The following is a 54,610-nucleotide window of genomic DNA, read 5'->3' as shown; positions in this document are numbered from 1 at the left end:
AACAGCGGCAGCGCCAACGGCAGCTGCACGCGCAGGAAGATCTGCCCGCGCGTCAGCCCCATGCCGGTGGCGGATTCGATCACCCCGGCCGGCACGCTTTGCAGCCCCGCCACTACGCTGCGCACCAGCGGCAACAGCGCGTACAGCACCAGCGCCACGATCGCCGGCGCCATGCCGATGCCGCTGACGCCGTGCTCCGCCAGCCAGGGCACCGCCGTCGCCAGCCCCGCCAGCGGCGCGATCAGCAGGCCGAACAGCGCGATGGACGGCACGGTCTGAATAATGTTCAGCGCGGAGAAAATCGGCCGCTGCCAGCGTTCGGAGCGAAAACACAGCACCCCGAGCGGCACGCCGATCGCCAGCGCCGGCGCCATCGTCGCCAGCAGAATCGTCAGGTGCTGCAGCAGCGCGGCGTCAAACACCTCCTGGCGATTGTGGTACTCCTTCAGCAGCGACAGCTGATCGAGCTGATGCCCGAACAGCAGCAGCGCCGATGGCACCAGCACCAGCGCGTTGCCCAGCATGCGCCACAGGTGCGACGCGGTGATGCGCGCCATGGCGTCGGCGGCGATCAGCAGGCTCAGCGCCATCGTCAGCCAGCATCCGCTGCCCCAGGAGGTGCGCGCCAGGCGCGATCCCTCCTGCGCCAAACGTTCAGCAGCCTGCCCGCTGATCCAGAAGGCCAGCGTCAGCACCCCGCAGGCGGCCAGCGCCGCCAGCAGCGCCCGCCCCCGCGTCGGCGGCAACAGGCTGAGGATCGCCAATGCCGCCAGCGGTAACAGCAGCCACAGCGCCGGGCCGTGCAGCAAGGAGAACAAGGAGAGGCTTTTGCCCGACAACAGGCGATTGGGGGCATAACTGAGGAACGGCAGGCCAAACGCGGCCAGCAGCAACAGCATGAACAGCGTCAACAAGACGCGATGTTTTACGGCGATAGTCAAAGAAACGCTCCGGCTCCCTCGGTTTACCCCCTCTCCCGACGGCAGAGGGGGCACCTCGGCATTATCCCTTAACAAACCCTTTCTCTTTCAGGTAAGCGGCCGCCACCTGTTTGGCGTCCTGGCCTTCCACGGCGATCTGCGCGTTGAGTTTTTGCAGCGTCGGCCCGTCCAGAGAGGCGAACACCGGCTTGAGCAGCTCAGGCAGATTGGCGTGCGCCTTCAGCGCCGCTTCGCGCACGATCGGCGCCGGTGCGTAGATCGGCTGTACGCCTTTCGGGTCCGCCAGCGTCTGCAGCCCCAGCGCCGCCACCGGGCCATCGGTGCCGTAGGCCATCGCCGCGTTGACGCCGGAGGTCTGCTCCGCCGCCGCCTTGATGGTCACCGCCGTGTCACCGCCGGCCAGGGACAGCAGCTGATCCTGATTCAGTTTGAAACCGTAGGCGTTCTGGAACGCCGGCAGCGCATCCGGCCGCTCGATAAATTCCGCCGAGGCCGCCAGCTTGAACTTGCCGCCGCCGTTGATCCACTTGCCGAGATCCGACAGCGTCTTCAGATGGTTGGCCTCCGCCACGTCCTGACGAATGGCGATGGTCCAGGTGTTGTTGGCCGGCGCCGCGTCCAGCCAGACGATTTTGTTGTTGTCGTAGTCGAGCTGCTTCACCTTCTCGAAGCCGGCCTGGGCGTTCTTCCACGCCGGATCTTTCTCATCGGAGAAGAAAAACGCGCCGTTGCCGGTGTATTCCGGATAGATGTCGATCTCGCCGGAGGTAATGGCGCCGCGCAGCACCTTGGTAGTGCCGAGCTGCAGCTTGTTGGTGGTCTTGATGCCGTTGGCTTCCAGCACCTGCACGATAAGGTTGCCGAGCAGCGAACCTTCGGTATCGATCTTGGAGCCGACGCGCACCGAGTCGGCCGCCTGCGCCAGACCGCCGGTGGCCAGCAGAGCCAGCGCGACGGCAAAGGAACGTCCGCGTGATAAGGTGATTGCCATACTTTTCCTCTGGTTATACGTTTTCCAGCTCATGGGCCGGTTAGGTTGGAAAATCCTGAGAAACGCGCTTCCAGCGCGCAATAAATTTTTCCGTCGGCAGGGCATCGCCTTCCCCCTGCGGTTCATCGGCGCGCAACGGATGCACGCCAACGTCGATCGGCGTCAGGGCGTAATCGCGCAGCCACTCGCCGTAGCCCTGCGCGACAAATCCCTGGCTGCGCCGCTGATACGCCTCACGCTCCGCCAGATAGACTTCGCGCAAACCATACCAGGGCAGGCCGGGCAGATCGTGATGCACTAAATGGTAGTTCAGATTGAGAAACAGCAGCCGCCACGGCCAGCCCGCCTCATTAATAATAGAACGTGCCTGCGGTGCGTCCACGGCGCGATGCTCAAAAAACGATCTTACCTTGGTCAGCGCCAGCGCCGGGTAGCTGATGGCCAGCAGGTAAAACGCCGCGCCGATACCCTGCGCCTGCAGCCAGTTCAGCAACATCGCCAACAGCGACAGGTGTACTCCCCACATCACCCAGGCGCGCCACTCCCCGGCGGCAAGCGCTTTCACCGCCCCGGCCAGGGTCGCGGCGATATCCAACGCCGGGCCGAGGAGCACCCGGCCGATCAGCGTATTGCGCACGGCGGCCAGCAGCGGCAACAGGCGGGGATAGCGCCGCCACTGCGCGGCGCTGAAGTAATAGCTTTCGGGATCTTCGTGCGGATCGGTCAGGTGGTCGTTGCGGTGGTGGCGCAGATGCGAATCGCGATACAGCCCATAGGGATACCACACCGCCAGCGGCAACAGGCCGAACAGCTGATTGACGCGCGGCCAGCGCGTCGGATGGCCGTGGATCAGCTCGTGTTGCAACGACAGGTACCAGGTGGTCAGGAGAATCAACAGCGGCGCGCCAAGCCACGGGCCCAGCGTTTGCCAGCCCAGCGCCACGCCGAACCAGCCGCCGTACACCGCCGCCATGATCCCCCAGGTGGGCAATTCCATTCGCCAGTAGCGGCGCCGATAAAGCTGCCTGATTCGTTCGCGCTGTTCGGGGTGCAAATAGTGGGCGTGGGACATGCTGCGGCTCGCGGTGAGAGATTTTCTCCCAGTATCCGCGAGCCGTAGCGGCGTTCAAAATAACGAAAATGGCAAAGCTAAGTGAAAATTCAGCGGGTTGCGTACGCGGCCTGCGGTTCGCAGGCCACCGGGAAATTCACCGAGTTGGCGATAAAGCACAGGTGATGCGCCTTCTCATGCAGCTGTTGCGCCAGCTGCAGATCGTCGCCGTCGCGCACCGTGACCTGCGGCCGCAGCGTCACCGAGGTGAAAAAGCCGCCGCGCGCCGCGTCTTCACGCATCACCCCGACGGCGTTGTCCTGATAGGCTAGTACGGAAATGCCCGAGGTGGCGCACAGATGCAGATACCATAATTTGTGACAGGCGCTGAGCGAAGCCACCAGCAAATCTTCCGGGTTCCAGCGCGTCGCGTCGCCGCGGAAGGCCGGATCGGCGGAGCCGGCGATGTCTGCCTTGCCCGCGGCGCCGATCAGGTGATCGCGCCCGTAGGCGCGGTAATCCTCGGTGCCTGCGCCCAAATTCCCCTGCCAGGTGACCGCCACCTGATAATGATGCTCGCCTTTCATGCCTTTTTCTCCCGTTGGCCGGCCAATGAAACATCGTCTTGAGACGTGCCCGAAAAACACTATTGGTGGAAAAGCGTGAATACGCAAACGGCGAAACGAGAAAAAACGGGCCGCGCAGGCGGCCCGTCCGTTACCTCCCTTCAGGGAACGAAATCGAGCACCACGGCGTTGAACAGCGCGTACTCGGTGGCGGTGGCCATCGGCGGAAACTGCGCGTGCTGCACCGCCGCACTCGCCGCTGCGCACAGGGGCGCATCGCCTCTTACGATCTTGCTGCTCGCCAGCTTGCCGTCCGGCCGCAGCCGAATGCTGATGGTGCAGCGTTGGCCGCGCGCGCGTTCAGGCAAACGCAGCTCGCGGCTCACCGCGTTATGCACCCGCACCGGATAGCTGAGCGGTGCCATGGCCTGCGCCTCGGCCTGCGGTTCCGGCAACGGAATGCCGGCCTGATGCCCGGCGCCGCAGCCGCTCAGCAGCAACAGCGCCAACAGGCTTAGTGTCTTTTTCATTCCCGATGTCCTTATTGGGGGGATTTCTCCTTATCGAGCGGCCCTCACTGCGCCGCCGGGTAGGCCTCGCCGTCGTCCGCGTAACGCTGCAGCCGCTCGCGCCACCACTTGGCCGCCAGACCGCTGGCGCTTTCCCGCCAGCCGAAATAGGCAACGTCGCTGCAGCGCTCAGATTCCACGCGTTTCGCCACCAGTTCGCCCCTGTTCAGGTAAGGTTCCGCCAGAGAACGCGGCAGATAGCCGCAGCCCAACCCGGCCAACTGCGCCTGCAGCTTGGCGTCGAAGCCGAAGACCGTCAGCGTATCCTGCTCTTCGAGCAGGTTCAGGCTCTGCGGCGCGTTGACCCGCGAGGTATCGCGCACCACCACCGCCCGGTGCTGACGGATTTCGTCCTTCGGCAACGGTTCCGGCAGCGTCGCCAGCGGATGCTGCGGCGCGACGGCGAACACGTAATCCAGCTGCCCCAGCCGGCTGAACGCATAGCCCACCCGCGACGGCGGCTCGCAGATGGCGCCGATGATAATGTCGGCGCAGCCATAAACCAGCGATTCCCAGGAGCCGGCCAGCACCTCGTGGCTGAAACGCAGCCGGGTATGATGATGTTGCCGATAGAACTCGTCGATCAGTGGCAACAGGCGGGCGAACGGGAATGAGGCGTCGATCCCGAGCGTGATCTCGCTTTCCCAGCCGTTCTCCACGTAGCGCGCCTGCTGCTCCAGATCCTGCGCCGCCCGCAGCAACACCCGGCCTTTTTCCAGCATCAGCTTGCCGGTATCGGTGAACTTCGCCCGGTGGCCGGAGCGGTCCAGCAGGGTGATGTCGAGATCGTTCTCCAGCTTTTGCACCATATAGCTCAGTGCCGAAGGGGTTTTAAACAGTGCGGCGGCCGCGGCGGCGAAAGATCCGTGCCGGTCCAGCGCGTCCAAAATCAGCAGCGCTTCCAGGTTTAATCTCATGCTTTCTCCCGTGTATAAAAAAACTCAACAAGTCGGCAAAAATTCTGCGGTATCTTTGAAATCGCCCTCTGCCTACCATGCGTTTTATCGGCGTTACACTCATCAGATGTTCAACCGAAATATCACTGGGAAGGTAAATTATGTCCAAGTTTCAACTGCTTGATAAAGACAACTCCGCACTGATTTTTATCGATCATCAACCGCAAATGGCCTTCGGCGTGGCTAATATTGATCGTCAGCAACTGAAAAACAACGTTGTTGGCTTGGCGAAGGCGGGCAAGATTTTCAACGTGCCAACCCTTTTCACCTCGGTAGAAACCGAAAGCTTCAGCGGCTATATCTGGCCGGAACTGCTGGCGGTACACCCTGAAATCACCCCGATTGAACGCACCTCGATGAACTCCTGGGAAGACGCGGCCTTCGTTAAAGCCGTGGAAGCTACCGGCCGCAAAAAGCTGGTGATCTCCGCGCTGTGGACCGAAGTGTGTCTGACCTTCCCGGCGCTGATGGCGCTGGAAGCCGGCTATGAAGTGTATGTGGTGACCGACACCTCCGGCGGCACCTCCGTCGATGCGCACGAGCGTTCGATCGACCGCATGGTGCAGGCCGGCGCCGTGCCGGTGACCTGGCAGCAGGTGCTGCTGGAGTACCAGCGCGACTGGGCGCGCAAAGATACCTACGACGCGGTGATGGCGCTGGTGCGCGAACACAGCGGCGCGTACGGCATGGGCGTCGACTACGCTTACACCATGGTGCACCACGCACCGGCTCGCACGGTGAAATAATCCCCTTGCCCCGGCCCTGCGCCGGGGTATTTTCAGGAGTCGGTTTTATGGCCCATCCGCAGCATGTCACGCTGGTGATCACCCACCGTTTGGCGCCGGGGAACGAGCAGGCCTATGAGGCTTGGCTGAACCGCATCATGCCCGACGCCGCGGGCTTCACCGGCCATTTGGGCGTCAACGTGATTCGCCCTTCCGGCGACGAACAGGCCTATACGGTGTTGGTCCGCTTCGACAACCTCGACAACCTGTACCGCTGGATCCACTCGCCGCTGCGCAAGCAATACATCGAAGAAGTCACCCCGCTGCTGCTGGAGAGCGACCATATCGAGATCCGCCCCGGCGCGGAGTTCTGGTTTACCCCGCCCAACCCCGGCGTGCGCCAGCCGCCCCAGTGGAAGCAGTTCATCATCACCCTGCTGGTGATTTTCCCTTCCACCAATCTGGTGCCCTGGTTTTGGGGGTTGGTGCTGCCGCAGCTGGGCGGCACGCTGCTCGGCCATTTTCTCAATGACGCCACCGTGGTCGCCCTGGTGGTGTACCTGTGGATGCCTATCGTGACTCGCGTTTTTCATCAATGGCTGACCCGCCGCTAGGCGGTTCGCCGGGAGAATGTTATGAACCACCACGCTTCATTGATCATCACCAACGGCAAGTTTCACACCGTCGATCGCCAAAATCCCACCGCACAGGCGGTCGCCATCCGCGACGGCAAGTTTCTGGCGGTCGGTAGCGAAAGCGAAGTCATGCAGCACGCCGGGCCGGAAACCCAGGTGATCGACCTGCACGGCCACACCGCTATTCCAGGCCTGAACGACTCGCACCTGCACCTGATCCGCGGCGGCCTGAACTATAACCTGGAGCTGCGCTGGGAAGGCGTGCCTTCGCTGGCCGACGCCCTGCGCATGTTGAAAGAACAGGCGCTGCGCACGCCGAACCCGCAGTGGGTACGGGTGGTCGGCGGCTGGACCGAATTCCAGTTCGCCGAGCGCCGCATGCCGACGCTGGACGAGATCAACCAGGCGGCGCCGGACACGCCGGTGTTCATTCTGCACCTCTACGATCGCGCGCTGCTCAACCGCGCGGCGCTGAAAGTGGTCGGCTACACCAAAGACACGCCGAACCCACCGGGCGGCGAGATCCAGCGCGACGCCAACGGCAACCCGACCGGCATGCTGATCGCCAAGCACAACGCTATGATCCTGTACGCCACGCTGGCGAAAGGGCCGAAGCTGCCGCTGGAACAGCAGGTCAACTCCACCCGCCAGTTTATGCGCGAGCTGAACCGTCTGGGCCTCACCAGCGCCATCGACGCCGGCGGCGGCTTCCAGAACTACCCGGAGGATTATCAGGTGATCGCCGAGCTGCACGAGAAAAAGCAGCTGACCATCCGCATCGCCTATAACCTGTTCACCCAGCGGCCGAAGCAGGAGCTGGAAGACTTCGAGCTGTGGACCGACATGCTCAAGCCGGGCCAGGGCACCGACTTCTATCGCCACAACGGCGCCGGCGAGATGCTGGTGTTCTCCGCCGCCGACTTCGAAGACTTCCTGCAGCCGCGCCCGGATCTGCCGCCGGGTACCGAAGACGAGCTGGAGCGGGTGGTGCGTCATCTGGTCGAGCACCGCTGGCCGTTCCGCCTGCACGCCACCTATGACGAGTCCATCAGCCGCATGCTGGACGTGTTCGAGAAGGTGAACCGCGACATTCCGTTCAACGGGTTGCACTGGCTGTTCGACCACGCCGAAACCATTACCGAGCGCAATATCGAGCGGGTCAAGGCATTGGGCGGCGGCATTGCGGTGCAGCACCGCATGGCGTTCCAGGGCGAGTATTTCGCCGACCGCTACGGCATCGAAGCCACCAAACATACGCCGCCGGTGGCGAAAATGCTGGCGGCCGAGCTGCCGGTCGGACTGGGCACCGACGCCACCCGCGTCGCCAGCTACAACCCGTGGACGGCGCTGTACTGGCTGGTTTCCGGCCGCACCGTCGGCGGCATGGCGATGTACGACGACAGCGCCCGGCTGGATCGCGAAACGGCGCTGATGCTGTGGACGCAAGGCAGCGCCTGGTTCTCCACCGAACAGGGTAAGAAAGGCCAGATCAAGGTCGGCCAGCTGGCGGATGTGGCGGTGCTGTCGCAGGACTATTTCAGCGTGCCGGAAGAGCAGATCAAAGGCATCGAGTCGGTGATGACGGTGGTGGACGGCAAGGTGGTCTACGCCGCCGGCAGCTTCTCGCCGCTGGCGCCGCCGCCGCTGCCGGTGCTGCCGGAGTGGTCGCCGGTTACCCAGGTGCCAGGCCACTACCGCTCCGCGCCGCCGTCGGCGGCGGCCAAAGTCGGCGTGCTGAGCCAGGCGCACCAATGCTGCGGCCCGTGCGGCGTACACGCACACCAGCATGACATCGCGCGCCGCTCCAGCATCCCGGTGTCGGACGAGAATGCCTTCTGGGGCGCGTTCGGCTGTTCGTGCTTCTCGTTCTAAGTTGCCAGGTCAGCAACTTATTATGTAACTAGCTTAATAAGATATTAAGCTATCAACATAACAAATTAATGGCGCTGTCCACGGGAGAGCGCCATTTCATTTTCAATCGCGGTTGATCTCCAGCCAGCGCCGCTGCTCGGCGGAGGCGGCTATCGCATCCAGCACGCAAGACACCTTCCAGCCTTCTTCAAAGTCCGGCCACATGCGATCGCCCGCGGCGATGCCGTTGACCAGATCGCGGATCTCCACCGTCTTCTGATCGTTAAAGCCGATGCCGTGCCCGGCGCTGATGCAGAACGCCGCGTAGTCCGGGTGCTTCGGCCCTACCAGCAGCGTTTTGAACCCCTGCCGCTCCGCCGGCTCATCGTGCCGATACAGCTTCAGCTCCGCCATCCGTTCCTGCGTATAGCTCAGCGTGCCTTTAGTGCCGGTGACCACATAGGTCAGCCCCATCTTGCGCCCGCAGGCAATGCGCGAGGTTTCGATAGTGCCCATCGCCCCGCCGGCGAAACGCAGCAGCGCGCTGGCCTGATCTTCGTTTTCCACCGGCAGCAGGCGCGCCGGGTTTTGCGGATCCGGGCGCTGTTTGATCACGGTCTGCATATCGCCGGAGACCGCCACGATATCGCCCACCAGGTAGTGCGCCATGTTGACGATATGCGCCGCCAGATCCCCCAGCGCGCCCAGCCCGGCGCTGGCGCGGCGGCAGTGCCAGTCAATCGGCGTGCGCGGGTCGGCCAGATAATCCTCATTGTGGGTGCCGTAAAAATGCACCACCTCGCCGATTTCGCCGTTGGCGATGATCTCGCGCGCCAGCTGGCTGGTCGGGTTCTTCATGTAGTTGAAACCGACCAGCGTTTTCACGCCTTTGGCGCGGGCGGCCTGCACCATCTCCGCCGCGTCGGCGGCGTCCAGCGCCAGCGGTTTTTCCGAATACACGTGCTTGCCGTGGCGGATCGCCTCCAGCGCCATCTCTTTGTGCAAGAAGTTGGGCGCGCAGATGTCCACCACGTCGATCGCCGGATCGGCCACCAGCTGCCGCCAATCGCCGGTCGAACGCGCAAAACCGAACTCGCCGGCGCGCTGCGCCGCCAGCTCGGGCGTCACTTCCGCCAGCATCTCCAGCACCAGTTCCCCTTTCAGAGGAAAGACCGTGGGGGCCTGCGCATAGGCGATAGCGTGACAACGCCCGATATAACCGGTGCCGATTAACCCAACGCGTACCTGTTTCATCATTTTCTCCCGTGCTCGAAATCCTGCTTAGAACAAGGCGCGACTTAATGAAACGCGCCGGTTGATAACGGGTTTATATGGAATATAAATTTCAATAACAAGCGCGCGGGAAAATAAAGTTCATATTCGTGATGCCCTTCATGAAACGTTGACGGGATGATGCAACGCAGAAAGCCCAGGCACGGCTTGCCGTATCCGGGTGAGATAAAATGAACCGTTTATTTCATATCACGGTAAACCGTTGGCGCCGTGCTGCACGTAGCCGGGGCGTTGCAGCAGGCGCTGCTGATAGGCCGCCAGCGCCGCATAATCCGGCCGCTCGAACGGCGTCATCAGCCAGCGATTCAGCGACAGCCCCAGCACCACGTCCGCCAGCGTGAAAGCGGCGCCGGCGGCATAAGGGCCGTGCTGCGCCAAATGCCTGTCCAGCAGCCCCATCAGCCGGTTCCACTCACGCTCGGCGGCGGCCAGGCTGGCGGCATCCTGATAATCCGCATGCCCACGCACCCGCGACATGAACACATAGCGCCAGGCGCCGTTCAGATCGGTGGCCTGCCAGTCCATCCACATCTCCACCGCCGCACGCGCGCCGGGTTCCTGCGGCAGCAGATCGCGGCGCCCTTCCCGCCCCGCCAGATAGCGGCAGATGGTGTTCGACTCCCACAGCACCCGCTCGCCGTCAATCAGCACCGGCACCAGGCCGTTCGGGTTCAGCGCCAGAAACGCCGGCTCCTGCGTGGAGCGAAAGCCGCTGCCCCAGTCCTCCCGCGCCAGCGGCAGCCCCAGCTCCTGGCAGGTCCACAGCACCTTGCGCACGTTGATCGATGAAGCCTTGCCCAAGACTCTCAGCATCGGTTTTCCTTATTCTTTCCAGAACGGTTTATAGCCTTCACGCAGCGCTTCCGCACGCGACAAACCAATATCGATCAGCCGTGCATCGTCCAGCAATAATAATTCTTTTCGCGTCCTGTAGCGTTGCAGATACAGACGCCAGCGTGACCAACCTACCGAGCGCAGCCGCGGCGTACCAGAAAACAGAGCCATGTTGTTATTCTCCCTGATGTTTTCACGTTGCAGTCATCATGCTCGCCGGGAGGAAAACAATACAGATTCACGCTGGCGCTATTTTTTTCATACAGATGCGTCCCAAAAACCGCTGAATGGTTTACTTTGAAAGCATCTGTACCGGTTTTTTAATCATTCATCCCGATAAGAGGCCTCTGTATGACACGCTACGCCACGCTGGCCGCCATTCTCAGCCAACGTATTCAGCAAGGGCTGTATCCGGCCGGCCACCGCCTGCCTTCGGTGCGCACGCTGAGCCAGGAGCACGGCGTCAGCATCAGCACGGTGCAGCAAGCCTACCGGCTGCTCGAGGAACAGCGCCTGGTGGAAGCGCGGCCGAAGTCGGGCTACTTCGTGCATACGCAGCGCACGCAGGCCGAGCTGCCCGCCATGACGGCGCCGGTGCAGCGGCCGGTAGACATTTCGCAATGGGAACAGGTGCTGGAGCTGGTGCGCAGCCGGCCGCGCGAGGGCCTGATCCAGTTGGGGCGCGGCATGCCGGATATCGCCGAACCGACGATGAAACCGCTGATCGTCGCCCTGCGCAACGCCGCCCGCCACGGCGACCTGCGCAGCCTGTATTACGACAGCATTCAGGGCGTGGCCGCGCTGCGCGAGCAGGTTGCCCGCCTGCTGCTGGATTCCGGCTGCCAAATCGGCCCCGACCAGTTGCTGATCACCACCGGCTGCCAGGAAGCGATCTCCGCCGGGCTGCGCGCCGTTTGCCAACCCGGCGACATCGTGGCGGTCGACTCGCCCTGCTTCCACGGCACCATGCAGACGCTGAAGGGCCTGGGTATCAAGGCGCTGGAAATCCCCACCGATCCGCTCACCGGCGTCAGCCTGGCGGCGCTGGAGATGGCGCTGGAACAGTGGCCGGTCAAGGCCATCCTGCTGACGCCCAACTGCAATAACCCGCTGGGCTACATCATGCCCGACGCCCACAAACAGCGGCTGCTGACGCTGGCACAGCGCCACGACGCGGCGATCATCGAGGACGACGTCTACGGCGACATCGCCTATCACTACCCGCGGCCGCGCACCATCAAGTCGTTCGACGAAGACGGCCGCGTGCTGCTGTGCAGCTCGTTTTCCAAAACGCTGGCGCCGGGGCTGCGGGTGGGCTGGATCGCGCCCGGCCGCTACCTGGAGCAGGTGCTGCACATGAAGTTCATCGGCTCCGGCGCCACCGCCACCCAACCGCAGCTGGCGATCGCCGAATTTATCCGCGGCGGCCACTATCTGCAGCACCTGCGGCGCATGCGCGCCCGCTACCAGCAGAACCGCGACCGCATGACCGACCTTATCCTGAAGCACTTCCCGGCCGGCACCCGCGTCAGCCGGCCGCGCGGCGGCTTTATGCTGTGGATCGAACTGGACGAGGCGTTCGACACCCTGCGGCTGAACCGCCATCTCGAGCCGCAGGGCGTGCAGATCGCCGTCGGCAGCATCTTTTCCGCCGCCGGCAAATACCGCAACTGCCTGCGCATCAACTATGCGCCTAAGCTGACGGCGGAAATCGAACAGGCGGTGCAGCGGGTCGGCGCCACCATCCAGCGGCTGATGCCGAGCGGCGTGCTGCAACCTCAGACGGACTGAAGCAAAAACTCCGCCACCCGGCGGCGCAGATGTTCGATGCCCTGCGGATGGTGAATAAACTGCGCCACCGGCATCATCTGCCAGCGCTGGCCCTCGTCGCCGAAGCGAATGGCGGCGATCTGCGCCGGGGCGATCTCGCCGGCCATAAACCAGGTCGGCGGGGAGCCGGGCAGGATGCCGTCGTAGCGCCGCCGCCAGACAACCTGACGTTCGGCGATCGCCACGCCGAATTCTTCCTGCGTCTCCCGCTGCACGCACTGCAGCGGCGTTTCGCCGTTTTCCCGCCCGCCGCCGGGCAGATCCCACAGGCCGGGCCACGGAATGCCCGGCTTGTCGTCCCGTTGGTAAACCAACAAGCGATCGTCGCACAGCAGCGCGATCTTGGCCCCGCCAAACGCCTGATCCGTCATGTTTTCTCCGCTCCCCGCCCATCCTCTTTGACTGAACATCATACTTCATCCCCGCGCGGCCTGGTGTATAGTGAAAATCCGTTTTCACAACAGGCGAATAATGACGATGAACTCTCCGTTTCTGGTGACACCCTAATGGCTTGCGCAACATATCAACGATGAAAATCTGGTGGTGATCGACGTCCGGATGTCGCCGGTCGGGCTGACGCCGAAGAAAGACATGCTTGCCGAGTTCGAACGCGGCCATATCCCTGGCGCGGTCTATTTCGATATCGACGAGGTGGCGGACAAAAACACCGCGCTGCCGCACATGCTGCCGACGGCGGCGGAGTTTGGCGCGGCGGTGGGCAAGTTGGGCATCAGCGAGCGCGACACCCTGGTGATTTACGATGAGGGCAACCAGTTCTCCGCGCCGCGCGGCTGGTGGACCTTCCGCAATTTCGGCGCCCGGCATGTTTACGTGCTGGACGAAGGGCTGAACGGCTGGACCGCGCTGGGCCAGGCGCTGGCAACCGGCCCGGCGCAGCCTGAGCCGCAGACGTTCAACGCCCGGTTCAACGCCGACGCGGTGGTGGATATGCGGCAAGTGGAACAGGCGTTAGACACGCCGGTGCAAATTCTCGACGCGCGCGCCGCGCCGCGCTTTTATGCCGAAGCGCCGGAGCCGCGCCCCGGCCTGCACCGCGGTCATATTCCCGGCAGCATCAACATTCCGTACGGCGAGCTGCTGGAGAACGGCCGCTTCAAATCGCTGGAAGCGCTGCGCCAAACCTTCAGCGACAAGGGCGTGGACATCAACGGGCCGATCATCACCAGCTGCGGCTCCGGCGTAACGGCGGCGGTGCTGGCGTTCGGCCTGCTGTCGCTCGGCGCGCCGCAGGTCAAGCTGTATGACGGCTCCTGGAGCGAATGGGGCCAGCTGAGCGGCAAGCAGCCTATCGCTAAAGATTAAGTGCCGATCCGCTCGACCACGATCTGCGCCAGCCGCTGCACGGCGGCGGAAGGCTGATCCTCGGCGCGGTGCAGCACCACGCCGAGCTGGCCGAGAGCGGGCAGCAGATCGGGCGCCAGCGGCGCCAGGCCGGGCGGCAAACCCGCCGCCGTGCGCACCGTAACGCCCAACCCGGCGTTCACCGCCGCCCAAACGCCGTTCAGGCTGCGGCTGGTAAAGGCAATGCGCCAGGGAATGCCGGCGCGATCCAGCGCCTGCGTCGCCGCGCTGCGCATCAGGCAAGGCGCGTCGAACATCACCAGCGAAAGCGGTTCATCTCCTTCTCGCCAGGGCGCCAGCGCGAAGCCGGGCGAGGCGATCCAGTGCAGCTGCCGCTGCCCCAGCGCCTGATGAAACGGCGTGCTCAAACCGCCATCCCACGCCAGCGACAGATCCAGCTGGCCTTTCAGCACCCAGTCGATCAGCTCGGCATTGCGGGCGATGCGCGCCTCGATGCGCACCTTCGGATTGGCGCGCGCGAAGCTGCCCAATACCTGCGGCAGAAACGTCTCGCCGAAATCCTCCTGCAGCCCCAGCCGCACCGTGCCCTGCAGATCCAACCCGCGCACCGCGGCGGCGGCTTCGTCATTGAGCTCCAGTAGACGGCGCGCGTAGCCAAGCAGGGTTTCCCCCGCCTCGGTCATCACCATGCCGCGCCCGGCCTTGCGCAGGATCGGCGCACCGACCTGCTGTTCCAGCTTTTTCAGGTGGGCGCTGACCGCCGAAGTCGAGCGCCCTAACCGTTCAGCGGCCTTGGCAAAGCTGCCCAGTTCGACGCCGGTAACAAAGCTGCGCAAATCCTCGAGATCGAACGTTATTCGCCCCATGCTGACCATCCTGATTTTCTGAATCATCAATCAAAATAATACCGATTTTACTGATAAAGATGGCGTGTCACGCTCTCCCGGTCAATGTCTTTCCGGAGAATCCTTATGCTCGCGATGCAATACCGTTTCACCCTGCCCGCCGATTACGACATGGCGATCGTCCGCCGCCGCATCGCCAATTTCGGCCACCGGCTCGACGCCTGCCCGCAGCTGATCGTCAAAGCCTATCTGTACGCGCAGCGCAGCGAAGGCAGCGCCGAGAACCTCTACGCCCCCTTCTACCTGTGGAACAGCAGCGCCGGCATGAGCGACTTCCTGACCGGCGAAGGTTTCAGGGGGCTCAGCCAGGCATTCGGCTGGCCACGCGTCAATCATTGGCTGCCGTGGCTGGTGCATTTCGATCGTCCTCATCTGGCCGGGGCCGCGTGGGCGACCTGTCAGGAGCAGATTATCGCCCCCTACAGCGATCTGCCTGCGCTGCGTCAGCAACAGCAGGCGGCCCCCGGCGCGCTGGCCTCCATCGTGGCGTTCGATCCCGCCGACTGGCGATTAGTGCGGCTGGATTTATGGCGTGAACCGCCGCAGTCCCCCGCACAAAACGGCCAGCTGTTCCGCGTCGGCCATCTGTCCGCCCCCTTTGACCACACTGCGCCGCGGGTTGACAGCCAAACTTGATATTGATAATCATTATCAACACTAAACATTCATTTGCGGTTCGCGGGATGCGGGCCGCTCTCCGGGGTCAACCGCCATGCCGTCATCACCGATCACACCTTACGCCACCACCTGCTGCATCGTGGGGGGCGGCCCCGCCGGGCTGATGCTCGGCTATCTGCTGGCGCGGGCGGGGATCGACGTGACGGTGCTGGAGAAGCACGCCGACTTCCTGCGCGATTTTCGCGGTGACACCATTCACCCGTCGACGCTGGAAGTCATGCACCAGCTGGGCCTGCTCGACGAACTGCTGACGCTGCCACACCAGCGTGCCGAATCCCTGCACGCCGAAGTCGCCGGGCGCGACATTAAGCTGGCGGATTTCACTCGCCTGCCGACGCGCTGCAAATTTATCGCCTTTATGCCGCAGTGGGAGTTCCTCAACTTTTTGGCACAGCAGGCCGCCGCGTTCCCCCATTTCAGGCTGCTCACCTCGACGCAGGTTCATCAGCTGCTCTACGACCGCGGCCAGGTATGCGGCGTGCTGGCCGACACACCGGAAGGCCCGATCCGCGTGCGCAGCCAGCTGGTGATCGGCACCGACGGCCGCAACTCGGTGGTGCGCGAGCAGGCGGCGCTCAGCAGCCGCTCCTTCGGCGCCCCGCGCGACGTATTGTGGATGAAGCTCAGCAAGCAGCCGGGCGATCCGGCCTGGTCGATGGGCCATACCGGGCCGAAGCAGAACTTCATCATGATCGACCGCGGCGACTACTGGCAGTGCGGCTACTCGATCGATAAAGGCAGCTTCGACGCGATCCGCCGCAGCGGCCTGGAGAAATTTTTGCTGCACCTCGCCGAGGTGGCGCCATTCCAGGACGATCGCCTGCAGGAGATCGTCGAGTGGGATCAGGTGAAGCTGCTGAGCATCCGCATCGATCGTCTGGATCGCTGGGCCAAACCGGGGGTGCTGTGCATCGGCGACGCCGCGCACGCCATGTCGCCGATCGGCGGCGTGGGCGTCAACCTGGCGATTCAGGACGCGGTGGCCGCCGCCAACGCCCTGATCCCGCCGCTGCGCCAGCATCGGCTGCAGCTGAAGCATCTGCTGAGCGTACAGCGACGGCGCGAATTCCCCACCCGGGCCATCCAGTTTTTGCAGATCAAAATGAGCCAGCGCAAGCCGGGCGAACGCCGCGCGGCGGGCGGTTCGCGCCTGATCGCCCGCGTCGGCAACAGCCGCTGGCTGCCACGCCTTTTCGGCCGCATCATCGGCCTGGGTTTTCGCCGTGAAACACCGCGACATCTGTCCAACGACACCTGCCCGCCGGAATAATATTGGTTGTTTTTCCATCGCACCGTATAATGGTTAAATCGAACGATTTAATTAACTGGAGCGATTAAATGTACGCACTCAGCGCGAACGAGGCCAAAACCCAATTCGGCGATTTGCTGCTCAAGGCGCAGCGTGAGCCGGTGCAAATCAATCGCAACGGCAAACCGGTCGCCGTCGTCATGTCGGTAGAAGACTACCAGGCGCTGGAAGATCTCAAATTACGCGCGCTGCAGCAAAAAATCGCGCAGGCTACCGCCGAGGAAGACGCCGGTAAGGCGGTAGACGGCGATGCCTTCTTCAACCGTCTGCTCACCGACGAAACCGACTGATATGCCCGCGTTTCGCCTCACCCCGCAAGCCCAACAAGATCTGTTGGCTATTCGTCATTTCACCGTCGAGCACTGGGGCAAAGCGCAGTCTCGCCGCTATCTTGAGCAGTTGAGAGAGGTCATGCATCATCTGGCGGATATGCCGGAAGCGGGTAAGGCACACTTTCACGATTTGGGCGAAGAGATACGCAGTTTTCCTTACGCCAGCCATAGGATCTACTACCGCAGCCGGCCTGCCGGCATCACCGTTCTTGCCATTCTGCACCAGGCGATGGTGCCCCACCGGCATCTGGAACAACGGCTGTAATTTTTCTTACTCAAAGGGGCACAGATGTTCACCGTCCGTCAGGCATTGCTGGAAGACTTAACGCAGGTGCGCGATATCGGCATCCGCACCTATCGCGCGCACTTCGGTGAGCTGTGGCGCTACCCGCACGAGCTGGAGGCCTTTCTGGCCGAGGATTTTTCCATTTCCGCGCTGGAACGGACGCTGCGCAATCCCGACGTGTGCTGGCTGTTGACCTATGAGGATGACGCCCTGGTCGGCTATGCGCGCGTGAACTTCGACAGCCTGCTGGCGCCAACGCAAACCCGCGGCGCAGAGCTGCAGAAAATCTATTTCCTGCCGGGCCATGCCGGCAACGGCTATGGCCAGCGCCTGTTCGAACAGGTGCAACAGCGGGCCATCGAGCGCCGGCAGAAAACGCTGTGGCTGGAGGTGCTGCAACGCAACACCGGCGCCCAACGCTTTTATCAGCGCCAGGGATTGAGCATTTGTGGCGAGACCTGCTACACCAGCGCCCAGGGCTCGATAGGCATCTGGTATATGAGCAAGGCGCTGTAACCGCGCCCCGCTCCGTCGTCGTTTAGCGCGGCTCCCGCTGCAGCATCAGGAACAGCAAGGCAAACGCATTGGGCGCCAGGTAGATCAGCGCCCCCAGCTGCACCGCCAGCGGATCCTTCTTGGCCTGCCAGGCCATAAACCAGTCGCCGGCGACCACCATAAAGCCGACGCCCCACACCGCAATTGCGCAAATCGCCCCCAGCATCGCCCAGGCTTTACCCTTGGCGAAAGCGGCGTAAGGGCCTTTCAATCGCCCGATCATCAGCACCACGCCTGCGGCCGCGAATAGGCCGGCCAGCGTTTCCAGCGTGGTGATGACAGCTAACCCCAACATGCAGGCCCAGTCGGCGCTGATCGCGCGCCACATCAACCCCGGCGTCTGATAGGTATCCTGCATGGCGAGCAGCGGGCCCACCGCATTGCGCGCGGTGCCGGCGAAATCCGCCGTATTGTTCAACAGGCTGAACAGCCCCCACAGGGCCGGAAACAGGGACAGGACGATGCAACCGAGGCGTGACACAGTGATTTCGTTCATGGTTATCCTTAATGAATAAACGGGTGACTCCCGCCCTCATGACGGGACCGCTATTGAGATCCTGAGAGTTTGACGTGCACAATGTAAGAACTAATCTTACAATGACGCAGCATAGCCGAAAGTGAGGAGGAACAATGGGCAGAACATTAACGGTAGATCTGGGTGACGAACTGCGTAGCTTCGTCGAAGACCTGGTGGCCAGCGGCGATTACCGCACGCCCAGTGAAGTCATCCGCGAATCGGTGCGCACTTTGCGCGAACGTACCGCCACCTCAAAGTTGGAAGAGCTTAGGCGCTTGATCGCCGAAGGAGAAAACAGCGGTGAGTCCGTCGAATGGGATCGTGATGTGTTCATGGAAAGAATACGGAGCAAAGCAAAAGGATGCGCAGAAAAGTAACCATTCGTCCAAAAGCGTTGGACGATATGGAAGAGATCTATTTTTACGGGTTGGCGCGCTTTGGCTTACAGGTGGCCGAAGATTATCTGCGCCGCCTGCATCAGGCTTTCGATAACCTTAGCCACCACCAACTCGGCAGAAACCTCGATGAAATCGGCCCCGGCCTATGGGTATTGCCCGTCGCCAACCACCTGATTTATTTTCGACAGCACAGGCGGGAGGTGAATATCATCAGAGTGCTGCATCATTCCCGCGATCCGCTCAGCCGATCCTTTTTCAGCTGATCCAACGTCAAATCGCCACCAGCCCGCGTACGCCGTCCTGTTCCATGGCGCTGCCGGCGCCGCGCTGCACGATGCTACCGCGCGACATCACCAGATAGCTGTCTGCCAGATCGGCGGCAAAGTCATAGAACTGTTCCACCAGCAGGATCGCCATATCGCCCTTCGCCGCCAGCTGCTTGATCACCGCGCCGATCTCCTTGATCACCGAAGGCTGGATCCCTTCCGTCGGCTCGTCGAGGATCAGCAGCTGCGGCCGGCAGGCCAGCGCCCGGCCGATCGCCAGCTGCTGCTGTTGCCCGCCGGAGAGATCGCCGCCGCGCCGATCCTTCATTTGCCGCAGCACCGGAAACAAGTCATAGATCGGATCCGGCACCGTGCGCGCGGCGGCGCCGGAAAAGCGCGCCAGCCCCATCAGCAGATTTTCCTCCACCGTCAGGCGCGGGAAAATCTCCCGCCCCTGCGGCACATAGGCGATGCCCGCCTGCACCCGCTGATGCGGTTTTTTACCGGTGATGGTTTCGCCCTGCCAGCGGACGTTGCCGCTGCGCGCCGGGACCAGCCCCATCAGGCATTTCAGCAGCGTGGTTTTACCCACGCCGTTGCGCCCCAGCAGGCAGGTCACCTCGCCGATGCGCGCCTCGAACGACAGGCCGCGCAGAATGTGGCTGCCGCCGTAATACTGATTCAATTCCTCTACCTGCAGCATCGTTACGCCTCCTCAGCGCCCCAGATATACCTCAATCACCCGTTCATCGGCCTGCACCTGCGCCAGCGATCCTTCCGCCAACACCTGCCCCTGATGCAGCACCGTCACGCGGTCGGCGATGGTTTCCACAAATCCCATATCGTGTTCCACCACCATCAGCGAATGCTTGCCCGCCAGCTCGCGGAACAGTTCGGCGGTGTAGTCGGTTTCGGCGTCGGTCATGCCGGCCGCCGGTTCGTCGAGCAGCAGCAGGTGCGGTTCCTGTACCAGCAGCATGCCGATCTCGAGAAACTGTTTCTTCCCGTGGGACAGCAGCCCGGCGGGCCGGTGGCGTTCATGCCCCAGCCGCAGGATCTTCAGCATCTCGTCGATGCGGTCGCGCTGTTCGCTGCTAAGGCGAGCGCGCAGGCAGGCCCACACCGACTTGCGGGTTTTCTGCGCGATCTCCAGATTTTCGAACACCGTCAGCGCCTCGAACACCGTCGGTTTTTGAAACTTGCGGCCGATGCCGGCGTGGGCGATCTGCATCGGCGCCAGCCGGGTCAGATCGACGGTCTGATCGTAAAACACCCTGCCGCTGTCCGGCCGGGTCTTGCCGGTGATCACATCCATCAGCGTGGTCTTACCGGCACCGTTGGGGCCGATCACGCAGCGCAGTTCGCCGACGCCAATGCGCAGCGACAGATCGGTCAGCGCGCGAAAACCGTCGAAGCTGACGTTGACGTTGTCGAGCTGCAGCACCGGATCGGTTTGCTGCCGGTATTTATCCGCCGGCAGCGGGTGGGTAAACAGCTCGTCGGTCACTTGCATCGCTTTCATGAGGTTTTCCTCCGGCGTAGCAGGCCGATCACCCCTTTGGGCAGAAACAGCGTGACGACGATAAACATCAGGCCGAGGAAGAACTGCCAGTATTCGGGAATGGCCATGGTGAACCAGCTCTTGGCGCCGTTGACGATGCCGGCGCCGAGCAGTGGCCCCACCAGCGTGCCGCGCCCGCCGAGCGCCACCCAGATGGCGGCCTCGATCGAGTTGGTCGGCGACATTTCGCCGGGGTTGATGATGCCGACCTGCGGCACATAGAGCGCGCCGGCCAGCCCGCACAGCACCGCCGACAGCGTCCAGACGAACAGCTTGAAGCCCTTCGGATCGTAGCCGCAGAAGGTCAGCCGGTTTTCCGCATCGCGCACCGCAGTCAGCACCCGGCCGAACTTGCTGCGCGCCAGCGCAAAGCCGATGGCCAGGCTGGCGGCCAGCAGCAGCACCGTCGCCAGGAACAGTGCCACCCGCGTGCCGGGGCCGGTGATGGGAAAGCCGAGCAGCGTGGTGAAACCGGTAAAGCCGTTATTGCCGCCGAAGCCGGTTTCGTTGCGAAAGAACAGCAGCATGCCGGCATAGGTCAGCGCCTGGGTCATGATCGAGAAATACACCCCTTTGATTTTCGAGCGGAAGGCGAAGTAGCCGAACAGGAAGGCCAGCAGGCCCGGCACCAGCACGATCAGGCACAGCGCCCAGGCGAAATGCTGGGTGCCGCTCCAGAACCACGGCAGCTCATTCCAGGAGAGGAACGCCATAAACGCCGGCAGCCCGTCGCCCGCCGCCTGCCGCATCAGGTACATGCCCATGGCGTAGCCGCCGAGCGCGAAGAACAGCCCGTGGCCGAGCGACAGCAGCCCGGCATAGCCCCATACCAGATCGAGCGCCACCGCCACCACCGCGTAGCACAGGATCTTGCCCGCCAGCGTCAGGGTATAGGTGGACACCGCCAGCGGATGATCCGCCGGCAACAGCGTCATGAACGGCATCACCAGCAGCGCCAGCAACGCCAGCCCGCCGATGCTCAACGCCAGCCGGGGCGCTTTCTGCACGCCGGTTACGGTCAATGGTTGGCTCATCAGTCAATCACCCTGCCCTTGAGGGCGAACAGCCCCTGCGGGCGCTTTTGAATAAACAGAACGATCAGCACCAGGATCAGGATCTTGCCCAACACGGCGCCGATCTGCGGCTCGAGGATCTTGTTGACGATGCCAAGGCCGAAAGCCGCCGCCACCGTCCCCGCCAGCTGGCCGACGCCGCCGAGCACCACCACCAGGAACGAATCGATGATGTAGCCTTGCCCCAGCTCCGGCCCGACGTTGCCCAACTGCGACAGCGCCACCCCGCCGAGCCCGGCGATGCCGGATCCCAACCCGAAGGCCAGCATGTCCACCCGCCCGGTGGGCACGCCGCAGCAGGCCGCCATCGCGCGGTTTTGCGTCACCGCGCGCACGTTCATGCCGAGCCGGGTCTTGTTCAGCAGCAGCCAGGTCATCGCCAGCACCAAGAGCACGAATGCGATCACCGCGATGCGGTTCCACGGCAGCACTAGGTTCGGCAGCAGCTGCACGCCGCCCGACAGCCACGCCGGGTTGGCGACCTCCACGTTCTGCGCCCCGAACAGCACCCGCACCAGCTGGATCAACACCAGGCTGATGCCCCAGGTGGCCAGCAGGGTCTCCAGCGGCCGGCCGTACAGGTGGCGGATCACCGTGCGCTCAAGCAGCATGCCGATCCCGGCGGTGATGGCGAACGCCACCGGCAGCGCCGCCAGCGGGTAGAGCGCCAGCCACTGCGGCGCAAACTGCTGAAACAGCCCCTGCACCAGGTAGGCGGAATAGGCACCGAGCATCAGCATTTCGCCGTGCGCCATATTGATGACGCCGAGCAGGCCGTAGGTGATCGCCAGCCCGAGCGCCGCCAGCAGCAGGATCGAACCGAGCGACAGGCCGCTGAACGCCTGGCCGAGCAGATCGCCGATCATCAGGCGATGCTGCACCTGCTGCAAGCTGCGTTGCGCCTCGGCGCGCACCGCGGCGTCCGGCTCGTGGGCGGCGTCGGTCAACGCTTGCAGCCGCGCACGGGTTTCCGGCTCTCCCGATTCGCCCAACAGCCGCACCGCATTGAAACGCACCTGCGGATTGCCGTCGGCCAGCTGCAGGTTAGCCAGCGCCAGGCTCAGCGCCTGATGCACCTGCGGGTCTGTTTCCCGCGCCAGCTGCCGGGCCAACAGCGGCAGCTGCTCGCCGTTCGCTTCGCGCTGCAGCGCGCTCGCCGCCTGCAGCCGCACCGCCGCGTCCGCGCTGACCAGCCGCTGCGCCGACAATGCGTTGGCAATCAGAATGCGCAGCCGGTTGTTCAGCCACACCTTCTTCGGTTCGCCAACCGGGGCCGCCTCGCCCTCGAGCGGCAGATAGCGATCGCCCTGGCGGATAAAGGCGCGCTTCGCCCCGTCGATCGCCACGGTTTCCTGCTGCAGCCCCTGCAGCAGCGGCAGGCGCGCGGCGTCCGGCTCGGCCGCCCACGCCTGCAGCAGTTTGGCCTGCTGCGCACGGTTGGCCGCCGCAAACTCATCGGCCGGCCCGGCCTGCGCCAGCAGGGGCCAGGCGCACAGCAGCCACAGCCCGACGCGCAGAGAAGATAAAAACGGAGATTGCATCAGCTGCCTCTTCTGTTGGGCCGGCGGGCGTTGGGCCGCGCCGGCGCTGAGTGACGTTACTTGCCGCCCTTCACCGGGTAATCCGGCTTCTTGTCGTTGCCGGCGATATACGGGCTCCACGGCTGTGCGCGCACCGGCGCTTCGGTCTGCCACACCACGTTGAACTGGCCGTTGCCCTCGATCTCGCCGATCATCACCGGCTTGTGCAGATGGTGGTTGGTCTGGTCCATGGTCAACGTGAAGCCCGACGGCGCGGCGAAGGTTTGCCCGGCCATCGCCGCGCGCACCTTATCGACGTCGGTGGTGCCGGCCTTTTCCACCGCCTGCGCCCACATGTGCAGGCCGACGTAGGTGGCCTCCATCGGATCGTTGGTGACCGCGGTGGCGTAATTCGGCAGGTTGTGCGCCTTGGCGTAGGCTTTCCACTGGCTGACAAACTGCTTGTTGGTCGGGTTATCCAGCGATTCGAAGTAGTTCCAGGCCGCCAGGTTGCCCACCAGCGGTTGGGTATCGATGCCGCGCAGCTCTTCCTCGCCGACCGAGAAGGCGATCACCGGCACGTCGGTGGCCTTGACGCCCTGGTTGGCCAGCTCTTTGTAGAACGGTACGTTGGAGTCGCCGTTGATGGTGGAGATCACCGCCGTGTTGCCGCCGGCGGCAAACTTCTTGATGTTGGCGACGATGGTCTGGTAATCACTGTAACCGAACGGCGTGTAGACCTCTTCGATATCCTTGTCCTGCACGCCTTTGCTGTGCAGGAAGGCGCGCAGGATCTTGTTGGTGGTGCGCGGATAGACGTAATCGGTGCCCAGCAGGAAGAAGCGCTTGGCGCCACCGCCGTCCTCGCTCAGCAGGTATTCCACCGCTGGGATCGCCTGCTGGTTCGGCGCCGCGCCGGTATAGAACACGTTCGGCGACATCTCTTCGCCTTCGTATTGCACCGGGTAGAACAGCAGCCCGTTCAGCTCCTCAAACACCGGCAGCACCGACTTGCGCGACACCGAGGTCCAGCAGCCGAACACCGCCGCCACCTTATCCTGGCTCAGCAGCTGGCGCGCCTTCTCGGCGAACAGCGGCCAGTTGGAGGCCGGATCCACCACCACCGGCTCCAGCTTTTTACCGAGCACCCCGCCTTTGGCGTTGATCTCGTCGATGGTCATCAGCGCCACATCCTTCAGCGGCGTCTCGGAAATCGCCATGGTGCCGGAGAGCGAACTCAGAATGCCGACCTTGATGGTGTCGGCGGCCTGCGCGCTCCAGGCCAGGCCCAGGCCGATCGCGGCGGCGGACAGCGCAAAAGCTTTGATAAAACGACGACGTTGCATAGTTCAAACTCCTGATGTGTGTGAAATCAAAATCGTTGCGCCGAGCGCGCGGGCTGCTGGGCCCGCGCCTGATGCAACATGTGCAGCGTTATTTTTCGTACCTCTGCCTTGCTGACGGCGATATGCTCGCCGAGCAGCGCTTGCGCCGCCTCGCTTTGCCGCTGCAGGATCGCCTGCAAAATGGCGGCGTGTTCGCGGTAGGTGGCGTCCACCCGCGCCTGCTGGGTGAAATCCAGCCGGCGAATGATGCGGATCTTTTCGGTCAGTTCGCGGTGAATGCGCGCCATTTCGCCGTTGCCCGCCGCGGCCACCAACGCCTGATGAAACTGCTCATCGTGCTGCGACACCGCCTGACCGTCCGCCAGACGCGGCGCTTCGGTCCAAAAACGGTTCAGCGCCGCCAGCGCGGCCGGCGTTTCCCCGGCCGGCCATTCGCACAGCCGTTTCACCGCCTCTTGTTCCAGCACGATGCGCAGGTCGTACAGCTCTTCGAAGTAAGCGAAGTCGAACGGCCGCACCTGCCAGCCGCTGCGAAACAGCACCTCGACATAGCCTTCGCGCTCGAGCCGAAACAGCGCCTGACGCACCGGCGTGCGGCTGGCCGCCATGCGCTGCGCCACGTCGCTTTCGCTGAAGCGATCGCCCGGCAGCAGGCGAAACTCGAAGATGTCGGCCTTGAGCTGCAGATAAATGCGCTCCGCCAGCCCCTCCGGCCGCGCCTTGTGCTCCCCGTTGGTGATTTGCATCATCGCCCCTCCGTTCAGACCGCTTTTTCCAGCCACAGCAGGGCGTCGCCCGGCCCGACCGGCCGCCCCTGCCGGCAGCTGATGCGTTTGACGATCCCGGCGCGCGGCGCGGTGACCGCCAATTCCATCTTCATCGCCTCGACCACGATCAGCGGCTGCCCGGCCGCCACTGCCTGCCCCGGCTCCACCAGGATCTTCCACACGCTGCCGTTCAGATCGGCGCTGACCAGATCGCCGTCGATGGCGTCTTCTTCGAGCGGCGGCAACAGCTGCGCCTCGGCCTCGTCGTCATCGCTGCGCCAGCGCGCCACTTCGGCGCTGAACGCCTGCTGCTGGCGATGCTGGAAGTCGGCGATCGCCTCGGCGTTGTCGGCCAGGAAATCGGTGTAGGCAGCGAAGTCGAATTCGCTCTCTTCGATGCGCACCTGCATGCGACCTTCACGGAACGCTTCGCGCTGCTCGTCCAGTTCTTGCTCGCTGACCGGGTAGAAGCGCACCTGATCGAAGAAGCGCAGCAGCCAGGGCTCACCGGCGGTGAACTGCGGGTTTTTGAGGAATTTGTTCCAGATCGGCAGCGTGCGCCCCACCAGTTGGTAGCCGCCCGGCGAATCCATGCCGTAGATGCACATGTACATGCCGCCGATGCCGACCGTCCCTTCGGCGGTGTGGGTGCGCGCCGGGTTATATTTGGAGCTCAGCAGGCGATGGCGCGGATCGAGCGGCACCGCGCAGGGCGCGCCGAGGTAAACGTCTCCCAGACCGAGGATCAGGTAGCTGGCGTCGAACAGAATGTCGCGCACCTGCTCGCGTTGGCTCAGGCCGTTGATGCGCTGGATGAAATCGACATTGTTCGGCAACCAGGGCGCCGAAGCGCGCACCGTCTGCTGATAGCGATCCACCGCGCCCAGCGTGGCCGAATCCTCGAACGCCATCGGCAGCCAGACGGTGCGCGTCGGCACCTTCAGGCGGCTGACGTCCCCCAGCGCCCGTTCGCGCGCCAACAGGCGCTGCAGCAGGTCGGCCTGGCTAATCTGCCGGCTGTCGTAGCGGATCTGCAGCGAACGCACGCCCGGCGCCAGCTCTGCCACGCCCGGTATCGCCTCCTCTCGCAGCGACTGCATCAGCAGATGGATGCGCAGCCGCAGCGCCAGATCGAGCACGTTGTCGCCGTACTCCATCAGGATGTAACCGTCCCCCGCCTGGCGATACGCCACCGCCGGGCGCCCTTCCGCCGCCGGCAGCGCCGCCAGCACCGCGGCGGAAACGGTCTCCGCCGGGGCCAGATCCGGCGGCGGCAGGGTGATGGCCTTCACCGCCGCCAGCGCTTCGATGCTGCCAAGCTGCGCCTGCTCCAGCGACTGCGCCTGGCGAAAGCCGATCGGATGGAACCGGATGCGGTCGCCCGGCTTCACCTGCCCCACTTTCCACAGCTCGGCCTTGGCGATGGTCACCGGGCAGACGAAGCCGCCGAGGCTGGGCCCGTCGCGGGTCAGGATCACCGGGAAATCGCCGGTGAAGTTGATCGCGCCGATGGCGTACTCGCAGTCGTGCACGTTGGAAGGATGCAAACCGGCTTCGCCGCCGTCCTCCCGCGCCCATTCGGGCTTCGGCCCCGCCAGGCGCACGCCGAGGCGGTTGGAGTTGTAATGCACCTGCCAGTCGGCGGCGAAGAAGGCCTCTATTGATTCAGCGGTGAAAAAGTCCGGCGCGCCGTGCGGCCCGTACAGCACGCCGATGTGCCACTGGTCGCCGTAGTAAGGGATCAGGCTGTCGTCCATCGCCTGCGGCGCGGCGATCGGCGCCGGCGTGGTACAAGCAGCCAGCGTCGGTTGAGCGATCGCCAGCATGTCCGCCACGCGCAAGGTGCGCCCGGCGTGGCCGCCAAACTGGCCCAGCGCAAAGGTGGAACGGCTGCCGAGATACACCGGCACGTCAAAGCCGTTGCGTACCGCCAGATAGGTGCGGCAGCCGTGCGTGGCGCGCCCCAGCGTCAGCACCTGCCCGGCCCGCACCGCGATCGGCCGCCAGTAAGCGACCGCTTCGCCATCCAGATCGGCCGGGCAGCTGGCACCCGTCAGCGCGATGATGGCGTCGCAATGAAAGCGCAGCGTCGGCCCCTGCAGGGTAAACTCGAGCCCGGCGGCCGCCGGGTGGTTGCCGACGATGCGGTTGGCCAGCCGGAACGCGAAGTCGTCCATCGGGCCGGACGGCGGCACGCCGATGTCCCAATAGCCGAGGCGGCCGGGATAATCCTGCACGCTGCTGTAGGTGCCGGGTTGCAGCACTTCGAGGCAGTGCGGCTGGAAACGCACCTCGTCCAGCAGGCGCGTCCAGACGTCGCCGCGCTGAAATTGCGGCGTGGCGATCACCTGCCGCAGATAGTCGAGGTTAGTGGCGATGCCGTGCAAACGGGTCGCCGCCAGCGCCACGCGCAGTTTTTCCAGCGCCTGCGCCCGATCCGCGCCGTGCACGATCAGCTTGGCGATCATCGGGTCGTAAAACGCCGAGACTTCGCTGCCGGTCGCCACCCAACCGTCGAGGCGCACGTCGGCGGGGAAATGCACCTCGGTCAGCACGCCGGGGCTGGGCTGGAAGTTCTTCAGCGGATCTTCGGCGTAGAGACGTACTTCGATCGCCACACCCTGCGGCGAGCGTTGCAGCGCCGCCCAATCCAGCGCGTCGCCCGCCGCCACCTGCAGCATGCCTTCGATCAGATCCAGGCCGGTGACCATCTCGGTGATCGGGTGCTCTACCTGTAAGCGGGTGTTCACTTCCAGGAAGTAAAACTCGTCGCGCGCGGCGTCGTAAATGAATTCCACGGTGCCGGCGCTGCGGTAATTCACCGACTCGCCCAGCGCCACCGCCGCCCGGTGCAGCGCCTGGCGGGTCGCCGCCGGCAGGTGTGGCGCCGGGGTTTCTTCCACCACTTTTTGGTTGCGGCGCTGCAGCGAGCAATCGCGCTCGCCGAGCGCTACCACCCGCCCCTGGCCGTCACCGAAAATCTGCACCTCGACGTGGCGCGCGCGATCGACGAAGCGTTCGATAAAGGCGCCGGCGTCGCGGAAGAACTGTTCTCCCAGCCGTTTGACGCTGTCGTACGCGTCGCGCAGCGCCGCCTCGCCGTCACAGCGCGTCAGGCCGATGCCGCCACCGCCGGCGGTGCTTTTCAGCATCACCGGGTAGCCGATGCGCGCGGCGGCGGTAACCGCCTGCTCAACGCTCTCCAGCAAGCCGGTGCCCGGCGTCATCGGCACCCCGGCCAACGCCGCCAGCTCGCGCGCCCGGTGCTTGAGGCCGAACTCGCGGATCTGCGCCGCCGTCGGGCCGATAAAGGCGATGCCCGCCGCCTCGCAGGCTTCGGCAAACTCGGCGCTCTCGGACAAAAATCCGTAGCCGGGGTAGATCGCCTGCGCGCCGGTGGCGGTGGCGGCCGCAAGGATCTTGTCGATGCGCAGGTAGCTGTCGGCGGCCTTGTCGCCGCCGAGCGCCACTGCCTTGTCGGCTTCGGTGACGTGCGGCGCATTGCGGTCGGCGTCGGAATAAACCGCCACGCTGGTGACGCCCAGGCGTTTCAGGGTGCGAATGGCGCGGCAGGCGATTTCGCCGCGGTTAGCGATCAGTACGGTATTAAACATGTTCGTGCCCCTTAAGGCTGGCGAGATAGTCGCGCCAGCCGCCAAACTCAGTGATATCCGTGGCGCCTTCCAGCGCCCAGGCTTCGCAGATAAACCCCTTCACCCGCCGGCCGTCCGCCAGCAGCAGCGTGCCGATGCCCAAGGGCGCCGGGATTTCCGCCACAAACTCGCCGAAACGGGCCAGCGGGATGTCCCACAGCTCAAGACGGATCGCCGCTCCCTGCGCCACGCGCGCCAGCCCCGGCTTCGGCGGCTCGGTATCGGCCAGCGCGTAGAGGCGATAACAGGGGGCGGTGACGGTTTGCTCCACCCGCACCGCGTCGCGCTGCGTCAGCTGGACGTTGAGCGGCATACCGCTGAGGTGAGCGCCCACTACCGCCAGACGCACATGTCCCGCTGACGGGGCCGGCGTGGGCTGCGGCGGCAATGCCCGGCCGGTAGCCCCGAGCGGTAAGGCGCTTTGCCGTTGCCAGCGCAGGCCAAACGCTGCCAGCGCCCGGTCATGCCAGGCGGGCGCAATCAGGGTGATGCCCGCCGGCAGCCCGTCTTCGCGCAGCGGCCCCGGCAGCGCCAGCGCGCTCAGATCGGCCAGGTTGGTGAAATTGGTGTAAGTGCCGAACTGCGAATTGAACAGCACCGGCTCCTGCGCCATCTCCGCCAGGGTGCGGATAGTGGGCGCAGTCGGCACCACCAGTGCGTCGAACGGCGCCAGCCGCTGGGCGATTTGCCGCGTCAGCTCGGCGCGCAGGTATTCCGCCTTGTAGGCGTCGCAGGCGCTGTAGCTCAGGCCGTTGCCGACGATGCCGCGCACCACCGGGTCGATAGCCTGTGGGCTCGCTTCCAGCACCTGCTCAATCGCCACCGTGCGCTCCGCCACCCAGGGGCCGTAATACAGCTGCTCCGCCAGGGTGCGAAACGGCGCGAAATCGAGGGGTTCCAGCGTGGCGCCGCCCGCCTGCAGCTGCGCCAGCACGCGGTGAAACGCCCGCTCGGCCTGAACGTCACCGAAAAACTCCAGTTGGGCGGGGATGGCGAAACGCGGCGCGGCGGGAATATCCGCCGGCGCGGTATGCGGATCGGGGCGGGAATACGGATCTGCCGCGTCAAAGCCGCTCGCCAGTTCCGCCACCTGCGCCGCATCGGCCACCGTCAGCGCGAAGACCGACACCGTATCGTTCAACCGGCAGGCCGGCACCACGCCGCGGTTGGACAACCGCCCTTTGGTCGGCTTCAGCCCGACGATGTTGTTGAACCCGGCGGGCACGCGCCCCGAACCGGCGGTGTCGGTGCCCAGCGCGAACGGCACCAGGCCGCGCGCCACCACCGAGGCGGAGCCGGAGCTGGAACCGCCGCTGACGTAGCGGCTGTCGAAGCTGTTGACCACCGCGCCATAAGGTGAGCGGGTGCCCACCAACCCGGTAGCGAACTGGTCGAGGTTGGTTTTACCGAGGGCGATCGCCCCGGCGGCGCGCAGGTTGGCAACCACGGTGGCGTCCGCCGCGGCCTGATAGGTGAACGCCGGGCAGGCGGCGCTGGTTGGCCAGCCGCCGACGTCGATATTGTCTTTGATGGCGAAGGGCACGCCGAACAGCGGCAGGCGGCTGAGATCGCCGTCGACCGCCGCCAGCAGTATCGCCAGCTGCCGATACTGCTGCTCGCGCTGCGCCGGCGTGGCGAGATACAGCCAGGCGTTATCGTCCGGGTTCAGCCCGGCGAGCAGCGTTTCGATCGTCGCGCTGACGCAGGCGAGGCGCTCACCCGCCGGACGGGTTTGATAATGGTGCTGCCATTCACTGAGGGTAAAACCGCACGTTTCAACAGGGTCGCTCATCGGCTGAATTCCATCTGGTACACAAGATGGGATTCAACAGAGCAACCGGCGTGCCAATTTTTAATCTCATGATTTCAATAAATTATAATTAAAACTTATGACGGCGAGGGTGAACGGCCTGCACCAGCGGCGCGCAGCGGGAGAACAAAAAGAGTGCAATAAGGAGATGATGCAGAGGAAAATCGGGGCGACGATACTCGCCGCCCCGGGAGGCCGATGGGGATCAATCCTTGATGCGTTTCAAACCGACCGGCGTAATGCAGTAGGTCTGTTGCTTGCCCTTCTCCGCCAGCCGCACATGCTGCATCTCGTTGACGATCGTCAGACGGTTGTCCGGCTCTTCATGCCGCAGATGGATCACCTCACCGCCGTAGCCTGACAGCGGCAGCACCCAGGTTTTAGCCTGTTGATTTTGGCTGCCGATGACGTCGTAGCTAAGCAAGGTATTACCGTCCGCATCCGTCACGCTGAGGAAGGCGTAGCTATCGGCAAAGTAGTGGTGAGCAATCCCCGCCGCCAGCGTCACGGTCACGGTTTTCTTCACCAGATCGACGGCGCAGGTCAGAAACTGGCGATCGCTAATCCCTTTGCCGGCCACGGTAAACGCATTGCCGACGTTAGCGCCCGGCGGCGTATTGTCGGCCGGCAGGCAATCCCGATAGGTCGCCAACAGCGGCTCGCGCTGCGGCTCGGCAAAGGCGCCGATCGCCAGATAAATATCGTCCTTGAACGACGACGATGGCGCGTAGTAGGCCGGCAGCAGCCGGCGCAAACGCTGCGCCGCCTGTTCCAGGCGCATCAGCAGCGCCTGCTCGGGCTCGCCGGAAAGCGCCGGGTTTTTCAGCCCGCTGGTTTCGATACGCAGCACGTTGGTTTTGTTTTTGTTATCGATGACGCCGGCCGCCGCCGGATTCAAACGCACCCGGCTCGGCTCCACATGATAAATCTCGATGTCATCACCCTCGGCAAACGGCAGCTCGTCATGACTTAACGTAGCCTGAGTGCCCTGAACCTCTTTGCTGAAGCGCACCGCACCCTGCCGATCGCGCAGCGTCACCCGAGCATAGGTTTCACCCGGGAAGTAGGCGTGCGGCGTGGTGCTGGTCACGTCAACCACCACCGCCCCTTTGGCGCGATCGACGACCACGGTGGCGAAGACCGCATCGCTCAGGCCCAACAAGTTGATCTCCTGCGACACGATCGGCGAAGCGGCTTTGCGTTCGAAGCGAAGCGTCACCGCGCTTTTCCCCTGTTTCACCGTCAGGTAACCCGCCGTCGGCCGGTATTTGCGATCTTTACCGGTCGGCAACCGCAGGGTGTACACGCCGATCGGCAACGCAGCCAGGGCCAGGGTCGGCGCGTCGATACGGACCTTGTGGGCATAGCGCGCCCCTTCCATCAGCACAAGCTCCTCACCGTAGATCTGCGCAAAGTCATCGATATCCAGACTCAGGGCGACATCGCCTTTCAGGCCGCTCGCCTTGAGCTGAGAGGAATCGACCAGGCGCAGGGAGGAATCCAGCTTCAGCTGTGCCTGCACCGCCGGCAAACTCTGCGCATCCACCAGTTGATACAGCGGGTATACCGCCTTGGCGTGGCTGTACGTGTTGAGATCGCGCTGCGTTTGGGTGATCACGCCGCCGGTCAGCTCGACGAACGGCGTCACGTCGATTTGCTCGCCGGCCGCGGCGAAGCTTGCCGACAGCAGGTCCAGCAAGGCATGTTCGGACGGCACGAAGCCTGGCGTATTGCAGCTTTGGCGATACTGCTGGTTAAAGTGCGTGAAGGCGTTCTTGCCTGCCTTGTCGACCATCAGCATCGCGAAGAACAGCTTGGAGCGCAGATCCCACTGGTTGAGCGGCGTACCCTGAGCGATCAGATCGACGATTTTCTTCTCGACGCCAGCCGCGTTGCCGTAGTTATACAGCCACCCTTCCTGGTATTTGCGCTCTCCCAGCATCACGTCCTGATAGCAAGCGGCGTAAATATTGTTCCACATCTCACCGGTGGAGAAATATTTGTCGCCCATAAAGTGCCCCTGATAGCCGTGCGCGATCTCATGCAGGCTGCCCCAGTTGCTGTCTTTCGGCGTCAGCCAGAAGCTGCTGACCGAGCTGCTGGTTTCCGCCGTCCAGCGGCCGCCGTAATACGCGGCGCCGGCGCCGTGTTTATCGGCCTTCATAAAGTAGCGGTTGCGAATATTGCGATCGGATTCGTGTTCAGCCTCGAACGAGACGCCGGTCAGCGCATTGTAGAAGGTGAAAATGCGGTCATAGTAGGCGATCAGCCCGTCGATGTTTTTCGCTTCACCCAGCGACTTCAGCGCCGGTTTACTGATTTTCGGCACCAGCAATACCGCGTATTCCGCATCGACCAGCGCAAACTCGGCGTCCCGATCGTCCCAGCGGGCGAAGAATGCGGCTTCGTTTTCGCCGCGGCGATAAACCGGCAGCGCTTTCGCCGTGTCCGGATACTCGAACTCCAGCGCCGGTTCGCCCTGCCCGTACGGCGTATCGATAAACGGCACCGAGACGGCATTGACCTGGGCCTCGACCCAGCTCGCGCCGACGCTGAATTCAGCCTCCGTTTTGCTGTCGTCGTTCAGCAAGCGCAGCGTGAGCTTGCCGGTAAACGCCGCGTTGGTCTGCCGCACTCGCAGCACCTGCCCGGCGGCGAGAATGATGCCCAGGTGCTGGCGATCGTGATCGATACCTTTGCTCATGCCTGCCGCATCCAGCCAGACCGGCCGGGTCAACGTGTAAAGTGATTGGGTTTTCGTGATGGTTGGCATCCTGCTTTCCTCATGGTTTGGGTGATTGAGTTGACCATGAGAAAGTAACCGGAGGGGCGGCCCGCCCTCCATCGATGGCGGATGGCTGAGGGCCTGTACAACAACGATGGGCGGGAGAGCGGTAATAAAAAAGGCGCAACCTTGCGATTGCGCCTGAGGCTCGGTGAACGCTGCGCGTTACTCGCCGCGAACGCGCTGCGCCAGCCCTTTGAGGAAGTAGCGCAGCATCTGATCGCCGCATGGGCGGTAGTTCTTGGTGCCTTCTTTGCGGAACAGCGCGCTCAGCTCCGGCTTGGAGATGCGGAAGTCCACCGCGGTGAAGATCTGGTGCATGTCGGTGTCTTTCAGCTCGAACGCCACGCGCAGCTTTTTCAGCACCAGGTTATTGGTGATCGGCAGCTCAACCGCCGGCGCCGGGAACTTGTCGTCCTTGCCGCGTTTGAAGAACACCAGGCCGTTGAGGAAGTGCGCCATCACTTCGTCCGGGCACTTCTCGTAGCCCGGCTCGCCTTCTTTGATCACGTAAGCGTCCATCGCCGACACCGCCACCTCGAAATCGTCCAGTTTGATAATCTCGACCATTTTGGCGTTGTTAATGCTCAGCATATAGCGCACGCTGCGCAGCACGTCGTTGTTCATCATGGGATTGCATTGCCTTTACTTGTCTAACGGGGACGTGCGCACATTGCGAAACGAAATGACTGCCACACACCTTGAATGTGCGGCAGTATAGGGATCGGCAAGGGGTTTCTCAATCGATTTGGCTTTTTTGCTGATACAGCGGGATGTCTTCGCCGATGATGTACTTGTTGCGCAGCATCGACGAGACCTTATCCATGATCATCACCACCACCACCAGAATCAGGGTGATGAACATCACCACGTCCCAGTTCCACAGCCGCATGTTTTCCGCGTACACCAGGCCGATGCCGCCGGCGCCGACGAAGCCCAGCACCGCCGCAGAGCGGGTGTTGGACTCGATCTGGTACAGGCTGAGCGCCAGGAAGGTCGGGAACGACTGGGTGAAGATGCCGTAGCGGTGCTTCTGCAACCCGTTGGCGCCCACCGCCGTCAGGCCGCGGCTGGGGGACTTGTCCACCGCCTCGTGCCCTTCGGCGTACAGTTTGCCCAGCAGCCCGACGTCCTGCATCACGATCGCCAACACCCCGGCCAGCGGCCCCATGCCGACGGCGCGCACGAAGATCAGCCCCCAGATCGCCATGTCGATACCGCGCAGCACGTCCAGCAAGCGGCGCACCAGCACGGAGATCGGCCGCAGCAGCGGCGTCGACATCACGTTGCGCGCGGCGAAGAACGACAGCGGCAGCGCGATCAGCGACGCGGTGATGGTGCCGGCGAACACGATGGCGATGGTGATGCCGATCTGCTGAAAGTAGTACATGAACGGCCAGTTGACGAAGTCGTGCCAGACGAACATGCGCAGGAAATAGCGCCCCAGCTGCTGGCAGCCGTTGATAAACTGCGGCCAGGTAATGCCGAAGACCAGGAAGAAGAACACATAGTACAGCACGATCGCCAGCGCGATCAGGCCGACGGTGCGCAGGTAGCGCCCCTGCTGCGCGAAGATCGCCGGATGCTGTTGTTTCAACTGGCGCAGCGTTTCCGCCGACGCCGGAGTGCCCGCTATCATTTTGCCCCCTCCACCACGCGCTTACGCAGCTCGCCCGACACGTAGTCGAGCACGGAAACCACCACGATGATCAACAGCAGCGTCATGCTGACCTGATCGTAGCGGTCGAGTTTAATGTTGGTCATCAGCTCCTGGCCGATGCCGCCCGCGCCCACCAGCCCCAAAATGGTCGACTGACGGAAGTTGATCTCCAGCCGCATGAAGCTATAGGAGAGAAACACCGGCTTCACCTGCGGCCACAGGCCGAAGCGCATGCGCTGCAGCGGCGTGGCGCCGCAGGCCGCCAGCCCGCGCACCGGTTTGTTGGAGGCGGTTTCGATCGATTCGTAGAACAGTTTGGTCAGGCTGCCGATGGTGTGCAGCGCCAGCGCCAGGAAGCCGGGAATGGCGCCGATGCCGAACGCCATCACGAACATCACCGCCCACGCCAGCTCCGGCATAGTACGCAAAAACGCCACCAACGTGCGGATCGCCAGCCGCACCGAGGCCGGGGTATAGGTGTTGCCGGCCGCCAGAAACGCCAGCACGGTCGCCACCAGCACCGAGAAAATGGTCGCCGCCAGCGCCAGCTGCAGGGTCTCCCAGATCAGCGGCAGCTGGATATTCAGGCGATAACCCCAGTAGGCCAGCGAGCCCTCGGTGCGCCCGTCGGCGAACAGTAAATGCCAATGCAGCGTCGGAATGGTTTCGGCCAGATAGTCGAAGAAGTGCGGAATAGACACCCAGACGGTGTGCAGGTTGAACTCGGCGAGGTTGCCGGCGCCCAGGTACAGCACCACCAGCCCGAGCGACCACAGCAGCGCTTCGCGCTTTTGCTTGCTGCGGATCCGTTGGTAATAGTGTGCGAAATCGGTATTCAAAAGAGGTCTTCCATCTTTATGGAACAAGGGGTTCAGCACGCTGAACCCCTTCATTCGGACGGCCGAGGCAGCCGGGAATTAACGGTCGCCTTTGGTCAGCTCGCGCTTCATATCGATGATGTTCTGGTATTCCGCCAGGGTGGTGTCGCCGATGTGCTGTTTGCCGCCCATCGCTTTGATAAAGCACTGGTGATCGTCCTTATCCAGCTTCTTGATGGCGGTGACCACTTTGGCCTTGAAGTCGGCCGGCAGCGAGTTGCTCACCAGGATCGGGCCGTTCGGGATCAGCGGCGACTGCCAGATGATGCGGATCTGTTTCATCAGGTCCGGGTGATCCATGCGGATCATGCGGGTGAACGCGCCGCTGGTGTAGCCGGTGTTGTAGTCGCCGATCATCGACGCCCAGGTCACCGCGCCTTCGAACTGGCCGTTCAGCACGCCGAGGATGTCCTGCTCGTGGCCGCCGGAGAAGGTGACGCTGGAGAAGGTGTTGTTGTATTTGTTGTCGACCGTGCCGCCGAACAGCTTTTTAAACGCCTGGTTCGGGATCAGGAAGCCGGAGGTGGAATCCGGATCGGCGAAGCCGATGGCCTTGCCTTTCAGGTCTTCCAGTTTCTGGTACGGGCTGCCGGCCTTCACCACCACCACCGAGTGGTAGCCGCGCGACTGGTCGACGTCGTCGACCGCGATGCCGACGATGTCCACCGCTTTCGGATCCTTGATGTAGACCGAAGCGAACGACGACGGCGACATGCTCAGCACCAGGTCAATCTTGCCGCCCAGCAGGCCCTGGATCACGCCGGAATAGTCGGACGAGTTGCGCAGCTTGGTATCGACGTTCAGCTCTTTATCCAGGAACTGCTTCACGCACTGGTTATCGCCGATCTGCTGGGTGGCGTTCTGGCCACCGAGAATGCCCAGGTTCAGCTCTTTCGGCGCATCCGCTGCGGCAGCATTAAATACCATCATCGCGCCGGCCATCAGGGTGGTCAGACTCAATACTTTTTTCATTAGGTGTGCCTTGTGTGTAAAGGGTAAAGGTCAAAAGTGCTTCAATGGATCTGATTGGCTTCTTCGCCATACAGCTGGTGCAGGATCCGTTCGTTCAGTTGCGAAGGATGCCCGTCAAACACGATCTTCCCGTGGGCGATGCCGATCACCCGCGAGCAATACTCTTTCACCAGTTCGACCGAGTGCAGGTTCACCATCACCGCGATGCCGTCTTCGCTGATTTTTTGCAGCGCGTCCATAATGCGGCGGGTGTTTTTCGGATCGAGCGACGCGACCGGCTCATCGGCCAGCAGGATTTGCGGGTTTTGCATCAGCGCGCGGCAGATGGCGACGCGCTGCATTTGGCCGCCTGAGAGGTTCTCGGCGCGCTGCAGCGCGTGCGGCAGCATGTTGAGCCACTGCAACACCTCGATGGCGCGAGCGCGGTCGGCGTCATCGAACAGTTTGAAGAAGGATTTCAGAGTGGAAGTGTGGCTCAGACGGCCCAGCAGCACGTTGGTCATCACGTCCAGCCGCGGCACCAGGCAGAAGTCCTGGAAGATCATGCCGCAGCGCGCGCGCCACTGGCGCATCTGGCGGCCGGCCAGCTGAGCGATATCCTGCGCCGCGCCATCGTCTTCGAAGTGCAGCATCTCGCCGCAGCTGGAAGGAATGGTGCCGTTCAGGGTGTGCAGCAGCGTGGACTTGCCCGCGCCGGAACGGCCGATCACCGCCACGAATTCGCCGGCGTGCAGATCGAAATTGATGTCATCCAGCACGCGCTGCTGCGCTTTGTAGGCCTTGCCGAGTCCCTTTACCGATAAAACTTTGCGGGATGCGGCGGCGTGCTGCCCTGGAAAGTCGTGCTGTGCCAATTTTAACAGTGCCTGAGCCATATGATTTCTCTGGTTTCAGTGGCTAATCATTATGGGCACCTATTAACGGATAAGTTTATGACAGTGGGATGATCGTTTTATGGCCGGGGCGTGACGCGTGCCGCCCCGGCGTTCGCCTCACGCCAGGGTGAAGAAGTCCAGCCCCAGCGCCGTCTTGACCTGCTGCAGCGTCTGTTGGCTGACCTGATGCGCGCGGCGGGTGCCGTGCTGCAGGATGCGCGTCAGCTCGCCTTTATCGGCGATGAATTCGGCGCGGCGGGTGCGGATCGGCTCAAGCAGGCTCTGCAGGCAATCCTCCAGCAGCCGTTTGATTTTCACGTCCCCCAACCCGCCGCGCCGATAGTGCGTCTTCAGATCCGCCACCAGCGCGGCGTCTTCGCAGAAGGCGTCCAGGTAGGTGAACACCATGTTGCCCTCCACCCGGCCGGGATCGCTGACGTTGAGATGGCCGGGGTCGGTGAACATGCTCATCACCGCCTTGTGCACCTCGTCGGCGCCGGCGCCAAGCTGGATGGCGTTGCCGCGCGATTTCGACATCTTTCCCTGCCCGTCCAGCCCCGGCAGACGCCCGACGTTGCTCAACAGCGGCTGGCACTCCGTTAATATCGGTTGGCCGACGATGTGGTTGAAACGCCGCACGATCTCATTAGTTTGCTCCAGCATCGGCAGCTGATCCTCGCCGACCGGCACGTGGGTGGCGCCAAAGGCGGTGATGTCCGCCGCCTGGCTGACCGGATAAATCAAAAAACCGGCCGGCAGGCTGCGGGCGAAATCCTTCTCGGCGATTTCGTTTTTCACCGTCGGGTTGCGCTCCAGCCGCGCCACGCTGACCAGGTTGAGGTAGTACATCGTCAGCTCGGCCAACGCCGGCAGCGCCGACTGCAGGCAGATCGTGGTCTTGTGCGGATCGATGCCCACCGCCAGATAGTCGGCCACGACGTTGAGCACGTTGGCGCTGATTTTTTGCGGGTTGTTACCGTTGTCGGTCAGGCCCTGCAGATCCGCCACCATCACCGTTTGGTTATGCTGGTGCTGCAGTTCGACGCGCTGGCGCAGCGAGCCGACGAAGTGGCCTAAATGCAGTGGGCCGGTGGCGCGATCGCCGGTAAGAATGGTGTAGCTCATGACAGTGCTCCTGAAGGTCTGTAGACCGCCGGATCAACGCCACAAAAAATAATGCCGCCAAACCGGCGGCATTAAAAAGAGATGTGAATACTCGTGCCGCCTCAGAAGAGGCGCCACCATGACTGATTGTGGGTGGAGTGCATCGATATATTCATGCCATCAAGGTATACCCGCAGCGGCAGCGCGTCAATAGCCCGCCGCCGGCGCGTAAGACGGCGTTACACTCCGGCATTTGCGTTCCTGGCCTGGCGCGCTAGGGTAAAACCTTCAACCTGAAAAAGGAGCGCATGATGAAGATCGGATTTGCCGGACTGGGTGGGATGGGCCGCGCCATGGCGGCCAACCTGTTGCAGGCGGGCTTCGCCTTAACGGTATGGAACCGCTCGCCGCAGGCGGCGCAGCCGCTGGTGAGCGCCGGCGCGCAGCAGGCCGAACGGCCGGAGCAGCTGGCCGATGCCGACGTGCTGATCACCATGCTGGCCGACGATGCCGCCACGCAACAGGTGGTGGTCGACAGCGGGTTGCTGCAGCGGATGAAACCGGGCGCGCTGCATATCAACATGGCGACCATCTCGGTCGAACTCGCCCAGCGTTTGACGGCGCTGCATGCGGAACACGGCATCGGCTATCTCGCCGCGCCGGTGCTGGGGCGGGTCGACGTGGCCGCCGCCGGCAAGCTGAATATTCTGGCGGCCGGCGATAGCGAGCTACTGAAGCAAGCGCAGCCGCTGTTCGATGCCCTCGGCCAGAAAACCTGGCACTTCGGCGCCGATCCGGCGCAGGCCAACGTCGTCAAGATCGCCACCAACTTTACGCTGGCCAGCGCCATTGAAGCGATGGCGGAAGGCAGCGCGCTGGTACGCAACTACGGCGTGTCCGGCGCCGACTACCTGCAGATGCTGGGTAGCACCGTCTTCGCCGCCCCGGCCTATCAGGGCTATGGCGCGCTGATCGCCGCCGAGAAGTATTCCCCCGCCGGATTCCGGCTGGCGCTGGGGCTGAAGGACGTCGGGCTGGCGCTGGCCGCCGGGGCCGACAGCCATACGCCGATGCCGTTCGCCGGGGTGCTGAAAGACAACTTCCTCGACGCGATGGCGCAGGGGGATGCGGATCTGGACTGGGCCGCGCTGGCCAAGGTGGCGGCGCGGCGGGCGGGCCTGAAATAACGAACGGGGGCCTCGGCCCCCGTTTTTCCGTTCTCAGAACACGATGTCTGCCGCGGGAACGGCGCGGATCGGCACGCCGAAGCTTTCGATATTCGACAGCGTCTCGTTATGGTGGGTGCGGATCAGCAAACCGTCGGCATAGGGTTTGTCGTGGCAGGTGTGGGCATCCGCCGCCAGCGTCACCGGATAACCGTGCACCGCCGCGCTGCGCACCGTGGTATCGATGCAAAACGGCGTGGAGTAGCCGCAAACCACCAGCTGCGATACGCCGTTGGCGATCAGCAACGCGCCCAGTGAGGTGCGCAGGAACGAGTCCGGCGTGGTTTTATCCACCCGATGATCGCCCGGCGCCACCTTCAGCGCCGCGAGCACTTGCCAGGCGGCGCTGCCGTGCCGCAACTCGTCGTCCGACGTGTGGTGCTGAATGACGACAACCGGCACGCCCGCCCGGCGGGCGCGCTCGCTCAGCTGATTGATGCGCGCAACGGTGCCCGCAGCATCTGCCGGCGGCGGCGTAAACAATCCTTCCTGAACATCGATAATCAACAGCGCGGTGGTCATGGCGGCTCCCGAAGAGAAGATAAGTGGCGTCAGCACACCGGCTGGCGCGGGCGGAAAATATGGTCGACGCCCTGCTCCCGCAGCCGATTCACCAGATCGTGCCCGCCGTTCGGCGTGGCGTGCGCCAGCTGCCGCTCGGCGGTAAACACCGGGCTGGCCCAGAACAGGTTCACCGGATCGCCGTACTGCTGCGGCAGAGCCAGGTGCGCACTATGCGGATAGAAGGACGACGATAAAATATAACCCTCGTAGCCCAGCGGCGCCACGTCCGACTCCAGCGTATGCCCTTCGCCGATCCAGGTCAGCCGCGCCCACGGCGCGTGCGCGAAACCGGCCAGCGCGCTGGCCATCTGCACCGCGTTGTCTTCGGTCATGTATTGGCTGTCGATGGCGATCGCCATCTCCATGCGGCGATAGCGCGAAGCCTCGTCGTTGAACAGGATCTCCACCCACGGCATCGGCCGGATGCTCACCCCCATGGTGAGGAAGTAATAGATGCCGTCGCGCTCGTGCTGGGTGATGGCCATCGGTGGCCACTTGCCCTGATCGATGGCGTAGTACTTCACCGAAGGGCCAAAATGCGGCTCATAGCGCGCCTGAAAATCGCGCTGCATCTTCGGCCACGGATTGCCCTCTTCACGCTGCCAGCTGCGCCAGAACTGGCGGGTGCTCTCCGCCTGCGCATACTGGGTGTTGGTCGAGGCCGAGCCGAGCGGATAAGCCAACGGGCTCTCCTTGATGCAGCTGGCGGAATAGCACACCGAATGGTCGATATACAGGCTCCAGCCGGGGATCACCGCCAGCAGTTGGCCGTAATACCACAGGGCCGCGCCGTCGTCGCTTTCGCTCCATACCACCATCAGCCCTTCCGGGTTCAGCGGCGCTTCGCCTTCCAGGTTGCGGCAATACTCCGCCGCCAGCATCGGCGGCTGCCCTTGTTCCAGCGCGGCGCGATCTTCCTGCAGCGGCGCGGCGGCCAGGTTGCGCAGCCAGCAGGCGCGCACCTGATAGCGATCGCTGTAGGCTTCGGCGGGATAGATATAAAAATAGGCTGCCCGGTGATCTTGCTGAACCACCGCAACCAGCGTCTGGTTCTCATTGCTGACTTCAGCAAGTACGTATGACTCGTTCATATCACCTCAATAGGGTCAGGGCGCGGCAGAATCGGCTGCGCGCCAAAAATGGAATGTGGCTTTGCCCCCAAGTGTAAAACGCATTACTGGCCGGATCACCCGTAAAAGTCTCAAAAGCGTCCGTAAACGAAGATAAACAAAGGTTAATTATAGCGGCTGTGGCTCATGACGGCTGAGTGATGCGCCGCACCGCGCGCTGATAGGAGCCGTTGCGCATCGACGCGCCCAGCACCTTGCCGAGGCCTGCGGCGCCCGTTCGCACCAGCCGCCGCCGCAGCGCGCCCGGATGAAAACCGAACTGCCGCTGCGCCCAATCGGGTAACAGATCGATGCCCGCCTGCATCACCACCCCGCCGAGCGGGCGCGCCAATGCGCTCGGCGCCGGCGCCTTCAGCAGAATGCGCGCCACCTCTTGCGTGCGTTCATCGCAGACCAGCTGCGGCCGCATCGCCTGCAGGTACTCTTCGACCTCCGCGCAGGACTGAGGAATTGCGGTCGCCCCCAGCGCGGCGGCCACGCGCGCCGCTTCGCGGTAGTATTGATCCTGCAAATCGCGGGAAAGATGGGGGTTGCGGTAGCGCAGGTGGCTGGCCAGAAAACGGCTGCTCTCCGCGACGTGTACCCAGGTGAGCAGCGCCGGATCGCTGGCGGCATAAGGCGTGCCGTCGCGGCCGACGCCGGTCACCCGCAGATGGATGGCTTTGACTTTGGCGATCAGCCGCTCCGCCTCGGCGGTCGGGCCGAAGGTGGTGACCGACACGAACTGGCTGGTGCGGCGCAGGCGGCCAATCATATCTTCGCGGAAGTTGGAGTGATCCCACACCCCGGCCAGCGCCAGCGGGTGCAGCATCTGCAGCAGCAAGGCGCTGACGCCGCCGCACAGCATCGGGGTGAAATCGCGGTGAACCTGCCAAATGACCGACTGCGGGCCGAACAAGCCCGGATCGCCCGGTGGGTTCTCAAAATCGACGCCGCCGAGCGCCAGCCCGGTCAGGCTGAGCACCTGTTTTTCTATCGCTGCGCGTACCGCTTCCATCCTGCTGCCCTCTCGCTCATTCTGCGGCCAGTGTATCACGCGGCGGGCGCCCCATTGCGCCCTGCGGCGGTTGAAAGCATTAACTTACTGAATTACAGTTGTTATACCGCTGGCAGAAAGGCGGGCCTATTCGATCCACTGCAGAGGCGCTTTGCAGGGCGTTAACCCACGTTAATTCGGCACTAACCCCACAAAACCTCTATCTAGTTTTTTTCCTCCAACTTAGATAGCAGAGAGTTCGATGATTACCATTAGAGCACGCGCGGCGGAAGACAACGCGCAATTGGCAGATATCTGGCTGCGTTCGGTGCGCGCCACTCACCATTTTTTAACCGAAGACAACATCGCGCAGCTGTTCCCGCTGGTGCTGAACGACTACCTGCCGGCGGTTAACGTCTGGGTGGCCGAAGAGCGGCCGGGGCACCCCTGCGGCTTTATCGGCCTGAACGGCAACAAGGTGGAGATGCTGTTTATCGACGCCGATCAGCGCGGCAAAGGGGTGGGCAAAGCGCTGCTGACCCACGCGGAAACGCTGCACGATGAACTGCAGCTGGACGTGAACGAGCAAAACCCGCAGGCCAGCGGTTTCTATCGCCACTACGGGTTTGTCATCACCGGCCGCTCGCCGCTCGACGGCCAGGGCAACCCGTTCCCGCTGCTGCACATGAAGCTGGACAAACGCTAGCCCTACCGCCGGCCGCCCTGCGGCCGGTTTTCTCCCCCCTGTTTCACCCGCCGTTTTATATATCAAATCAGAATAAGTAATAGAATTTACATTCTTCCTGTCACTATAAACCCTCGGTAGGATTGCCCGGTATTCACCCGCAACAGAGATTCCGTCCGCCACTCCCCGCCGGGTTGTGCCCCGCAGAAAAGCCGAACGATCCCTGTCCGGCGCACCGCGCTCTGGACGGAATGCTGTGAAGTATCGATAAGGATCCGCTTCGCTATGATCGTTCTTTCGAACGTTTGCAAAACTTTTGACAGCACACAGGGCCGCGTCGTGGCGGTAGACAACGTCAGCCTGGCGGTAGAGGCCGGGCAAATTTACGGCATCATCGGCTACAGCGGCGCCGGCAAAAGCACGCTCATCCGCCTGCTTAACGGCCTGGAAACGCCCACCAGCGGCCGCATTGACGTAGGCGGCTTCGATATCGCCCGCGCCAAAGGCAGCCACCTGCGCCAGGCGCGCCTGAAAATCAGCATGGTGTTTCAGCACTTCAACCTGCTGTGGTCGCGCACCGTCAGCCAAAACATCGCTTTTTCCATGCAGATCGCCGGCGTGCCCAAGGCGCAGATTGCGCCGCGCGTGGCGGAACTGATCGCGCTGGTCGGCCTGCAGGGGCGCGAAGACGCCTACCCGTCGCAGCTCAGCGGCGGCCAGAAACAGCGTGTCGGCATCGCCCGCGCGCTGGCCAATAACCCGAGCGTGCTGCTGTGCGACGAGGCCACCTCGGCGCTCGACCCGCAGACCACCGACGCCATTCTCGACCTGCTGCTGGACATCAACCGCCAGCTGAAATTGACCATCGTGCTGATCACCCACGAGATGCACGTGGTGCGCAAAATCTGCCACCGCGTGGCGGTGATGGAAAACGGCCGCATCGTCGAAGAAGGCCCGGTGCTCGACGTGTTCACCCGACCACAGCAGCCGATCACCCGGCAGTTCGTCAAACAGGTGTCGCAGTATGCGGATACCGAAGAGAGCTTCAACCCGCTGCTCACCGCCCATCTGCCGGGGGCGATTTTCAAGCTGACCTTCGTGGGCGTGCAAACCCATCAGGCGGTGATCTCTGAAGTGATCCGGCGCTATGCCCTGACCATCAACATTCTGCACGGCAAGATCAGCCACACCCTCAACGGTTCGTTCGGCGAACTGTACATCCACGCCGAAGGCAACGAACAACAAGTCGCCGACATGCTCAGCCTGCTGCACGAAAGAGACATCGCCGTCGAGGTTATCCAACATGATTGAATCCCTGTTCCCCCACCTGCGTCTGGATCAACTGTGGGACGCCACTTGGGAAACGCTGTACATGACCGGCATCGCCGGTTTGGCCACGTTGGTGCTGGGCATCGTGCTCGGCGTGCTGCTGTTTTTAACTTCGAAGGGCCAGCTGTGGCAGAACCGGGCGGTCTACTCGCTGATCTCCGTGTTGGTCAACGTCTTCCGCTCCATTCCGTTCATCATTTTGATCGTGCTGCTGATCCCGTTCACCAAATCGCTGATCGGCACCATTCTCGGCGCGGACGCGGCCCTGCCGGCGCTGATCGTCGGCGCGGCGCCGTTCTACGCCCGGCTGGTGGAGATCGCGCTGCGCGAGGTCGACAAAGGGGTGATCGAGGCGGCGCGCTCGATGGGCGCCAAAAACCGCACCCTGATTTTCCGCGTATTGCTGCCGGAGAGCTCGCCGGCGCTGGTTTCCGGCATCACCGTCACCCTGATCGCGCTGGTGAGCTACACCGCGATGGCTGGGGTGATCGGCGCCGGTGGCCTGGGCAACCTGGCCTATCTGGAAGGGTTCCAACGCAACCACAGTGACGTGACGCTGGTGGCGACGCTGACGATTCTGCTGATCGTTTTCGTCATTCAGTTCATCGGCGACACCCTGACAAGAACGCTCGATAAACGTTAATTAACCAAGGAAAACGATGATGAAAAAGCACCTACTGATGTTGGCTTTCGCCTCCGTCGCCACCCTCGCCTCTTTTGGCGCCACGGCAGCGACCAAGCTGGTGGTCGGCGCCTCCAACGTGCCGCACGCCGAGATCCTCGAACAGGCCAAGCCGATACTGGCGAAGGAAGGCATCGATCTGCAGATCAAGCGCTTTCAGGACTACATCCTGCCGAACACCGCACTGGCCAGCCACGACATCGACGCCAACTACTTCCAGCACGTGCCTTACCTGAACTCGGTGCTGAAAGACCACGCCGACGACAAGAGCTACGACTTCGTCAGCGCCGGCGCGATCCATATTGAGCCTATCGGCATCTACTCGAAGAAGTACAAGAGCCTGAAAGATCTGCCGGAAAACGGCAAAATCATCATGCGCGACGCGGTGGCGGAAGAAGGCCGCATCCTGTCTATTTTTGAACGGGAAGGCGTGATCAAGCTGAAGCCGGGGGTGAGCAAAGTGGACGCGCGCATCAGCGACGTGGTGGAAAACCCGAAACACCTGAAGTTCCAGGCCAACGTTGAGGGCGCGCTGCTGCCGCAAATGTACAACAACGACGAAGGCGACGCGGTGGTGATCAACGCCAACTACGCCATCGACGCCGGGCTGAATCCGACCAAAGATCCGATCGCGGTCGAAAGCGGCGAAAACAACCCGTACGCCAACATCATCACCGTGCACAAGGCCGACGTGAACAAACCGGAGATCGTGGCGCTGGTCAAGGTACTGCACTCCAAACCGATTCAGGACTTTATCCGCGAGAAATACCAGGGCGCGGTGATCCCGGTCAATCAGTAATGGGTTACACGGCCCGGTAAAAGCCGGGCCGGTTGTTACACCTTATTGCCAATCTGGCTGAGCCGTGGCCACACCAGCATCAACGCCTCCAGCAACCGCAGCAGATCGCTCCGGCTTGCCCCTTCGCGGGCCTGCACCGACATGCCTTCAATGGTGCAAATCACGTATTTCGCCAGCAGCGTGGTGTCGGTTTTCGCCAGCAGTTCGCCCTGCTGCACCTTGCGATCGAAGCAGGCCTTCAGCGCCGCTTCCTGCGCATGATGCTTCCTGCGCAGCATCTGGGCGACGTCGTCGGACGCCGACGACAGCGCGGCGGAGGCGCACACCATAAAGCAGCCTGACGGCGTGTCGGGGTCGGTAAACACCTCGGCGGAAGAACGCACGTAGGCTTCGACGATCTCGGCCACCGGCAGATCCTGCTCCAACAGTTGGTTGGTGCAGGTAGTGTATTTTTGCAGATAGCGTTCAACCGCCGCGCGGAACATCCCTTCTTTGTTGCCGAATTCCGCATACAGCGTTGGCGCCTTGGCGCCGGTCACTTCCACCAGATCGGCCAGCGAGGTGGCTTCATAACCGTGCCGCCAGAACAGATCGAGCGCGCTTTCCAGCGCCCGGTCGCGATCAAATTGTTTCGGTCTGCCACGGCTTTTTTTGCCGCAGACCTCTTCATTGATGCTCATCGTTCCTCTCCTATCCCGCTCCACGGCAGGCTTAGCACAAATAACTTAACGATCATTATAAAAAAATATTGCGCCCTCGTCGAGAACCGATTAGCATTTAGTTATCGATCGTTAAGATAAATTATCGAAGCGGATTAAACCCCTCTATTCACCGTTATCGGAAAGGAAATAACATCATGAAAAACTTAAAATTAACCTTAGCAGCTCTCACTCTGGCCAGCGTTTCCTTCGGCAGCTTCGCCGCCGATTTAGTCCAGAGCCAACCGGCTGACCAGCAGAAAGTGGGTGTCATCACCGTCAGCGGCGCATCCGATCTGACCTCGCTGGAAAGTAGCCTGGCCGCCAAAGCCGATCAGGCCGGTGCAAAATCCTTCCGCATCATCGGCGCCGGCGGTAACAACCAGCTGCACGGAACTGCAGAAATCTATCAATAACAACGCATTAAGCCAACGGATTGCCTGTTCTTTTGCTCACAACGCCAGGGCGTAAAAAAATTAATTAACGAGCATTAAAAAAATACTTGCAATCTGTCAAACCGGCATCTAACATTAAATTATCGATCGTTAATTAATTTAACGACCTTACCAAACAAACATTGTAAAGAACACAGATAGGAAATAAGACTATGAAAAACCTGAAAATGACCATCGCCGCCATCGCACTGGCTTCCGTCTCCTTCGGCAGCTTCGCCGCCGAACTGGTCAACGCTCAACCGGCCGATCTGCAAAAAGCCGGCGTCGTCACCGTCAGCGGTGCGTCCGACCTGAGCAGCCTGGAAAACAAACTGGCGGCCAAAGCCGACGCAGCCGGCGCCAAATCCTTCCAGATCATCGCAACCACCGGCGACAACAAACTGCACGGTACCGCGATCATCTACAATTAATTGCCACACCGGCAATCGCGCAAAAGGGCGGCTCAGGCCGCCTTTTGTTTTATCTGCCCGCCAACGCGCCGGTCGGTTTACGGGATCCACCCCAGCAGTCTGAACCACAGATAATCCAACGGCACCAGCAGCGCAAAGCTGAGCGCGGCCAACAGCAGGCACAGCTTCAACCCTTCACGCGCCGGTACTTTGCCCATCCCCATCGCCACCACGATCGGCGAAGCCTGATACGGCAGCAGCGGCGTGGCGTAACCGATCACCTGGGTCATCAGCACCGTCAGCAGCGGCAGGCCGCTGCCCGCGGACAAGGCCTGCGCCAGCGGGGTAAACAGCGCCGGCACGCCGTTGGCGGTCACCACGAAATTCAGCAATGCGGTGATCCCCACCAGCGAACCGAATGCGGTGAACGGTTTGCCGTGCAGATCCGGCATCATCGCCAGCAGCGCACCGCCCAGCCGATCGCCAAGCCCCGAGTGGCTGACCAGCGCGGTCAGCCCCAGGATCCCCGCCACGTAGATGCAGGTGCGCACGTTAACCCCGGCGGCGAACTGCTCGCCGTTAAGAAACCCGATGCGCGGCAGCAGGCAAACGCAGGCCGCCGCCAACCCTATCCAGGCGGGAGCGATGCCATGCCAGCTGTCGGTCATCCACAGCAGCACCGTGGCGCCCAACAGCGCGATCAGCCGCCATTCGGCGGCGCTGAGCGGGGTTTGCGCCGCCTCGGCCGCCACCGGCTGCGGCCGCGCACGGAACAGGCCGCAGATGCACAGCGTCAGCAGCGCGCCTTTGGCGACCCCGAGCACCGGGGCGTGCAACAGCAGGTAAGAGAGATAAGCGAAGTGGCTGCCGTAGGCGCTTTCCGCCGCGCCGCTCATCACCAGATTGGGCACGTTGGCCGGCAGGATGCTGGCGGAGAGCTGGAAGGTGCCGAACCCCACCGCCAGCGCCAAACCGATGCGGCCGCGCGTGCCCTCAGCCAGACCGGCGCGATCGGCCAACGCCATGACGATCGGCATCAGCAGCGTAATGCGCCCCATGTTGGAAGGCATGACAAACGCCAGCGCGTAGCTTATCGCCACCACCCCGCCCACCAGGCGGGGCCAGGAGCCGGCCAGGTGCGGCAAGAGCCGGTTGGCCAGGCGATCCGCCAAGCCGGTGTTGCGGATGGCGGTGCCCAGCACGAAACCGCTGAGCACCAGCCAGAATGCGGAAGACGCGAAACCGGAAAAGGTCACCGCGGCGGGCGCCAGCTGTAACACCATCACCGCTGCGAAGAACAACAGCGCAACCAAATACTCCGGCAAGCGGGCGCTGGCCCATAGCGCGATGACCACCAGCGTGACCAGCGCGGACAGCGCCATCGGATCCCCCAACATAGTTTCCTCCCTGATAAAACGTTGTGATTGTTATCAAACGGTTAACAGGGTGGCACAAGGCGCGGGCGCTAACCTTGAAACCGCTCACATATCGTCGTTCTTCAGATTTTTCAGCATGCACACGTTGCAACCGTGATGGCCGGTGTTGCCGCGCCGTTCCGTCAGCAGCGTGAATCCCAGCGCGTAGTACAACCCGATCGCCTCTTTCAACTGTTCGGTGGTTTCCAGGTAGCAGTAGCGATACCCCGCCGCCCGCGCCGCCTTCAGCGCCTGCACCACCATATAGCGCGCCATGCCCAGCCCACGCGCGCCGGGTTTGAAGAACAGCTTTTGCAGCTCGCAATAGCCGGGCTCTTCGCCCGCCAGCGGCGCCATGCCGACGCCCCCCACCACCTGCCCGTCCCGCTCCAGCACCCAGTAATGGCCGCTGTTGTCGCGATACAGACCGGTCAGCCGATCGAGATCCGGATCGTGCAGGCTGACGCCTTCCATCTTGTCCATGCCATACTCGCGAAACACGTCGCGAATGATCGCCGCCATCGCCGCATCGTCGCGCGCGGCAATCGGCCGCACCCGCAGGTTGGCGTCGCGCTGTTTGCGCGCGCTGCGCAGCGCCGCGGTCATCTTTTTCATCGCCGCGGTGGTGCTCGCCAGCTCATCGTCGTCCAACTGCGCCAGCGCCGCCTGCATAAAACCGTCGGCGTCACTCTCGATGCCGGCCAGCGCTTTGCCGCCCTTTTTACTCAGCCGATGCAGGTTGTGCCGCTTGTCATCCGGATGATCCACCGTTTCTATCACACCGGCGGCAACCAGGCTGCGCAGCGCCCGGCTGGCGCTGGCCTTGTCGATGCAAAGCCGGGCCGCCAGTTCGGTGACGCCCAGCGGCTGCTCGCTGACTTCAATCATCAGATGGATCTGCAGCGGCGAAAAGCGCGAGCCGTTGCTCTGCTTGTTCAACATGCCGAATTCTCTGACCAAACTGCGCGCCAATGCTCTGAAATCCCTGATGTTCACGATTGATATCCCCGATTAGCTACCGATGAAAAATGACACTTGGTTGATAGTGTTACCTAATTTTCACTACCTTAACGGATCATCAAGCCGTCATGAACCCCGGCATAACACAGGAGCTGATGCAAAACGTAACATTAATCAATACAACAAACTGGTTAGTTAAAATATTTCAGGATTAATGGCCATGTATTTAAGATTAAAAAGACAATAACCCAGACAAAAAATACACAATCGTGAAAAACACTGTAATGAAGAGAGAAAATCGAGACTAATCCATTGCATTCCAACGGGTTACAACAATGTTAATAGCGGCATTAATGCCGATATATTGTTGTAATTTGTTACATATTCATGGCAGGATCGCGGCGTTTCTATAACGGCGACAACGCTCGTTATATCAACGTCGGGCGCGGGTTGCTCCCGCGCTGTTTTATGCTCATGGAGAGATTGCACGCCAATGAAAAAATCACTCGCCGTCTGTTCCGTCGCCCTTTCCGTCACCTTGCTGGCGGGCTGCGCGACCGAATCTTCTCGCACTTTGGAAGTGCCGAAAGTCGCTTCCTACAACACCACTTATCAGGGCCCACGCAGCCCTATCGCCGTCGGTAAATTCGACAACCGCTCCAGCTACATGAACGGCATCTTCTCCGATGGCGTCGATCGACTGGGCAATCAGTCCAAGACTATCCTGATCACGCATTTGCAACAGACTGGCCGTTTCAACGTGCTGGATCGCGCCAACATGGAAGAGCTGAAAACTGAAGCCGGCATTAAAGGGAAGGCACAAACGCTGAAAGGCGCCAATTATGTGATTACCGGCGATGTCACCGAATTCGGCCGTAAAGAAGTCGGCGATCATCAGCTGTGGGGGATCTTGGGCCGGGGTAAATCACAAGTCGCTTACGCCAAAGTCAATCTGAACGTCGTAAACGTACAGACCTCAGAAGTCGTCTTTTCCTCTCAGGGCGCCGGTGAATACGAACTGTCCAATCGCGAAATCATCGGTTTCGGGGGCACCGCCAGCTACGACTCCACCCTTAACGGCAAGGTGCTGGACCTGGCCGTGCGTGAAGCCGTCAATAACCTGGTCACCGGTATCGAAAATGGCGCATGGCGCCCTGCTAACTAACGGAATAGAAGCAGAAAGATGATAACTAAAAAAATGGGCGGGGCGCTGTTTGCAGCGACCCTGCTGGCCGGCTGCGCCGCGCCGAAAACGCTTTACAATTGGGATGGCTACCAAACTTCTCTCTATCAATACTACCAGCAGGAGGGGCAAAGCCCTGAGCAGCAGATCGCCACGCTGAAAGAGATCGTCGAGAAATCCCGCGCCAAGGATAAAGCCGTACCACCAGGTCTGCATGCGCAACTGGGGCTGCTGTACAGCAAAACCGGCAACGACGGACAAGCAATGAGTGAATTCAACACGGAAAAAACGCTGTTCCCGGAATCGGCGCCGTTTATGAATTTCCTGATGGCCAGGGATAAGGGGAGTTTTAAATGAAGCGTGTACTCACTTTACTCGGCGTTGCCGCCACCCTGTTGCTAAGCGGCTGCGCCAAGCAGACGCCTTATGATTATGCGGCGTTCCATGAGAGCAAGCCGAAGTCGATTCTGGTCTTGCCGCCGGTTAACCAGTCGCCGGATATCAAAGCCAGCCACAGCGTACTCGCCAGCGCCACCCTGCCGTTGGCCGAGGCCGGTTACTATGTGCTGCCGGTCGCTGTAGTGGAGGAAACCTTCCTGCAAAACGGTCTAACCAACGCCAACGACATTCGCGCCGTCAGTCCGAAAAAACTGCACCAGATTTTCGGCGCCGACACCGTGCTGTATCTGGATGTCACGCAATACGGCACCAGCTACATGGTGATCAGCAGCGAAACCCGCGTTGCCGTAGCCGCTCGCCTGGTCGATTTGCGCAACGGCAAACAGCTGTGGGCCGGCACCGCCACCGCATCCAGCAACGAAGGCAACAACAACTCCGGAGGCCTGCTGGGCATGGTGATCAGCGCCGCGATTTCACAAATCGCCGATACCATCAGCGACAAAGGATTTGATGTTGGCGCCATCGCCAACACCCGTCTGTTATCGGCGACAGGTCAGAACGGCGCCATTCTTTATGGCCCACGCTCACCTCATTACGCCAGCCAGCGTTAAGCCATCTCTCGGGCGGCCTTCTCGGGCCGCCTATACCAAACTTGTCCCTTTTGCCAAAAGTAGCCCATGCTTTAACTGCTCCTCTCCTTCTGGCTAACCGGGACGCTGGCTCATGACGAAAAAAACCACCCTGCTGCAATTCTTCCACTGGTACTACCCCGACGGCGGCAAACTGTGGCAGGAGGCCGCCGAGCGCGCGCCGCACCTGGCCGAACTGGGTATTACCGACCTGTGGCTGCCGCCTGCCTACAAGGGCGCTTCCGGCGGCTACTCCGTCGGCTACGATACTTACGATCTGTTCGATCTCGGCGAATTTGACCAGAAAGGCAGCGTAGCCACCAAATACGGCGACAAGGCGGCACTCGAACACGCCGCCACTACGCTGCGCGAACACGGCGTCGGGGTGCTCTACGACGTAGTGTTCAACCACAAGCTCGGCGCGGACGAGAAAGAACAGGTACACGTGTTCAAGGTGGACGCCAACAACCGCAACGACATCGACGACCAGGGCTTCGACGCGCTGGCCTACACCCGCTTCACCTTTCCCGGCCGCCAGGGCGTGCATTCCGAGTTTATCTGGGATTACACATGCTTCAGCGGCGTCGATTACGTTGAGCAGCCGGACGACAAAGGGGTGTTCAAAATCGCCAACGACTATGGTGACGACGGCTGGAACGATCAGGTCGACGACGAAAAAGGCAACTACGACTATCTGATGGGGGCCGACGTGGAGTTCCGCAATGCCGCCGTGACGGAGGAGCTCAAATACTGGGCGCGCTGGCTGTTGGAAAGCCTGCCGTGCGACGGCTTCCGCCTGGACGCCGCCAAACACATTCCCGCCTGGTTCTTCAAAGAGTGGGCGGATCACGTGCGCGGCAGCGCACAGCGCGACCTGTTTATCGTCGCCGAATACTGGTCGCACGATCTGAGTGCGCTGCAACAATACATCGAGCTGGTGGACGGCAAGGTGATGCTGTTCGACGTGGCGCTGCACCTGAAGTTTCATCAGGCGTCGAAACAGGGCGACGGCTTCGACATGGCGCAGATCTTCACCGATACCCTGACCGCCGCCGATCCGGCCCACGCGGTAACGCTGGTCGCCAACCACGACACCCAACCGTTGCAATCGCTGGAAGCGCCGGTAGAACCTTGGTTCAAGCCGCTGGCCTACGCGCTGATCCTGCTGCGCGAACAGGGCGTGCCCTGCGTGTTTTACCCCGACCTGTATGGCGCCAGCTACCGCGACAAGGGGCGCGACGGCGGCGAGTACCAGATTGACATGCCGGCGATCCCGGAGCTGGAGAAGCTGATTGCCGCTCGCCAGCGTTTCGCCAACGGCCCGCAAACCGACTACTTCGACGACAGCCACTGCGTGGCCTTCAGCCGCGCCGGCACCGCCGAGGCCCCCGGCTGCGTGGTGGTACTGACCAACGGCGACGAGAGCGGCAAGACCGTCGCGCTGGGCGCCGATTTGGCGCACACCGCCTGGCGCGATTTCCTCGGCAACCGCCAGGAGGAGATCACCACCGACGACCAGGGCAGCGCCCATTTCCCGGTCAACGCCGGCAGCGTCAGCGTCTGGGTGCCGGCCGCCAGCCTGTGAGCGCCCGCCGCCGCGTAATGATGACGCGGCGGCAAAACTAATGTTTGCCTTTCGGGTCTAACTTACGCTATCAACTGCGCAAGCCATTCACACCGGAGCCTAAATAGGGTACAAGGCTGCATGAAAATTCCAAAACGACTCCAGCCGCTGGTTGATGACGGGTTAATCGACGAAGTCATCCGCCGGTTGAAAAGCGGCAAAGAAGCCGACGTGTTTATCGTGCGCTGCGGCGATGAGATCCGCTGCGCCAAAGTGTACAAAGAGGCCGAGAAGCGCAACTTCAAGCAGGCCGTTCACTATCAGGAAGGGCGCAAGGTGCGCAACAGCCGCGACGCGCGCGCCATGAGCAAAGGCTCCAAATTCGGCCGCCAGCAGCAGGAAGAAGCCTGGCAAAACACCGAAGTGGACGCGCTGTATCTGCTGGCCAAGGCCGGGGTGCGGGTGCCGCAGCCGGACATCTGCCTGGACGGCGTGCTGCTGATGGAGCTGATCACCGACGAAGAAGGCCTGGTGGCGCCACGCCTGAGCGATGTCATCCTGACGCCGGAACAGGCGCGCGCCGATCACGCCCTGATGATGAACTACGCGGTGCGCATGCTGTGCGCCGGGCTGGTGCACGGCGACCTGTCGGAATTCAACGTGCTGATGGATAAAAACGGGCCGGTGATCATCGATCTGCCGCAGGTGGTGG

Annotated in this window: 56 protein-coding genes and 1 pseudogene (2 of these 57 only partly in view); 24 read left to right on the top strand and 33 right to left on the bottom strand. The window is 62.6% G+C overall.

Annotation, left to right across the window (positions count from 1 at the left end; genetic code table 11):
* From ACJ8HT_RS12855 to ACJ8HT_RS12830, 6 genes are all read right to left on the bottom strand, one after another.
* Positions 1-941, bottom strand: partial view of an ABC transporter permease gene (locus ACJ8HT_RS12855; RefSeq protein ID WP_197652173.1) — the 5' portion only. The gene continues 220 nt to the left of window position 1, outside the view; only the first 941 of its 1,161 coding nucleotides appear in the window; its start codon is at positions 939-941; its stop codon lies beyond the left edge, outside the window.
* Positions 942-1,002: 61 nt separating this feature from the next.
* Positions 1,003-1,932: a glycine betaine ABC transporter substrate-binding protein OsmF gene (gene osmF / locus ACJ8HT_RS12850; protein WP_194571432.1), complete on the bottom strand. Its 930-nt coding sequence runs from the start codon at positions 1,930-1,932 to the stop codon at positions 1,003-1,005.
* Between the two features lie 40 nt (positions 1,933-1,972).
* Positions 1,973-3,004: a fatty acid desaturase gene (locus tag ACJ8HT_RS12845; protein ID WP_195873582.1), complete on the bottom strand. Its 1,032-nt coding sequence runs from the start codon at positions 3,002-3,004 to the stop codon at positions 1,973-1,975.
* Between the two features lie 89 nt (positions 3,005-3,093).
* Positions 3,094-3,570 (bottom strand): OsmC family protein, encoded by a 477-nt coding sequence (locus ACJ8HT_RS12840; protein WP_049200976.1) that lies wholly within the window; start codon positions 3,568-3,570, stop codon positions 3,094-3,096.
* Between the two features lie 140 nt (positions 3,571-3,710).
* Positions 3,711-4,079: a cell envelope integrity TolA C-terminal domain-containing protein gene (locus ACJ8HT_RS12835; RefSeq protein WP_194571431.1), complete on the bottom strand. Its 369-nt coding sequence runs from the start codon at positions 4,077-4,079 to the stop codon at positions 3,711-3,713.
* Between the two features lie 44 nt (positions 4,080-4,123).
* Positions 4,124-5,035, bottom strand: coding sequence for a LysR substrate-binding domain-containing protein (locus ACJ8HT_RS12830; protein WP_194571429.1), 912 nt, complete (start codon positions 5,033-5,035; stop codon positions 4,124-4,126).
* 140 nt (positions 5,036-5,175) lie between these two features.
* Here ACJ8HT_RS12830 and ACJ8HT_RS12825 point away from each other — a divergent pair, with 140 nt between their 5' ends.
* The 3 genes from ACJ8HT_RS12825 to ACJ8HT_RS12815 are packed head-to-tail and all read left to right on the top strand — an operon-like array spanning position 5,176 to position 8,306.
* The gene (locus ACJ8HT_RS12825; protein WP_004939390.1) at positions 5,176-5,820 is read left to right on the top strand and encodes a hydrolase; all 645 of its coding nucleotides are present in this window, start codon (positions 5,176-5,178) and stop codon (positions 5,818-5,820) included.
* 47 nt (positions 5,821-5,867) lie between these two features.
* On the top strand, positions 5,868-6,413 hold the full coding sequence (locus tag ACJ8HT_RS12820; RefSeq protein WP_197652174.1) for an antibiotic biosynthesis monooxygenase: 546 nt from the start codon (positions 5,868-5,870) through the stop codon (positions 6,411-6,413).
* A gap of 21 nt (positions 6,414-6,434) precedes the next feature.
* On the top strand, positions 6,435-8,306 hold the full coding sequence (locus ACJ8HT_RS12815; protein WP_197652175.1) for an amidohydrolase: 1,872 nt from the start codon (positions 6,435-6,437) through the stop codon (positions 8,304-8,306).
* Positions 8,307-8,408: 102 nt separating this feature from the next.
* On the opposite strand, the gene ACJ8HT_RS12810 is transcribed toward ACJ8HT_RS12815, so the two are convergent.
* The 3 genes from ACJ8HT_RS12810 to ACJ8HT_RS12800 form a co-directional block, all read right to left on the bottom strand.
* Positions 8,409-9,539 (bottom strand): Gfo/Idh/MocA family protein, encoded by a 1,131-nt coding sequence (locus ACJ8HT_RS12810; RefSeq protein WP_197652176.1) that lies wholly within the window; start codon positions 9,537-9,539, stop codon positions 8,409-8,411.
* Positions 9,540-9,767: 228 nt separating this feature from the next.
* Positions 9,768-10,391, bottom strand: a complete 624-nt coding sequence (locus ACJ8HT_RS12805; RefSeq protein WP_197652177.1) for a glutathione S-transferase family protein — start codon at positions 10,389-10,391, stop codon at positions 9,768-9,770.
* 9 nt (positions 10,392-10,400) lie between these two features.
* On the bottom strand, positions 10,401-10,583 hold the full coding sequence (locus ACJ8HT_RS12800; RefSeq protein WP_194571238.1) for a DUF1127 domain-containing protein: 183 nt from the start codon (positions 10,581-10,583) through the stop codon (positions 10,401-10,403).
* Between the two features lie 180 nt (positions 10,584-10,763).
* On the opposite strand from ACJ8HT_RS12800, the gene ACJ8HT_RS12795 reads away from it, so the two are divergent.
* Positions 10,764-12,203: an aminotransferase-like domain-containing protein gene (locus ACJ8HT_RS12795; RefSeq protein ID WP_197652178.1), complete on the top strand. Its 1,440-nt coding sequence runs from the start codon at positions 10,764-10,766 to the stop codon at positions 12,201-12,203.
* Here ACJ8HT_RS12795 and ACJ8HT_RS12790 read toward each other — a convergent pair.
* Positions 12,191-12,613, bottom strand: coding sequence for an NUDIX hydrolase (locus ACJ8HT_RS12790; RefSeq protein WP_197652179.1), 423 nt, complete (start codon positions 12,611-12,613; stop codon positions 12,191-12,193). The two genes, ACJ8HT_RS12795 and ACJ8HT_RS12790, sit on opposite strands and share 13 nt — an antisense overlap.
* 106 nt (positions 12,614-12,719) lie before the next feature.
* Between ACJ8HT_RS12790 and sseA the strand changes: the two are divergent.
* A pseudogene (gene sseA, locus ACJ8HT_RS12785) lies at positions 12,720-13,565 on the top strand (3-mercaptopyruvate sulfurtransferase).
* Here sseA and ACJ8HT_RS12780 read toward each other — a convergent pair.
* Positions 13,562-14,431 (bottom strand): LysR substrate-binding domain-containing protein, encoded by an 870-nt coding sequence (locus ACJ8HT_RS12780; RefSeq protein ID WP_195873581.1) that lies wholly within the window; start codon positions 14,429-14,431, stop codon positions 13,562-13,564. The pseudogene sseA and the gene ACJ8HT_RS12780 sit on opposite strands and share 4 nt — an antisense overlap.
* A 105-nt stretch (positions 14,432-14,536) precedes the next feature.
* Between ACJ8HT_RS12780 and ACJ8HT_RS12775 the strand changes: the two genes are divergently transcribed.
* The 5 genes from ACJ8HT_RS12775 (at position 14,537) to ACJ8HT_RS12755 (ending at position 17,591) form a co-directional block, all read left to right on the top strand.
* Complete coding sequence (locus ACJ8HT_RS12775; RefSeq protein WP_197652180.1) at positions 14,537-15,106, top strand: DUF4865 family protein; 570 nt, start codon at positions 14,537-14,539, stop codon at positions 15,104-15,106.
* A 76-nt stretch (positions 15,107-15,182) separates the two neighbouring features.
* The gene (locus ACJ8HT_RS12770; RefSeq protein ID WP_197652181.1) at positions 15,183-16,418 is read left to right on the top strand and encodes an FAD-dependent oxidoreductase; all 1,236 of its coding nucleotides are present in this window, start codon (positions 15,183-15,185) and stop codon (positions 16,416-16,418) included.
* Positions 16,419-16,486: 68 nt separating this feature from the next.
* The gene (locus ACJ8HT_RS12765; protein ID WP_033637606.1) at positions 16,487-16,747 is read left to right on the top strand and encodes a type II toxin-antitoxin system Phd/YefM family antitoxin; all 261 of its coding nucleotides are present in this window, start codon (positions 16,487-16,489) and stop codon (positions 16,745-16,747) included.
* 1 nt (position 16,748) lies between these two features.
* A complete protein-coding gene (locus ACJ8HT_RS12760; RefSeq protein ID WP_072265062.1) occupies positions 16,749-17,054 on the top strand; it encodes a type II toxin-antitoxin system RelE/ParE family toxin in 306 nt (101 codons plus the stop codon).
* A 24-nt stretch (positions 17,055-17,078) separates the two neighbouring features.
* Positions 17,079-17,591 carry a GNAT family N-acetyltransferase gene (locus tag ACJ8HT_RS12755; RefSeq protein ID WP_197652182.1) on the top strand — a complete coding sequence of 171 codons (513 nt, stop codon included), beginning with the start codon at positions 17,079-17,081 and terminating at the stop codon, positions 17,589-17,591.
* Positions 17,592-17,613: 22 nt separating this feature from the next.
* On the opposite strand, the gene ACJ8HT_RS12750 is transcribed toward ACJ8HT_RS12755, so the two are convergent.
* Positions 17,614-18,126 (bottom strand): DUF2165 family protein, encoded by a 513-nt coding sequence (locus tag ACJ8HT_RS12750; protein WP_049272535.1) that lies wholly within the window; start codon positions 18,124-18,126, stop codon positions 17,614-17,616.
* Between the two features lie 134 nt (positions 18,127-18,260).
* Between ACJ8HT_RS12750 and ACJ8HT_RS12745 the strand changes: the two genes are divergently transcribed.
* Both ACJ8HT_RS12745 and ACJ8HT_RS12740 read left to right on the top strand, forming a co-directional pair.
* Positions 18,261-18,524: a type II toxin-antitoxin system ParD family antitoxin gene (locus ACJ8HT_RS12745; RefSeq protein ID WP_194571169.1), complete on the top strand. Its 264-nt coding sequence runs from the start codon at positions 18,261-18,263 to the stop codon at positions 18,522-18,524.
* On the top strand, positions 18,509-18,808 hold the full coding sequence (locus ACJ8HT_RS12740) for a type II toxin-antitoxin system RelE/ParE family toxin (RefSeq protein ID WP_123894193.1): 300 nt from the start codon (positions 18,509-18,511) through the stop codon (positions 18,806-18,808). The genes ACJ8HT_RS12745 and ACJ8HT_RS12740 overlap by 16 nt, the downstream gene beginning before the upstream one ends.
* 7 nt (positions 18,809-18,815) lie before the next feature.
* Here ACJ8HT_RS12740 and urtE read toward each other — a convergent pair whose 3' ends face one another.
* The 15 genes from urtE to trpS all read right to left on the bottom strand — a co-directional run bounded on the left by urtE (position 18,816) and on the right by trpS (position 38,836).
* Complete coding sequence (urtE, locus tag ACJ8HT_RS12735) at positions 18,816-19,514, bottom strand: urea ABC transporter ATP-binding subunit UrtE (RefSeq protein WP_197652183.1); 699 nt, start codon at positions 19,512-19,514, stop codon at positions 18,816-18,818.
* A gap of 12 nt (positions 19,515-19,526) precedes the next feature.
* Positions 19,527-20,333, bottom strand: a complete 807-nt coding sequence (gene urtD / locus ACJ8HT_RS12730) for an urea ABC transporter ATP-binding protein UrtD (RefSeq protein ID WP_197652184.1) — start codon at positions 20,331-20,333, stop codon at positions 19,527-19,529.
* The gene (gene urtC, locus ACJ8HT_RS12725; RefSeq protein ID WP_060421132.1) at positions 20,330-21,406 is read right to left on the bottom strand and encodes an urea ABC transporter permease subunit UrtC; all 1,077 of its coding nucleotides are present in this window, start codon (positions 21,404-21,406) and stop codon (positions 20,330-20,332) included. The genes urtD and urtC overlap by 4 nt, the downstream gene beginning before the upstream one ends.
* On the bottom strand, positions 21,406-22,986 hold the full coding sequence (gene urtB, locus ACJ8HT_RS12720; RefSeq protein WP_060421130.1) for an urea ABC transporter permease subunit UrtB: 1,581 nt from the start codon (positions 22,984-22,986) through the stop codon (positions 21,406-21,408). The genes urtC and urtB overlap by 1 nt, the downstream gene beginning before the upstream one ends.
* A 56-nt stretch (positions 22,987-23,042) precedes the next feature.
* Positions 23,043-24,311 carry an urea ABC transporter substrate-binding protein gene (gene urtA / locus ACJ8HT_RS12715; RefSeq protein WP_038880098.1) on the bottom strand — a complete coding sequence of 423 codons (1,269 nt, stop codon included), beginning with the start codon at positions 24,309-24,311 and terminating at the stop codon, positions 23,043-23,045.
* Positions 24,312-24,337: 26 nt separating this feature from the next.
* Positions 24,338-25,057, bottom strand: a complete 720-nt coding sequence (locus ACJ8HT_RS12710; protein ID WP_084827869.1) for a GntR family transcriptional regulator — start codon at positions 25,055-25,057, stop codon at positions 24,338-24,340.
* A gap of 14 nt (positions 25,058-25,071) precedes the next feature.
* Entirely contained in the window at positions 25,072-28,692 is a 3,621-nt protein-coding gene (gene uca, locus ACJ8HT_RS12705) for an urea carboxylase (RefSeq protein WP_197652185.1), read from the bottom strand.
* On the bottom strand, positions 28,685-30,523 hold the full coding sequence (gene atzF / locus ACJ8HT_RS12700; protein WP_195873578.1) for an allophanate hydrolase: 1,839 nt from the start codon (positions 30,521-30,523) through the stop codon (positions 28,685-28,687). Before atzF ends, uca begins: the two co-directional genes overlap by 8 nt.
* 223 nt (positions 30,524-30,746) lie before the next feature.
* Complete coding sequence (locus ACJ8HT_RS12695; RefSeq protein WP_197652186.1) at positions 30,747-33,314, bottom strand: putative mucin/carbohydrate-binding domain-containing protein; 2,568 nt, start codon at positions 33,312-33,314, stop codon at positions 30,747-30,749.
* 177 nt (positions 33,315-33,491) lie between these two features.
* On the bottom strand, positions 33,492-33,956 hold the full coding sequence (locus ACJ8HT_RS12690; RefSeq protein WP_004939471.1) for a DUF1456 family protein: 465 nt from the start codon (positions 33,954-33,956) through the stop codon (positions 33,492-33,494).
* A gap of 109 nt (positions 33,957-34,065) precedes the next feature.
* On the bottom strand, positions 34,066-34,965 hold the full coding sequence (gene phnE / locus ACJ8HT_RS12685; protein ID WP_033637591.1) for a phosphonate ABC transporter, permease protein PhnE: 900 nt from the start codon (positions 34,963-34,965) through the stop codon (positions 34,066-34,068).
* Positions 34,962-35,825, bottom strand: a complete 864-nt coding sequence (gene phnE / locus ACJ8HT_RS12680) for a phosphonate ABC transporter, permease protein PhnE (protein WP_019454695.1) — start codon at positions 35,823-35,825, stop codon at positions 34,962-34,964. The genes phnE (ACJ8HT_RS12685) and phnE (ACJ8HT_RS12680) overlap by 4 nt, the downstream gene beginning before the upstream one ends.
* Before the next feature lie 78 nt (positions 35,826-35,903).
* Positions 35,904-36,836, bottom strand: a complete 933-nt coding sequence (gene phnD, locus ACJ8HT_RS12675; protein WP_019454696.1) for a phosphonate ABC transporter substrate-binding protein — start codon at positions 36,834-36,836, stop codon at positions 35,904-35,906.
* Between the two features lie 41 nt (positions 36,837-36,877).
* A complete protein-coding gene (gene phnC / locus ACJ8HT_RS12670) occupies positions 36,878-37,711 on the bottom strand; it encodes a phosphonate ABC transporter ATP-binding protein (RefSeq protein WP_197652187.1) in 834 nt (277 codons plus the stop codon).
* A gap of 117 nt (positions 37,712-37,828) precedes the next feature.
* Positions 37,829-38,836, bottom strand: coding sequence for a tryptophan--tRNA ligase (gene trpS / locus ACJ8HT_RS12665; RefSeq protein ID WP_197652188.1), 1,008 nt, complete (start codon positions 38,834-38,836; stop codon positions 37,829-37,831).
* 290 nt (positions 38,837-39,126) lie between these two features.
* Here trpS and ACJ8HT_RS12660 point away from each other — a divergent pair, with 290 nt between their 5' ends.
* A complete protein-coding gene (locus ACJ8HT_RS12660) occupies positions 39,127-40,002 on the top strand; it encodes an NAD(P)-dependent oxidoreductase (protein ID WP_197652350.1) in 876 nt (291 codons plus the stop codon).
* A gap of 33 nt (positions 40,003-40,035) precedes the next feature.
* Here ACJ8HT_RS12660 and ACJ8HT_RS12655 read toward each other — a convergent pair whose 3' ends face one another.
* From ACJ8HT_RS12655 to ACJ8HT_RS12645, 3 genes are all read right to left on the bottom strand, one after another.
* Positions 40,036-40,563, bottom strand: coding sequence for a cysteine hydrolase family protein (locus ACJ8HT_RS12655; protein ID WP_197652189.1), 528 nt, complete (start codon positions 40,561-40,563; stop codon positions 40,036-40,038).
* 29 nt (positions 40,564-40,592) lie between these two features.
* Positions 40,593-41,696: a suppressor of fused domain protein gene (locus tag ACJ8HT_RS12650; RefSeq protein ID WP_038880072.1), complete on the bottom strand. Its 1,104-nt coding sequence runs from the start codon at positions 41,694-41,696 to the stop codon at positions 40,593-40,595.
* A gap of 163 nt (positions 41,697-41,859) precedes the next feature.
* Positions 41,860-42,732: an oxygenase MpaB family protein gene (locus ACJ8HT_RS12645; protein WP_089185669.1), complete on the bottom strand. Its 873-nt coding sequence runs from the start codon at positions 42,730-42,732 to the stop codon at positions 41,860-41,862.
* A gap of 241 nt (positions 42,733-42,973) precedes the next feature.
* On the opposite strand from ACJ8HT_RS12645, the gene ACJ8HT_RS12640 reads away from it, so the two are divergent.
* The 4 genes from ACJ8HT_RS12640 (at position 42,974) to ACJ8HT_RS12625 (ending at position 46,206) form a co-directional block, all read left to right on the top strand.
* Positions 42,974-43,417, top strand: a complete 444-nt coding sequence (locus ACJ8HT_RS12640; protein WP_015377088.1) for an acetyltransferase — start codon at positions 42,974-42,976, stop codon at positions 43,415-43,417.
* Positions 43,418-43,681: 264 nt separating this feature from the next.
* Positions 43,682-44,707 (top strand): methionine ABC transporter ATP-binding protein, encoded by a 1,026-nt coding sequence (locus tag ACJ8HT_RS12635; RefSeq protein ID WP_033647004.1) that lies wholly within the window; start codon positions 43,682-43,684, stop codon positions 44,705-44,707.
* Positions 44,700-45,368 (top strand): methionine ABC transporter permease, encoded by a 669-nt coding sequence (locus ACJ8HT_RS12630; protein WP_033637581.1) that lies wholly within the window; start codon positions 44,700-44,702, stop codon positions 45,366-45,368. The genes ACJ8HT_RS12635 and ACJ8HT_RS12630 overlap by 8 nt, the downstream gene beginning before the upstream one ends.
* Before the next feature lie 19 nt (positions 45,369-45,387).
* On the top strand, positions 45,388-46,206 hold the full coding sequence (locus tag ACJ8HT_RS12625; RefSeq protein ID WP_038880058.1) for a MetQ/NlpA family ABC transporter substrate-binding protein: 819 nt from the start codon (positions 45,388-45,390) through the stop codon (positions 46,204-46,206).
* Positions 46,207-46,241: 35 nt separating this feature from the next.
* Here ACJ8HT_RS12625 and ACJ8HT_RS12620 read toward each other — a convergent pair whose 3' ends face one another.
* A complete protein-coding gene (locus tag ACJ8HT_RS12620; RefSeq protein WP_194571849.1) occupies positions 46,242-46,886 on the bottom strand; it encodes a TetR/AcrR family transcriptional regulator in 645 nt (214 codons plus the stop codon).
* A 176-nt stretch (positions 46,887-47,062) separates the two neighbouring features.
* Here ACJ8HT_RS12620 and bhsA (ACJ8HT_RS12615) point away from each other — a divergent pair, with 176 nt between their 5' ends.
* Both bhsA (ACJ8HT_RS12615) and bhsA (ACJ8HT_RS12610) read left to right on the top strand, forming a co-directional pair.
* Positions 47,063-47,320: a multiple stress resistance protein BhsA gene (gene bhsA / locus ACJ8HT_RS12615; RefSeq protein ID WP_060421097.1), complete on the top strand. Its 258-nt coding sequence runs from the start codon at positions 47,063-47,065 to the stop codon at positions 47,318-47,320.
* A 191-nt stretch (positions 47,321-47,511) separates the two neighbouring features.
* Complete coding sequence (gene bhsA / locus ACJ8HT_RS12610) at positions 47,512-47,769, top strand: multiple stress resistance protein BhsA (protein WP_004939517.1); 258 nt, start codon at positions 47,512-47,514, stop codon at positions 47,767-47,769.
* A gap of 77 nt (positions 47,770-47,846) precedes the next feature.
* Here bhsA (ACJ8HT_RS12610) and ACJ8HT_RS12605 read toward each other — a convergent pair whose 3' ends face one another.
* Positions 47,847-49,145 (bottom strand): SLC13 family permease, encoded by a 1,299-nt coding sequence (locus ACJ8HT_RS12605; protein ID WP_197652190.1) that lies wholly within the window; start codon positions 49,143-49,145, stop codon positions 47,847-47,849.
* 84 nt (positions 49,146-49,229) lie between these two features.
* A complete protein-coding gene (locus ACJ8HT_RS12600; protein WP_197652351.1) occupies positions 49,230-50,135 on the bottom strand; it encodes a GNAT family N-acetyltransferase in 906 nt (301 codons plus the stop codon).
* Positions 50,136-50,616: 481 nt separating this feature from the next.
* Between ACJ8HT_RS12600 and ACJ8HT_RS12595 the strand changes: the two genes are divergently transcribed.
* From ACJ8HT_RS12595 to ACJ8HT_RS12575, 5 genes are all read left to right on the top strand, one after another.
* Positions 50,617-51,288, top strand: a complete 672-nt coding sequence (locus ACJ8HT_RS12595; protein WP_004939528.1) for a CsgG/HfaB family protein — start codon at positions 50,617-50,619, stop codon at positions 51,286-51,288.
* 18 nt (positions 51,289-51,306) lie between these two features.
* Positions 51,307-51,663, top strand: a complete 357-nt coding sequence (locus ACJ8HT_RS12590; protein WP_060421091.1) for a DUF4810 domain-containing protein — start codon at positions 51,307-51,309, stop codon at positions 51,661-51,663.
* Complete coding sequence (locus tag ACJ8HT_RS12585; RefSeq protein ID WP_197652191.1) at positions 51,660-52,316, top strand: DUF799 domain-containing protein; 657 nt, start codon at positions 51,660-51,662, stop codon at positions 52,314-52,316. The genes ACJ8HT_RS12590 and ACJ8HT_RS12585 overlap by 4 nt, the downstream gene beginning before the upstream one ends.
* A gap of 112 nt (positions 52,317-52,428) precedes the next feature.
* Positions 52,429-53,919 (top strand): alpha-amylase, encoded by a 1,491-nt coding sequence (amyA, locus tag ACJ8HT_RS12580; RefSeq protein WP_197652192.1) that lies wholly within the window; start codon positions 52,429-52,431, stop codon positions 53,917-53,919.
* Positions 53,920-54,039: 120 nt separating this feature from the next.
* On the top strand, positions 54,040-54,610 hold the 5' portion of the coding sequence (locus ACJ8HT_RS12575; protein ID WP_197652193.1) for a PA4780 family RIO1-like protein kinase. The gene runs 278 nt beyond the window's last position; 571 of the gene's 849 nt are visible here — the first part of the coding sequence; the start codon lies at positions 54,040-54,042; its stop codon lies beyond the right edge, outside the window.

The organism is Serratia sp. CY44782 (assembly GCF_052168715.1).
GTDB lineage: Bacteria > Pseudomonadota > Gammaproteobacteria > Enterobacterales > Enterobacteriaceae > Serratia > Serratia nevei.
This window is presented reverse-complemented; position numbering and strand designations above follow the sequence as displayed.

Bases quoted from the DNA above. Each gene is read 5' to 3' on its own strand.
- ACJ8HT_RS12590 (WP_060421091.1), top strand. From the start codon at position 51,307: ATGATAACTAAAAAAATGGGCGGGGCGCTGTTTGCAGCGACCCTGCTG.
- phnE (WP_033637591.1), bottom strand. From the start codon at position 34,965: ATGATAGCGGGCACTCCGGCGTCGGCGGAAACGCTGCGCCAGTTGAAA.
- ACJ8HT_RS12640 (WP_015377088.1), top strand. From the start codon at position 42,974: ATGATTACCATTAGAGCACGCGCGGCGGAAGACAACGCGCAATTGGCA.
- ACJ8HT_RS12760 (WP_072265062.1), top strand. From the start codon at position 16,749: ATGCCCGCGTTTCGCCTCACCCCGCAAGCCCAACAAGATCTGTTGGCT.
- ACJ8HT_RS12690 (WP_004939471.1), bottom strand. From the start codon at position 33,956: ATGATGAACAACGACGTGCTGCGCAGCGTGCGCTATATGCTGAGCATT.
- ACJ8HT_RS12765 (WP_033637606.1), top strand. From the start codon at position 16,487: ATGTACGCACTCAGCGCGAACGAGGCCAAAACCCAATTCGGCGATTTG.
- ACJ8HT_RS12750 (WP_049272535.1), bottom strand. From the start codon at position 18,126: ATGAACGAAATCACTGTGTCACGCCTCGGTTGCATCGTCCTGTCCCTG.
- ACJ8HT_RS12780 (WP_195873581.1), bottom strand. From the start codon at position 14,431: ATGGGGCGAATAACGTTCGATCTCGAGGATTTGCGCAGCTTTGTTACC.
- ACJ8HT_RS12840 (WP_049200976.1), bottom strand. From the start codon at position 3,570: ATGAAAGGCGAGCATCATTATCAGGTGGCGGTCACCTGGCAGGGGAAT.
- ACJ8HT_RS12605 (WP_197652190.1), bottom strand. From the start codon at position 49,145: ATGTTGGGGGATCCGATGGCGCTGTCCGCGCTGGTCACGCTGGTGGTC.
- ACJ8HT_RS12620 (WP_194571849.1), bottom strand. From the start codon at position 46,886: ATGAGCATCAATGAAGAGGTCTGCGGCAAAAAAAGCCGTGGCAGACCG.
- ACJ8HT_RS12795 (WP_197652178.1), top strand. From the start codon at position 10,764: ATGACACGCTACGCCACGCTGGCCGCCATTCTCAGCCAACGTATTCAG.
- ACJ8HT_RS12810 (WP_197652176.1), bottom strand. From the start codon at position 9,539: ATGAAACAGGTACGCGTTGGGTTAATCGGCACCGGTTATATCGGGCGT.
- ACJ8HT_RS12775 (WP_197652180.1), top strand. From the start codon at position 14,537: ATGCTCGCGATGCAATACCGTTTCACCCTGCCCGCCGATTACGACATG.
- ACJ8HT_RS12745 (WP_194571169.1), top strand. From the start codon at position 18,261: ATGGGCAGAACATTAACGGTAGATCTGGGTGACGAACTGCGTAGCTTC.
- ACJ8HT_RS12660 (WP_197652350.1), top strand. From the start codon at position 39,127: ATGAAGATCGGATTTGCCGGACTGGGTGGGATGGGCCGCGCCATGGCG.
- urtD (WP_197652184.1), bottom strand. From the start codon at position 20,333: ATGAAAGCGATGCAAGTGACCGACGAGCTGTTTACCCACCCGCTGCCG.
- ACJ8HT_RS12585 (WP_197652191.1), top strand. From the start codon at position 51,660: ATGAAGCGTGTACTCACTTTACTCGGCGTTGCCGCCACCCTGTTGCTA.
- phnD (WP_019454696.1), bottom strand. From the start codon at position 36,836: ATGAAAAAAGTATTGAGTCTGACCACCCTGATGGCCGGCGCGATGATG.
- ACJ8HT_RS12635 (WP_033647004.1), top strand. From the start codon at position 43,682: ATGATCGTTCTTTCGAACGTTTGCAAAACTTTTGACAGCACACAGGGC.
- phnC (WP_197652187.1), bottom strand. From the start codon at position 37,711: ATGGCTCAGGCACTGTTAAAATTGGCACAGCACGACTTTCCAGGGCAG.
- ACJ8HT_RS12835 (WP_194571431.1), bottom strand. From the start codon at position 4,079: ATGAAAAAGACACTAAGCCTGTTGGCGCTGTTGCTGCTGAGCGGCTGC.
- atzF (WP_195873578.1), bottom strand. From the start codon at position 30,523: ATGAGCGACCCTGTTGAAACGTGCGGTTTTACCCTCAGTGAATGGCAG.
- bhsA (WP_060421097.1), top strand. From the start codon at position 47,063: ATGAAAAACTTAAAATTAACCTTAGCAGCTCTCACTCTGGCCAGCGTT.
- ACJ8HT_RS12710 (WP_084827869.1), bottom strand. From the start codon at position 25,057: ATGCAAATCACCAACGGGGAGCACAAGGCGCGGCCGGAGGGGCTGGCG.
- amyA (WP_197652192.1), top strand. From the start codon at position 52,429: ATGACGAAAAAAACCACCCTGCTGCAATTCTTCCACTGGTACTACCCC.
- urtC (WP_060421132.1), bottom strand. From the start codon at position 21,406: ATGAGCCAACCATTGACCGTAACCGGCGTGCAGAAAGCGCCCCGGCTG.
- ACJ8HT_RS12630 (WP_033637581.1), top strand. From the start codon at position 44,700: ATGATTGAATCCCTGTTCCCCCACCTGCGTCTGGATCAACTGTGGGAC.
- ACJ8HT_RS12815 (WP_197652175.1), top strand. From the start codon at position 6,435: ATGAACCACCACGCTTCATTGATCATCACCAACGGCAAGTTTCACACC.
- ACJ8HT_RS12655 (WP_197652189.1), bottom strand. From the start codon at position 40,563: ATGACCACCGCGCTGTTGATTATCGATGTTCAGGAAGGATTGTTTACG.
- osmF (WP_194571432.1), bottom strand. From the start codon at position 1,932: ATGGCAATCACCTTATCACGCGGACGTTCCTTTGCCGTCGCGCTGGCT.
- ACJ8HT_RS12770 (WP_197652181.1), top strand. From the start codon at position 15,183: ATGCCGTCATCACCGATCACACCTTACGCCACCACCTGCTGCATCGTG.
- urtA (WP_038880098.1), bottom strand. From the start codon at position 24,311: ATGCAACGTCGTCGTTTTATCAAAGCTTTTGCGCTGTCCGCCGCCGCG.
- trpS (WP_197652188.1), bottom strand. From the start codon at position 38,836: ATGAGCTACACCATTCTTACCGGCGATCGCGCCACCGGCCCACTGCAT.
- ACJ8HT_RS12805 (WP_197652177.1), bottom strand. From the start codon at position 10,391: ATGCTGAGAGTCTTGGGCAAGGCTTCATCGATCAACGTGCGCAAGGTG.
- ACJ8HT_RS12830 (WP_194571429.1), bottom strand. From the start codon at position 5,035: ATGAGATTAAACCTGGAAGCGCTGCTGATTTTGGACGCGCTGGACCGG.
- ACJ8HT_RS12845 (WP_195873582.1), bottom strand. From the start codon at position 3,004: ATGTCCCACGCCCACTATTTGCACCCCGAACAGCGCGAACGAATCAGG.
- ACJ8HT_RS12650 (WP_038880072.1), bottom strand. From the start codon at position 41,696: ATGAACGAGTCATACGTACTTGCTGAAGTCAGCAATGAGAACCAGACG.
- ACJ8HT_RS12755 (WP_197652182.1), top strand. From the start codon at position 17,079: ATGTTCACCGTCCGTCAGGCATTGCTGGAAGACTTAACGCAGGTGCGC.
- ACJ8HT_RS12740 (WP_123894193.1), top strand. From the start codon at position 18,509: ATGCGCAGAAAAGTAACCATTCGTCCAAAAGCGTTGGACGATATGGAA.
- ACJ8HT_RS12625 (WP_038880058.1), top strand. From the start codon at position 45,388: ATGAAAAAGCACCTACTGATGTTGGCTTTCGCCTCCGTCGCCACCCTC.
- ACJ8HT_RS12800 (WP_194571238.1), bottom strand. From the start codon at position 10,583: ATGGCTCTGTTTTCTGGTACGCCGCGGCTGCGCTCGGTAGGTTGGTCA.
- ACJ8HT_RS12595 (WP_004939528.1), top strand. From the start codon at position 50,617: ATGAAAAAATCACTCGCCGTCTGTTCCGTCGCCCTTTCCGTCACCTTG.
- ACJ8HT_RS12825 (WP_004939390.1), top strand. From the start codon at position 5,176: ATGTCCAAGTTTCAACTGCTTGATAAAGACAACTCCGCACTGATTTTT.
- ACJ8HT_RS12790 (WP_197652179.1), bottom strand. From the start codon at position 12,613: ATGACGGATCAGGCGTTTGGCGGGGCCAAGATCGCGCTGCTGTGCGAC.
- ACJ8HT_RS12645 (WP_089185669.1), bottom strand. From the start codon at position 42,732: ATGGAAGCGGTACGCGCAGCGATAGAAAAACAGGTGCTCAGCCTGACC.
- urtB (WP_060421130.1), bottom strand. From the start codon at position 22,986: ATGCAATCTCCGTTTTTATCTTCTCTGCGCGTCGGGCTGTGGCTGCTG.
- ACJ8HT_RS12820 (WP_197652174.1), top strand. From the start codon at position 5,868: ATGGCCCATCCGCAGCATGTCACGCTGGTGATCACCCACCGTTTGGCG.
- ACJ8HT_RS12695 (WP_197652186.1), bottom strand. From the start codon at position 33,314: ATGCCAACCATCACGAAAACCCAATCACTTTACACGTTGACCCGGCCG.
- bhsA (WP_004939517.1), top strand. From the start codon at position 47,512: ATGAAAAACCTGAAAATGACCATCGCCGCCATCGCACTGGCTTCCGTC.
- uca (WP_197652185.1), bottom strand. From the start codon at position 28,692: ATGTTTAATACCGTACTGATCGCTAACCGCGGCGAAATCGCCTGCCGC.
- urtE (WP_197652183.1), bottom strand. From the start codon at position 19,514: ATGCTGCAGGTAGAGGAATTGAATCAGTATTACGGCGGCAGCCACATT.